This is a genomic window from Pseudomonas canadensis (genome assembly GCF_000503215.1).
GTDB lineage: Bacteria > Pseudomonadota > Gammaproteobacteria > Pseudomonadales > Pseudomonadaceae > Aquipseudomonas > Aquipseudomonas canadensis.
In genome coordinates, this window is the sequence record NZ_AYTD01000004.1 from 55,474 (window position 1) to 110,291 (window position 54,818).

At 61.0% G+C, this 54,818-nt stretch carries 60 protein-coding genes (2 of these 60 only partly in view); 35 read left to right on the top strand and 25 right to left on the bottom strand.

Features of this window, described 5'->3' with window-relative positions:
• The 5 genes from U367_RS0102965 to U367_RS0102985 form a co-directional block, all read right to left on the bottom strand.
• Positions 1–1,003: the 5' portion of a deoxyguanosinetriphosphate triphosphohydrolase gene (locus U367_RS0102965; protein WP_028615669.1), read on the bottom strand. 329 nt of this gene lie to the left of the window's left edge; the window shows 1,003 of its 1,332 coding nt (coding positions 1–1,003); the start codon lies at positions 1,001–1,003; its stop codon lies off the left edge, out of view.
• Positions 1,004–1,074: 71 nt separating this feature from the next.
• Positions 1,075–2,238 carry an EAL domain-containing protein gene (locus U367_RS0102970; RefSeq protein WP_028615670.1) on the bottom strand — a complete coding sequence of 388 codons (1,164 nt, stop codon included), beginning with the start codon at positions 2,236–2,238 and terminating at the stop codon, positions 1,075–1,077.
• 92 nt (positions 2,239–2,330) lie between these two features.
• The gene (locus tag U367_RS0102975) at positions 2,331–2,672 is read right to left on the bottom strand and encodes a hypothetical protein (RefSeq protein WP_028615671.1); all 342 of its coding nucleotides are present in this window, start codon (positions 2,670–2,672) and stop codon (positions 2,331–2,333) included.
• Positions 2,669–3,052 carry a phage holin family protein gene (locus tag U367_RS0102980; RefSeq protein WP_012723020.1) on the bottom strand — a complete coding sequence of 128 codons (384 nt, stop codon included), beginning with the start codon at positions 3,050–3,052 and terminating at the stop codon, positions 2,669–2,671. Before U367_RS0102980 ends, U367_RS0102975 begins: the two co-directional genes overlap by 4 nt.
• A 2-nt stretch (positions 3,053–3,054) precedes the next feature.
• Complete coding sequence (locus tag U367_RS0102985) at positions 3,055–3,369, bottom strand: DUF883 family protein (RefSeq protein ID WP_010211812.1); 315 nt, start codon at positions 3,367–3,369, stop codon at positions 3,055–3,057.
• Positions 3,370–3,710: 341 nt separating this feature from the next.
• On the opposite strand from U367_RS0102985, the gene U367_RS0102990 reads away from it, so the two are divergent.
• Positions 3,711–4,919 carry an ammonium transporter gene (locus U367_RS0102990; protein ID WP_028615672.1) on the top strand — a complete coding sequence of 403 codons (1,209 nt, stop codon included), beginning with the start codon at positions 3,711–3,713 and terminating at the stop codon, positions 4,917–4,919.
• Here U367_RS0102990 and U367_RS0102995 read toward each other — a convergent pair.
• A complete protein-coding gene (locus tag U367_RS0102995) occupies positions 4,906–6,630 on the bottom strand; it encodes a cation:proton antiporter (RefSeq protein WP_084651046.1) in 1,725 nt (574 codons plus the stop codon). The genes U367_RS0102990 and U367_RS0102995 overlap by 14 nt on opposite strands.
• A 146-nt stretch (positions 6,631–6,776) precedes the next feature.
• Here U367_RS0102995 and U367_RS0103000 point away from each other — a divergent pair, with 146 nt between their 5' ends.
• From U367_RS0103000 to U367_RS0103010, 3 genes are all read left to right on the top strand, one after another.
• Positions 6,777–7,013, top strand: a complete 237-nt coding sequence (locus U367_RS0103000; protein ID WP_028615674.1) for a glutaredoxin family protein — start codon at positions 6,777–6,779, stop codon at positions 7,011–7,013.
• Positions 7,014–7,086: 73 nt separating this feature from the next.
• Positions 7,087–7,422, top strand: a complete 336-nt coding sequence (locus tag U367_RS0103005) for a hypothetical protein (RefSeq protein ID WP_028615675.1) — start codon at positions 7,087–7,089, stop codon at positions 7,420–7,422.
• Between the two features lie 73 nt (positions 7,423–7,495).
• Positions 7,496–8,386 carry a pseudouridine synthase gene (locus tag U367_RS0103010; protein WP_028615676.1) on the top strand — a complete coding sequence of 297 codons (891 nt, stop codon included), beginning with the start codon at positions 7,496–7,498 and terminating at the stop codon, positions 8,384–8,386.
• A gap of 55 nt (positions 8,387–8,441) precedes the next feature.
• Here the strand turns inward: U367_RS0103010 and U367_RS0103015 are convergent, their stop codons facing one another.
• Together U367_RS0103015 and mobA are read right to left on the bottom strand one after the other, a co-directional pair.
• Positions 8,442–8,663, bottom strand: a complete 222-nt coding sequence (locus U367_RS0103015; protein ID WP_010211805.1) for a YgdI/YgdR family lipoprotein — start codon at positions 8,661–8,663, stop codon at positions 8,442–8,444.
• Positions 8,664–8,742: 79 nt separating this feature from the next.
• On the bottom strand, positions 8,743–9,345 hold the full coding sequence (mobA, locus tag U367_RS0103020; RefSeq protein WP_028615677.1) for a molybdenum cofactor guanylyltransferase MobA: 603 nt from the start codon (positions 9,343–9,345) through the stop codon (positions 8,743–8,745).
• A 76-nt stretch (positions 9,346–9,421) separates the two neighbouring features.
• Between mobA and moaB the strand changes: the two genes are divergently transcribed.
• From moaB to U367_RS0103035, 3 genes are all read left to right on the top strand, one after another.
• Complete coding sequence (moaB, locus tag U367_RS0103025) at positions 9,422–9,961, top strand: molybdenum cofactor biosynthesis protein B (protein WP_025857889.1); 540 nt, start codon at positions 9,422–9,424, stop codon at positions 9,959–9,961.
• Complete coding sequence (locus U367_RS0103030) at positions 9,945–11,171, top strand: molybdopterin molybdotransferase MoeA (protein WP_032864127.1); 1,227 nt, start codon at positions 9,945–9,947, stop codon at positions 11,169–11,171. Before moaB ends, U367_RS0103030 begins: the two co-directional genes overlap by 17 nt.
• A gap of 102 nt (positions 11,172–11,273) precedes the next feature.
• Positions 11,274–12,530: a hypothetical protein gene (locus U367_RS0103035; RefSeq protein ID WP_152537900.1), complete on the top strand. Its 1,257-nt coding sequence runs from the start codon at positions 11,274–11,276 to the stop codon at positions 12,528–12,530.
• A gap of 1 nt (position 12,531) precedes the next feature.
• On the opposite strand, the gene U367_RS0103040 is transcribed toward U367_RS0103035, so the two are convergent.
• Together U367_RS0103040 and fliK are read right to left on the bottom strand one after the other, a co-directional pair.
• Positions 12,532–12,861, bottom strand: coding sequence for an EscU/YscU/HrcU family type III secretion system export apparatus switch protein (locus U367_RS0103040; protein ID WP_028615680.1), 330 nt, complete (start codon positions 12,859–12,861; stop codon positions 12,532–12,534).
• Positions 12,858–14,435 (bottom strand): flagellar hook-length control protein FliK, encoded by a 1,578-nt coding sequence (gene fliK / locus U367_RS0103045; RefSeq protein WP_028615681.1) that lies wholly within the window; start codon positions 14,433–14,435, stop codon positions 12,858–12,860. The genes U367_RS0103040 and fliK overlap by 4 nt, the downstream gene beginning before the upstream one ends.
• A gap of 200 nt (positions 14,436–14,635) precedes the next feature.
• Between fliK and ccmA the strand changes: the two genes are divergently transcribed.
• From ccmA to phnP, 13 genes are all read left to right on the top strand, one after another.
• Positions 14,636–15,271 carry a cytochrome c biogenesis heme-transporting ATPase CcmA gene (gene ccmA, locus U367_RS0103050; protein WP_028615682.1) on the top strand — a complete coding sequence of 212 codons (636 nt, stop codon included), beginning with the start codon at positions 14,636–14,638 and terminating at the stop codon, positions 15,269–15,271.
• On the top strand, positions 15,268–15,936 hold the full coding sequence (gene ccmB / locus U367_RS0103055; RefSeq protein WP_003189951.1) for a heme exporter protein CcmB: 669 nt from the start codon (positions 15,268–15,270) through the stop codon (positions 15,934–15,936). The genes ccmA and ccmB overlap by 4 nt, the downstream gene beginning before the upstream one ends.
• Positions 15,937–16,019: 83 nt before the next feature.
• On the top strand, positions 16,020–16,775 hold the full coding sequence (locus U367_RS0103060) for a heme ABC transporter permease (RefSeq protein WP_028615683.1): 756 nt from the start codon (positions 16,020–16,022) through the stop codon (positions 16,773–16,775).
• On the top strand, positions 16,772–16,948 hold the full coding sequence (gene ccmD, locus U367_RS0103065) for a heme exporter protein CcmD (protein WP_010211791.1): 177 nt from the start codon (positions 16,772–16,774) through the stop codon (positions 16,946–16,948). Before U367_RS0103060 ends, ccmD begins: the two co-directional genes overlap by 4 nt.
• Positions 16,945–17,400, top strand: coding sequence for a cytochrome c maturation protein CcmE (gene ccmE, locus U367_RS0103070; protein WP_028615684.1), 456 nt, complete (start codon positions 16,945–16,947; stop codon positions 17,398–17,400). Before ccmD ends, ccmE begins: the two co-directional genes overlap by 4 nt.
• Positions 17,401–17,403: 3 nt before the next feature.
• Positions 17,404–19,392, top strand: a complete 1,989-nt coding sequence (locus tag U367_RS0103075; RefSeq protein ID WP_028615685.1) for a heme lyase CcmF/NrfE family subunit — start codon at positions 17,404–17,406, stop codon at positions 19,390–19,392.
• A complete protein-coding gene (locus U367_RS0103080; RefSeq protein WP_028615686.1) occupies positions 19,389–19,925 on the top strand; it encodes a DsbE family thiol:disulfide interchange protein in 537 nt (178 codons plus the stop codon). Before U367_RS0103075 ends, U367_RS0103080 begins: the two co-directional genes overlap by 4 nt.
• On the top strand, positions 19,922–20,395 hold the full coding sequence (locus tag U367_RS0103085; protein WP_028615687.1) for a cytochrome c-type biogenesis protein: 474 nt from the start codon (positions 19,922–19,924) through the stop codon (positions 20,393–20,395). Before U367_RS0103080 ends, U367_RS0103085 begins: the two co-directional genes overlap by 4 nt.
• On the top strand, positions 20,388–21,575 hold the full coding sequence (gene ccmI, locus U367_RS0103090; RefSeq protein WP_028615688.1) for a c-type cytochrome biogenesis protein CcmI: 1,188 nt from the start codon (positions 20,388–20,390) through the stop codon (positions 21,573–21,575). Before U367_RS0103085 ends, ccmI begins: the two co-directional genes overlap by 8 nt.
• 14 nt (positions 21,576–21,589) lie before the next feature.
• Positions 21,590–21,985, top strand: coding sequence for a hypothetical protein (locus U367_RS0103095; protein ID WP_028615689.1), 396 nt, complete (start codon positions 21,590–21,592; stop codon positions 21,983–21,985).
• 92 nt (positions 21,986–22,077) lie between these two features.
• The gene (locus U367_RS0103100) at positions 22,078–22,854 is read left to right on the top strand and encodes an alpha-D-ribose 1-methylphosphonate 5-triphosphate diphosphatase (protein WP_084651047.1); all 777 of its coding nucleotides are present in this window, start codon (positions 22,078–22,080) and stop codon (positions 22,852–22,854) included.
• Positions 22,854–23,426, top strand: coding sequence for a phosphonate metabolism protein/1,5-bisphosphokinase (PRPP-forming) PhnN (gene phnN, locus U367_RS0103105; RefSeq protein ID WP_028615691.1), 573 nt, complete (start codon positions 22,854–22,856; stop codon positions 23,424–23,426). Before U367_RS0103100 ends, phnN begins: the two co-directional genes overlap by 1 nt.
• Positions 23,417–24,166, top strand: a complete 750-nt coding sequence (gene phnP / locus U367_RS0103110; RefSeq protein ID WP_028615692.1) for a phosphonate metabolism protein PhnP — start codon at positions 23,417–23,419, stop codon at positions 24,164–24,166. The genes phnN and phnP overlap by 10 nt, the downstream gene beginning before the upstream one ends.
• Positions 24,167–24,202: 36 nt before the next feature.
• Here phnP and U367_RS0103115 read toward each other — a convergent pair whose 3' ends face one another.
• Complete coding sequence (locus U367_RS0103115; RefSeq protein ID WP_028615693.1) at positions 24,203–25,075, bottom strand: LysR family transcriptional regulator; 873 nt, start codon at positions 25,073–25,075, stop codon at positions 24,203–24,205.
• Positions 25,076–25,257: 182 nt separating this feature from the next.
• Between U367_RS0103115 and U367_RS1000000130655 the strand changes: the two genes are divergently transcribed.
• Together U367_RS1000000130655 and U367_RS0103120 are read left to right on the top strand one after the other, a co-directional pair.
• The gene (locus U367_RS1000000130655; protein ID WP_073859991.1) at positions 25,258–25,446 is read left to right on the top strand and encodes a type II toxin-antitoxin system HicA family toxin; all 189 of its coding nucleotides are present in this window, start codon (positions 25,258–25,260) and stop codon (positions 25,444–25,446) included.
• A gap of 11 nt (positions 25,447–25,457) precedes the next feature.
• Positions 25,458–25,862 carry a type II toxin-antitoxin system HicB family antitoxin gene (locus U367_RS0103120; RefSeq protein WP_028615694.1) on the top strand — a complete coding sequence of 135 codons (405 nt, stop codon included), beginning with the start codon at positions 25,458–25,460 and terminating at the stop codon, positions 25,860–25,862.
• Between the two features lie 154 nt (positions 25,863–26,016).
• Here the strand turns inward: U367_RS0103120 and U367_RS0103125 are convergent, their stop codons facing one another.
• Entirely contained in the window at positions 26,017–27,213 is a 1,197-nt protein-coding gene (locus U367_RS0103125) for an MFS transporter (protein ID WP_073859992.1), read from the bottom strand.
• A 171-nt stretch (positions 27,214–27,384) separates the two neighbouring features.
• Between U367_RS0103125 and U367_RS0103130 the strand changes: the two genes are divergently transcribed.
• The gene (locus tag U367_RS0103130) at positions 27,385–27,999 is read left to right on the top strand and encodes a DUF5666 domain-containing protein (protein ID WP_028615696.1); all 615 of its coding nucleotides are present in this window, start codon (positions 27,385–27,387) and stop codon (positions 27,997–27,999) included.
• A 129-nt stretch (positions 28,000–28,128) separates the two neighbouring features.
• Here U367_RS0103130 and U367_RS0103135 read toward each other — a convergent pair whose 3' ends face one another.
• The 8 genes from U367_RS0103135 to gcl form a co-directional block, all read right to left on the bottom strand.
• Complete coding sequence (locus U367_RS0103135) at positions 28,129–29,133, bottom strand: sulfate ABC transporter substrate-binding protein (RefSeq protein WP_016979582.1); 1,005 nt, start codon at positions 29,131–29,133, stop codon at positions 28,129–28,131.
• A 105-nt stretch (positions 29,134–29,238) separates the two neighbouring features.
• Entirely contained in the window at positions 29,239–30,063 is an 825-nt protein-coding gene (locus tag U367_RS0103140) for an ion transporter (protein WP_028615697.1), read from the bottom strand.
• 31 nt (positions 30,064–30,094) lie between these two features.
• Positions 30,095–30,970 carry an urea transporter gene (locus U367_RS0103145; RefSeq protein WP_028615698.1) on the bottom strand — a complete coding sequence of 292 codons (876 nt, stop codon included), beginning with the start codon at positions 30,968–30,970 and terminating at the stop codon, positions 30,095–30,097.
• Positions 30,971–31,090: 120 nt separating this feature from the next.
• On the bottom strand, positions 31,091–32,506 hold the full coding sequence (gene pyk, locus U367_RS0103150; protein ID WP_016979579.1) for a pyruvate kinase: 1,416 nt from the start codon (positions 32,504–32,506) through the stop codon (positions 31,091–31,093).
• Positions 32,496–33,776 carry a glycerate kinase type-2 family protein gene (locus tag U367_RS0103155; RefSeq protein WP_028615699.1) on the bottom strand — a complete coding sequence of 427 codons (1,281 nt, stop codon included), beginning with the start codon at positions 33,774–33,776 and terminating at the stop codon, positions 32,496–32,498. The genes pyk and U367_RS0103155 overlap by 11 nt, the downstream gene beginning before the upstream one ends.
• A 169-nt stretch (positions 33,777–33,945) precedes the next feature.
• Positions 33,946–34,854, bottom strand: a complete 909-nt coding sequence (locus tag U367_RS0103160; protein WP_323990650.1) for a 2-hydroxy-3-oxopropionate reductase — start codon at positions 34,852–34,854, stop codon at positions 33,946–33,948.
• Entirely contained in the window at positions 34,854–35,636 is a 783-nt protein-coding gene (gene hyi, locus U367_RS0103165) for a hydroxypyruvate isomerase (RefSeq protein WP_028615701.1), read from the bottom strand. Before hyi ends, U367_RS0103160 begins: the two co-directional genes overlap by 1 nt.
• A gap of 10 nt (positions 35,637–35,646) precedes the next feature.
• Entirely contained in the window at positions 35,647–37,422 is a 1,776-nt protein-coding gene (gene gcl, locus U367_RS0103170; RefSeq protein WP_028615702.1) for a glyoxylate carboligase, read from the bottom strand.
• A 256-nt stretch (positions 37,423–37,678) separates the two neighbouring features.
• On the opposite strand from gcl, the gene U367_RS0103175 reads away from it, so the two are divergent.
• Positions 37,679–38,119, top strand: coding sequence for a GlcG/HbpS family heme-binding protein (locus tag U367_RS0103175; protein ID WP_028615703.1), 441 nt, complete (start codon positions 37,679–37,681; stop codon positions 38,117–38,119).
• A gap of 98 nt (positions 38,120–38,217) precedes the next feature.
• Here U367_RS0103175 and U367_RS0103180 read toward each other — a convergent pair whose 3' ends face one another.
• Complete coding sequence (locus tag U367_RS0103180) at positions 38,218–38,823, bottom strand: TetR/AcrR family transcriptional regulator (protein WP_028615704.1); 606 nt, start codon at positions 38,821–38,823, stop codon at positions 38,218–38,220.
• A 134-nt stretch (positions 38,824–38,957) separates the two neighbouring features.
• Here U367_RS0103180 and U367_RS0103185 point away from each other — a divergent pair, with 134 nt between their 5' ends.
• Both U367_RS0103185 and U367_RS0103190 read left to right on the top strand, forming a co-directional pair.
• Entirely contained in the window at positions 38,958–39,872 is a 915-nt protein-coding gene (locus U367_RS0103185; protein WP_028615705.1) for a DUF808 domain-containing protein, read from the top strand.
• A 138-nt stretch (positions 39,873–40,010) separates the two neighbouring features.
• Positions 40,011–40,382, top strand: coding sequence for a DUF805 domain-containing protein (locus tag U367_RS0103190; RefSeq protein WP_028615706.1), 372 nt, complete (start codon positions 40,011–40,013; stop codon positions 40,380–40,382).
• Positions 40,383–40,448: 66 nt separating this feature from the next.
• Here U367_RS0103190 and U367_RS0103195 read toward each other — a convergent pair whose 3' ends face one another.
• Positions 40,449–41,237 carry an MlaA family lipoprotein gene (locus U367_RS0103195; RefSeq protein WP_028615707.1) on the bottom strand — a complete coding sequence of 263 codons (789 nt, stop codon included), beginning with the start codon at positions 41,235–41,237 and terminating at the stop codon, positions 40,449–40,451.
• Positions 41,230–42,528, bottom strand: coding sequence for a serine/threonine protein kinase (locus U367_RS0103200; protein WP_028615708.1), 1,299 nt, complete (start codon positions 42,526–42,528; stop codon positions 41,230–41,232). The genes U367_RS0103195 and U367_RS0103200 overlap by 8 nt, the downstream gene beginning before the upstream one ends.
• 237 nt (positions 42,529–42,765) lie before the next feature.
• Between U367_RS0103200 and U367_RS0103205 the strand changes: the two genes are divergently transcribed.
• Positions 42,766–43,134, top strand: a complete 369-nt coding sequence (locus U367_RS0103205) for a hypothetical protein (protein WP_028615709.1) — start codon at positions 42,766–42,768, stop codon at positions 43,132–43,134.
• A gap of 97 nt (positions 43,135–43,231) precedes the next feature.
• On the opposite strand, the gene U367_RS0103210 is transcribed toward U367_RS0103205, so the two are convergent.
• Positions 43,232–44,785 carry a glycoside hydrolase family 17 protein gene (locus U367_RS0103210; protein WP_028615710.1) on the bottom strand — a complete coding sequence of 518 codons (1,554 nt, stop codon included), beginning with the start codon at positions 44,783–44,785 and terminating at the stop codon, positions 43,232–43,234.
• Between the two features lie 332 nt (positions 44,786–45,117).
• On the opposite strand from U367_RS0103210, the gene U367_RS0103215 reads away from it, so the two are divergent.
• From U367_RS0103215 to U367_RS0103225, 3 genes are all read left to right on the top strand, one after another.
• The gene (locus U367_RS0103215; protein ID WP_025857941.1) at positions 45,118–45,969 is read left to right on the top strand and encodes a glycine betaine ABC transporter substrate-binding protein; all 852 of its coding nucleotides are present in this window, start codon (positions 45,118–45,120) and stop codon (positions 45,967–45,969) included.
• Positions 45,970–46,186: 217 nt separating this feature from the next.
• Positions 46,187–46,498: a DUF485 domain-containing protein gene (locus tag U367_RS0103220; protein WP_003190001.1), complete on the top strand. Its 312-nt coding sequence runs from the start codon at positions 46,187–46,189 to the stop codon at positions 46,496–46,498.
• The gene (locus U367_RS0103225) at positions 46,495–48,153 is read left to right on the top strand and encodes a cation acetate symporter (RefSeq protein WP_028615711.1); all 1,659 of its coding nucleotides are present in this window, start codon (positions 46,495–46,497) and stop codon (positions 48,151–48,153) included. Before U367_RS0103220 ends, U367_RS0103225 begins: the two co-directional genes overlap by 4 nt.
• Positions 48,154–48,309: 156 nt before the next feature.
• Here the strand turns inward: U367_RS0103225 and gltA are convergent, their stop codons facing one another.
• Positions 48,310–49,599 (bottom strand): citrate synthase, encoded by a 1,290-nt coding sequence (gene gltA / locus U367_RS0103230; RefSeq protein ID WP_028615712.1) that lies wholly within the window; start codon positions 49,597–49,599, stop codon positions 48,310–48,312.
• Positions 49,600–49,963: 364 nt separating this feature from the next.
• Here gltA and sdhC point away from each other — a divergent pair, with 364 nt between their 5' ends.
• From sdhC to U367_RS0103255, 5 genes are all read left to right on the top strand, one after another.
• Complete coding sequence (gene sdhC / locus U367_RS0103235) at positions 49,964–50,338, top strand: succinate dehydrogenase, cytochrome b556 subunit (RefSeq protein WP_003190005.1); 375 nt, start codon at positions 49,964–49,966, stop codon at positions 50,336–50,338.
• Positions 50,332–50,700 (top strand): succinate dehydrogenase, hydrophobic membrane anchor protein, encoded by a 369-nt coding sequence (gene sdhD / locus U367_RS0103240; protein WP_003172805.1) that lies wholly within the window; start codon positions 50,332–50,334, stop codon positions 50,698–50,700. The genes sdhC and sdhD overlap by 7 nt, the downstream gene beginning before the upstream one ends.
• 3 nt (positions 50,701–50,703) lie before the next feature.
• Complete coding sequence (gene sdhA, locus U367_RS0103245; RefSeq protein WP_010211741.1) at positions 50,704–52,476, top strand: succinate dehydrogenase flavoprotein subunit; 1,773 nt, start codon at positions 50,704–50,706, stop codon at positions 52,474–52,476.
• An 11-nt stretch (positions 52,477–52,487) separates the two neighbouring features.
• On the top strand, positions 52,488–53,192 hold the full coding sequence (locus U367_RS0103250) for a succinate dehydrogenase iron-sulfur subunit (RefSeq protein ID WP_003172807.1): 705 nt from the start codon (positions 52,488–52,490) through the stop codon (positions 53,190–53,192).
• 262 nt (positions 53,193–53,454) lie between these two features.
• Positions 53,455–54,818, top strand: the 5' end (the start) of a protein-coding gene (locus U367_RS0103255; protein WP_016979562.1) for a 2-oxoglutarate dehydrogenase E1 component. It continues 1,468 nt past the right edge of the window; 1,364 of the gene's 2,832 nt are visible here — the first part of the coding sequence; its start codon is at positions 53,455–53,457; the stop codon falls past the right edge of the window.

Genomic DNA, 54,818 nt, shown 5'->3' on the forward strand with positions numbered 1-54,818 from the left:
GGCCATGCATGTGTTCAACCAGGTCGCCGGGCAGTGTGCCGGCGAGCAAGGCGTCCTGTTGCTCGACGAAGGCGCTCGCTGCGGCGTTGGTCAAATGTTCGATGGCCTTGCCACGCAGGATCGCCAGCTTGCGGCGGCGCGAGTCCTGGGCGCCGAGTTGACGATAGGTCTGGGGTAGGTCATCGCCCACCAGGTTGAGCAGCAGCGACTCGACTTCGGCGTACTCCAGCAACTCCATTTCCAGGCCGTCTTCCAGGTCGATCAGGGCGTAGCAGATGTCATCTGCCGCCTCCATCAGATACACCAGCGGGTGCCGGGCCCAGCGTTGCTCTTCGAGTTGCGGCAGGCCGAGCTTGTGGGCGATCTGCTCGAGGATTGGCAGTTCGCTCTGGTAGCAGCCGAACTTGTGCTTCTTGTAACCCAGGGAGTCGGCGTGCCGGGCAGTCCAGGGGTATTTCAGGTAGGTGCCCAGGGTGGCGTAGGTCAGCCGGGTGCCGCCGTCGAACTGGTGGTACTCAAGCTGGGTCAGCACCCGAAAGCCCTGGGCGTTGCCTTCGAAGTTCAGGAAGTCATTGCGCTCGGCGCTGCTCATGTCATCCAGCCAGCCACGTCCTGCTGCTTGTTGGAACCAGTGGCGGATGGCGTCTTCGCCGGAGTGCCCGAATGGTGGGTTGCCGATGTCATGGGCCAGGCAGGCCGACTGCACTACCATGCCCAGGTCGCTCGGGTCGCACCAGTCGGGCAGGGCGCTGCGCAGGGTTTCGCCGACGCGCATACCGAGGGAGCGACCCACGCAGCTCACTTCCAGGGAATGGGTCAGACGCGTGTGAATATGGTCGTTGCTGGAGACCGGGTGCACTTGGGTCTTGCGGCCCAGGCGACGAAACGCGCCGGAGAAGATAATACGGTCATGGTCTTTGTGAAACGGGCTACGCCCCAGTTCTTCCGGGCTGTGCAGCGGTTTGCCAAGACGTTCGCGAGTCAACAGGGTGGGCCAATCCAAGGCGGGTACTCTCCGTGCGGTGAATGACCCTCCCAGCTTCCCGGTTCAGCGCGGCCTGGGCAAGCGAAAATCTACAGCCCGGCCGCATCGATATCGATTAACAGTAAGCGCTGACCGTTATCGAAGAATTGTCCGGCGGTGAGGCAATACTGGTTGGTGGTGGCGTCGCGGTAGGTCGAGGACAGGGTCAGGCGGCGCTCTTCCCAGCCCTCGGCCAGCAGATGATAGAAGTACGGGCGCCACGACCAGTTGTGACCCAGGTAGCGGCTGTCGGATTGCCACGCGTCCTGGCGCCACTCGAAGTTCGGTGTGAGTTGGGTGCCATGCCGGTCGCACTGATAGAAGCGCAGCAGCCAGGGAAACGCCGGCAGTTGCGGCAGTTGGTTCAGCGGCGATTGCCCCTGGGCCCAGGTTTGCAGGATCTTCATCAGTTCGGCCAATTGTTGGCGCAGTTGCATGACGCGCCCGCGTTCCGCCAGCTTCTGCTGGACGTAGGTTGTGCGCAACTGGGCGAAACGCGGCACGAAGGCCTCGGCGGCGAACCAGTCCAACTGCGCCTGGGCAAACAGATAGCCCTGCACATAGCGCGAGCCGCACTCCAGGGCGAAGCTCAACTGGGCCTCGGTTTCCACGCCTTCGGCAATGATCCAGCAGCCGGTCTTCTCGGCCATCTGCGCCAGGGCTCGCACCACTTCACTGCTCGGCCCACCACGCGCGGCGTCCTGGAACAGGCGCATGTCCAGCTTGAGGATATCCGGCTGCAACGCCAGCACCCGGTCGAGCTGGGAATAGCCGGCGCCAAAGTCGTCGATGGCGATGCGCGCACCGGCTTCGCGGTAGCGCGCCACCACGTCTGCCAGGCGCCGGATGTCGCCACCCAGTTCGGTGATCTCGAACACGATGCGCTGCGGGTCGACGCCATGGTGGTGGATCTGTTTCAGGCTTGGCAGGGCTTGACCTGGACGCAGCCGATTGATCCAACGCGGCGAGATGTTCAGGCTCAGGAACCAGTCTTCGGGCGCTTCGTGCAAGCGGCTCAGCGCATTGTCGCGAATCTGCCGGTCGAGCCGGCGCAAGGTTACGCCCGGCGTGCGCGGGTCAGCGAACAGCGGGCCCACGGATTGCAGGCGGCCGTCAGCCTGGCGCAGACGGCCCAGGGCCTCGACGCCGGCAATGCGGCCGGTGGCGGTGTCGATAAACGGCTGGAAGCAGGCGAGCGGTTGCCCGTCAATCACGGGGCCTCCTTAAGAACGGTGGCGAAAAAAGGCCCGGCCCTCGAAAACGAGGGCCGGGCCGATTCTGTTAGCAAGAATGCAGCCAGCCAGGCTCAACTTTTACGCGAAGAGCCCTGCATGGCCAGTTTGATCAGTGGGATCAAGCCGGCGCCGAGGCGCACCAGGCGCGTCAAGCTGCTGATGCCGCCGCCCTTGGCGCCTTTGCCGGTAAAGAAACCCATCAGCGTCACCGCGGCCACGCCCCACAGCGGCGCGTGCTTGATGCCCAGGCTGTCCTGCCAGTTGCTCCCTAGGTTGCGCACCTTGTTCAGGGGCAGCATCAGTTGCTGGGACTCGTGGCGGATCTCCTGACGGTGCATTTCCATGCGCAGGCGGATCAACGCCTTGCGCATTTCCCGGCGGGAAGTGGTTTGCGGGATTTCAGTGATGCTCATGGCAGCAGGCGCTCCCGGTCATTGGCCAGCTCTTCGAGGGTGGCGTGGAACGGCGTGGATTCATCGAACACCGCCGCCTTCAAGCGCACCCCGCAGAACGCGGCGGCCAAGCTGTAGAACACGCAGAGGCAGATGATCCCGGTCAGTCGGTAGCCGGTGTCCCACACCAGGATCATCACCAGGGTCGACAGCCCCACCAGCAACAACAGCGCAAACACTAGCGCCAGGCCGGCAAACAGCAACAGGCTGACGGTGCGGGCTTTCTGTTCCTGCAATTCAATGCCAAACAATTCGACGTGGCTATGCAGCAAGCCCAGCACGGCCGCGCCCAGACGTCTTGAGGTGGTGCCCGTGGACGAGCCCGTTTCGCCGATAGACATGATTAGCGCCTTGTGGCCAGCAGGCCGATCAGAAAGCCCACGCCGGCAGCAATGCCCACCGACTGCCAAGGGTTGGCCTGCACATAATCTTCGGTCGCAGTGACCGCCGCCTGACCGCGTTCGCGCAGGGAATCTTCGGTCAGTTGCAGGGTTTCGCGAGCCTTGAGCAGGCTTTCGTGGATCTTGCTGCGCAGCTCGTCAGCTTGGTCACCCGCCAGCACCTTGGTGTCATCCAGCAACTTTTCGGTGTCGCTGACCAGGGTTTGAAAATCCGCCATCAGTATTTCTTGAGCAGTCTTTGCAGTTCTTCTGGCCATGGTTATCTCCGTGATTGGCTGATCTGTAGGTTTCGAGTCACCGGCTTCGGTGAAGGTTCAGTGCAATTGTGTGGTACAGCTTTTGCTTTGCCTTGGTGCGCAGGCCCGAAGGCTTGCGCTGAATCTGGGCGGTCAGGCAGGAAGCCTTGAAAAACCTTACCCTAAATAACTGAAATTCGCGGAAAAACCCTATCGGCAACGGCCTGTTGTGTTGATCGCTGCGCTAAAGCGGTTCACGCCCTCTAAAGAGGGGTGGGACCGGCGGTGCCAATTTAGTGCGCGCAATTGAGGCTTGAACCGCTTTGGTGCTTTTTGCCTTTATCGCAGGCCTGCCAATCTCCATGGAAAATGTGCAAAGTGCAGTGGACACCCTCGTCCATAGTTCCAATACCCTGTTTATCCTGATCGGCGCGGTCATGGTCCTGGCCATGCACGCCGGCTTCGCCTTCCTCGAAGTCGGTACGGTGCGCCAGAAGAATCAGGTCAACGCCTTGTCGAAGATCCTCAGCGACTTCGCCATCTCCACTCTGGCCTATTTCTTTATAGGCTATTGGATCTCTTATGGCGTGAGCTTCATGCAACCGGCGGCGGTGATCAGCGCCGATCACGGCTATGGCCTGGTGAAGTTTTTCTTCCTGCTGACCTTTGCGGCGGCGATCCCGGCGATCATTTCCGGGGGCATTGCCGAGCGTGCAAGGTTTGCTCCACAGCTCTGCGCGACCGCGTTGATCGTGGCGTTTATCTATCCGTTTTTCGAAGGCATGGTGTGGAACGGCAATTTCGGTCTGCAGGCCTGGTTGCTCGCGACCTTTGGCGCCAGCTTCCATGACTTCGCGGGTTCCGTGGTGGTGCACGCCATGGGGGGATGGCTGGCGTTGGCGGCGGTGTTGCTGCTGGGCCCGCGCAACGGGCGTTATCGAGAAGGGCGCCTGGTGGCGTTTGCACCGTCGAGCATTCCATTCCTGGCGTTGGGGTCGTGGATCCTGATCGTCGGCTGGTTCGGCTTCAACGTGATGAGCGCGCAGACGTTGAACGGCGTCAGCGGCCTGGTCGCCGTCAACTCGCTGATGGCCATGGTCGGAGGTACGGTTGCGGCCCTGATCATCGGCCGCAACGACCCAGGCTTCCTGCACAACGGCCCGTTGGCCGGGTTGGTGGCGATTTGCGCCGGCTCCGACCTGATGCACCCGGTAGGCGCGCTGGTCACGGGTGCCATCGCTGGTGGCCTGTTTGTGTGGTTTTTTATTGCGGCCCAAGACCGCTGGAAGATCGACGATGTGCTGGGTGTGTGGCCCCTGCACGGTCTGTGCGGAGTGTGGGGCGGCATCGCCTGCGGCATATTTGGCCAGACCGCCCTGGGTGGCCTGGGCGGCGTGAGCCTGATCAGCCAGTTGATCGGCACCGCCCTCGGCGTGCTGGTGGCGCTGGCCGGCGGCCTGTTGGTGTATGGCGTGATCAAGCGCGTCACCGGGCTGCGCTTGAGCCAGGAGCAGGAGTATTACGGCGCGGATCTGTCGATCCACAAGATCGGCGCGGTCAGTCAGGATTGATCGGCTCGTCTACCTGCCGATAAAAACCGTGCAGCAGGCGATAGCGGTTCTGCCGCACTTCATCCACCCGCGCCTGCACCTGTTGGTCCGGCAGGCCCAGCAGGATCAGGGCGTGGGAGGCGAGCATCAGGCTCGACTCCAGCAACTCGGGCACTACTTCACTGGCGCCCGCGGCTTTCAGTTCAGCTAACTGGCTGTCATCGCGGGTGCGCACCAGGATCGGCACGTCGGCGTTGATCCGACGCGCTTCCTTCAACACCACCAGTGCGACATCGGTGTTGTCCACCGCAATTACCACCAGTCGCGCACGTTCCAGGCCTACTGCGCTGAGCAATGCGCCACGCCGACAATCGCCGTAATGCACGCTGCTGTCTTCGGTGGCGGCTTCCTGCACGCGTTCCGGGTCGTCGTCCAATGCAATGAACACCTGTTGCTCTTTGCGCAGAAAACGTCCGATGGATTGGCCGACGCGTCCATAGCCACAAATCACCGCGTGCCCGCGCAACTCAGCGTTGAGCGCGGTGATTTCTTCCAACTGCACCTGCTGGTTGGGCTTGCGATGCAGCCGCAGGGCGATGCCGGGTGCGGCGCGCAACAGCAGCGGTGTGAGCAACATCGAGCAAAAGGTGGCCGCGAGCAGCAAGCCGTTGAATTCGTCAGGTATCAACCGGCTCTGCTGCATCTGTGCCATCAACGCAAAGCAGAACTCGCCGCCCTGGGCCAGGGCCAGGCCGCTGCGCCAGGCGGTTTCACTGTCGCTGCCGCGCAACTTGACCAGCACGGCGACCACACAACCTTTGACCAGCATCAGCGTTAGCGTTAGCCCGAGGATCAGCAGGCTATGGCTGACAAACAATTGCAGGTCGATCAGCATGCCGATGCTGACAAAAAACAACCCCAGCAGGATGTCGCGAAATGGCCGGATATCCGCCTCGATCTGGTGGCGGTAGTGGCTTTCGCCCAGCAGCATGCCGGCCAGGAAGGCCCCCAGAGCCGGGGAGAGTCCTAGCAGGTGAGTGAGCCAGGCGGTCAACAACACAATCACCAGTGCCAGCAGCACGAACAGCTCCGCTGAATGGGAGGCGGCCACTTCATGAAACAGGCGCGGCAACAACCAGCGACTGGCCAATAGCAGGCCGACAAACAGCACCACGGTCTTGCCCAGTGTCAGGGGCAGCGCCCAATACCAGGCTTGCTCGCCAGTGCCAGCGAACACCGGCACCAGGGTCAGCAGCAATACTGCCACCACATCCTGGAACAGCAACACGCCAATCGCGTTCTGGCCATGGCTACTGAAGATTTCCCCGAGGCTGGTCAGCTCCTTGCTGACGATGGCTGTAGACGACAGTGCCAGTCCTGCACCCAGCAATAATGCGATCCCAGGCGCCACCCCCAGGACCATCAACAAAAGTCCCAGCAACACGCCGCAGCCCAGCACCTGCAAGCTGCCCAGGCCAAACACCACACGGCGCAAGGCAAGCATCTTGGTCAGGGAAAACTCCAGGCCCAGGGAAAACAGCAGGAACACCACGCCCAGTTCGGCCAGGTCGGGCAGTTCTTCGCTGTCATTCACCCAATCCAATGCAGTGGGCCCCACGGCCAGGCCGACGCACAGGTAGCCCAGCACGGGTGGCAATTGCAGGCGACGAAACAGCGCAATCACCACCAAGGATGAGGCCAGGATAATCAGCAGGTTGGCAAACACACGCATCTCCGTTGCAGGTGGGCAGGCAAAAAGCCGCGAGAATCGCTGAAACAGTTATAGGCCATGGTGACCTGGGTCAGGGTTTATAGAGTGGGCTTCGGCGGTCACCGGGCTTAGAATGTGTGCCTGTTTTCTGATCAGGTCCATTCGTCATGCTTCCTGAATGCCAGTTGTTCGGCACCCTGGGTTGCCACCTGTGTGAGATTGCCGAAGTCGAAATCATGCCGCTCGTCGAACACGGGTTGCTGGTGGAATTGGTGGACATCACCGATCCCGAGGACCTGACCGATGCCTACGGCCTGCGGATTCCGGTACTTCGCCGAATAGACACCGGGGCGGAACTGGATTGGCCATTCGACACACAACAGGTTGTTGCCTTCCTTCGTTAGGTTTATGCGATGGCAGGTTTCCAAATATTAAGTTACTGTATGTTTGTACAGCGATTGAATTGAGGGAACGCCCGTGGTGAATGTCGAACAACTGAAAAGCAGCGTCAATCGCATGTCCGCCAACGTCGTGCGCGACGCGGTGAACGAGCTGCGCCTCGATGGCTTGGTCACGGAAGGCAAGACGCCGTTTAACAAAGTGCATTTCAATACCTGCTTTGCCGAGATCGAGGCGCTGTTCCAGCGCGCCGGTTACCACAAGCAGTTGGATGTGGTGGGTTACCAGGGCTTGTTGTACGCGTTGTACGATCCGGGCCGCTGGGAAGCGGTTGACGTGTTGCGTTGGCTCAAGGAATTCACCGAGGCCGCCAGTGCCTCGAAGATTCTGCGGGCAGAGTTGGCCAAGGCCTGAGATCCGCCCTAGGCTCAATCCCGCGCAATGCGGGATAATGCCCGCCTGTTAGGTCACAGGCTTTGAGCATTTCATGTCCACCTCCGGTTTTTCCGCGTCCCAGCACCAAGCCAGCACCTTGTATCTGCCGCCCGGCCCTTGGGCGACAGTGCTGGATTGTCTGTGCGAGCACTTCCCGGCGATCAGCCGCGAACACTGGCTGGACCGCATCGCCCGGGGGCGGGTGCTGGATATCAACGGCAACCCGATCAGGCTGGACCTGGGCTACAAGGAAGGCCTGTGCATTTATTACTTCCGCGAAGTGCCGAATGAGAAAGTCATCCCGGTGCAGGAAACCATTCTGTATGCCGACGAGCATCTGCTGGTCGCCGATAAACCACACTTCCTGCCGGTGACTCCGGCAGGCGAGTACGTCGAGCAAACCCTGCTTCGCCGCCTGATTCGTCGGCTGGATAATCCCTCACTGGTGCCCTTGCACCGCATCGACCGGCACACGGCGGGGCTGGTACTGTTTTCGGTCAATCCGGCCAGTCGTTCCGCGTATCAGCAACTGTTTCCCACGCGCCAGATCGATAAATTCTACGAAGCCATCGCCCCAGCGTTGCCTGACCTGACCTTTCCCAGGGTGCATAAAAGCCGACTGGTCGATGGCGAGCCGTTCTTTCGCATGCAGGAAGGGCCTGGCACCGCCAACACCGAAACGGCGGTGGAGGTGCGCGAGAAAAACGGCGATCTGTGGCGCTACGGCCTGTTCCCGGTGACCGGCAAGAAGCACCAGTTGCGTGTGCACATGAGCGCCCTCGGCGCGAGTATTTGCAACGACCCGTTCTACCCCGACGTGATCAAGGACGCGGTAGACGACTACGCCAACCCCCTCAAACTGCTCGCCCAGGGGGTGCGGTTCATCGACCCGGTTACGGGTGAAGAACGCAGTTTCCGCAGCCAGATCACCCTCGACTGGTAACCGCCAGAAACGACAAGGCCCGCGCGAGGCGGGCCTTGTTGGCAAACGCTAAGATTTACAGGTCTTTAACGGTGCGAACCTGATCTTTGTTGATGCGGGTGCGCTTGCCGTCAAGTTGTTCGAATTCGTAGAAACCCGAATCTTCGTTGTATTTCGGGGTGTCGACGGCCTGGATTTCGCGACCGTCATTCAGGGTGATCACTGTTGGCGAAGCGCAACCGGCGAGGGTGGCGAGGCCCAGTGCAAGCATGAGAGCGGCGATGGTCCGTTGAGTCATGAGTTTGTCTCCGAGAGAATACTTTTTAATTGCTGACCTTGTGACGCGCGGGGCGCCGACAAAGTTCCTTGTGCGAGGTTCATTCTGACACGCCCGACGGCGTCTGTAACAGCGCTGGCGTATTAAGGTTGGCCAGGCGCGGGTCATCTGCCGGGCACTCCAAGCCTACGCCGCCCAGTTGCAGGAGGACCTTGCGCGGGCTGCGCTCGCCGGCGTGCCAGGCCCTGTCCACCGCATCGCGCAGGCCGGTGGGGACGATGCAGATCAACGGTTCCCAGTACGCACCATGGCGCACGATCACCGGCAGCAGCGGGTTGCGTTGCGCGGTCTCACGCAGCGCCTGGATCAGCCCAGCGTCGATAAGCGGCACATCGCACGGCAAAATCAGCAGGTGCGCATGGCGTGCGGCGGCGAGTCCCGCTCGGATGCCGGCGAGCGGGCCGGGAAAGTCCGGGCTGTCGTCATTCACCAACTGGTCGGCATAGACGGCATAGTGCTGCGGGTTGCGGTTGCACGAGATGATCAGGTCATCCGTGAGCGGCCGCACCAGGCCCTGTAAATGTGCAATCAACGGCTGGCCGCGCCATTCCAGCAGGCCTTTGTCCTGGCCGCCCATACGCTGGCCGCGCCCACCGGACAGCAGCAAAACCGAACAGGGCAGTGGGGACGAATCGATAGGCATGGCAGTTCCGCAGCGGCAGCAAAAGGGGGGGCTGTGATATAACATCGGGCTGTTCCTTCGACAACCGGACCGTGCCATGAAAGCCAAGGCAGATGCGCCCTTCGTACCCCTGAATATCGCGGTATTGACCGTCAGCGACACCCGCACCCTCGAAACCGATACCTCCGGCCAGGTCTTCGTTGACCGACTGACAGCCGCCGGCCATAACCTGGCCGAGCGCGTGCTGCTCAAGGATGACCTCTACAAAATTCGCGCCCAGGTCGCCCACTGGATCGCCGAAGATGTGGTGCAAGTCGTGCTGATCACCGGCGGCACCGGCTTCACCGGCCGTGACAGCACCCCCGAGGCGGTGAGCTGCCTGCTGGATAAGCAGGTCGACGGCTTTGGCGAACTGTTCCGCCAGATTTCCGTGGCCGACATCGGCACGTCCACTGTGCAGTCCCGCGCCCTGGCCGGTCTGGCCAATGGCACCCTGGTGTGCTGCCTGCCGGGCTCTACCAATGCGGTGCGTACCGGCTGGGATGGCATCCTCGCCGAGCAACTGGACAACCGTCACCGCCCATGCAACTTCGTCCCGCACCTGAAACAGGCCGAACCCTGTGAATCCCGTGGGTAAGCCCGGCAAGACCGGCGCGCTGCTGCCGGTAGAGGACGCTTTGGCCCAACTGCTGGCCATGGCCGACGCCGCGCCGATTCGTGAGCAGGACGCCCTGCTGCTGGCGGAGTGCGACGGCCGTGTACTGGCGCAAGACTTGATCTCAACCCTCGACCTGCCGCCGTGGCCAAACAGTGCCATGGACGGTTATGCCGTGCGCCTGGCGGATTGGACCGGCGAACCGCTGGTGGTCAGCCAACGCATTTTCGCAGGCCAGGCGCCACAACCCCTGGCCGCCGGCACCTGCGCCCGCATCTTCACCGGCGCCCCGGTACCGGAAGGGGCAGACTGCGTGGAAATGCAGGAGAACGCCGTGGTCCACGCCGATGAGCGCGTGAGCTTCACCGAGCCCCTGCACCTCGACCAGAACATCCGTCCCCAGGGCCAGGAAACTAGCGTAGGCGAGTTGGTATTGTCGGCCGGCACGCGTCTGGGCCCGATTGAGCTGGGACTGGCGGCGTCCCTCGGCCATGATCGCTTGGCGGTGATACGTCGCCCGCGCGTGGCGGTGTTGTCGACCGGCGATGAATTGATCGAACCCGGCTTACCGCTCGGGCCGGGGCAGATCTACAACAGTAACCGACGCGTGCTGTGCTCATGGCTTACGCGCATGGGGTGCGAAGTGATTGACGCTGGCATCCTGCCTGACGACCTGGAGCAAACCCGCGCGCGCCTGGGCGGTTTGGGCCGTGTCGACTTGATCCTGTCCACGGGCGGTGTGTCGGTGGGCGAAGCGGATTTCCTTGGGATCGCCCTGCGTGAAGAGGGTGAGCTGGCGTTGTGGAAACTCGCGATCAAACCCGGCAAGCCGCTGACCTTTGGCCACTTCCGTGGCGTGCCGGTGATCGGCCTGCCCGGCAACCCGGCGTCGACGCTGGTCACGTTCGCACTGCTGGCACGCCCTTATCTGCTGCGCCGCCAAGGGGTGCAAGACGTCGAGCCGCTGCGCTTTGAAGTGCCGGTAGGATTCGAGTGGCCCAAGCCAGGCAACCGCCGCGAATACCTGCGCGGTCGCGTCGAGCAAGGCAAAGCGATCATCTACCGCAACCAGAGCTCCGGTGTGCTGCGCAGTGCGGCGTGGGCGGAAGGGTTTGTGGAGGTGTTGGAAGGCACGACGCTGGCTATCGGCGATCGGGTCAACTTCATTCCGTTGAGTGAGGTATTTAGCTGACACACAATTCACCGGTGGCGGGGGCACAGTCAAGATAAGTCCTATGAGCCATCCAGAACGGGCAGGTTAATTTTCTGGGTCTTGGTTACTGGAGGCCTGACGATGACTATCCAACCTGCTACTTCCGTTCCTGGCGTGGCGGCACCCGCTCTCGCCGAACCCGGCTTGCCCACTGCAGCGTCGATCAACTCAAGCACTGCACGTGGGGTTTTGAATCAACTGATCGGCACGCCGCTTTCCGAGAATACTTATCGGGAGCGGCTTGCCTGCATGATCGCCGATCCGAGCATTACCTCCTGGCAGGCGCTGACGCGTGATCCTGGGCAGTTGCAACGATTGCAGGACAATGAGCGGCTGCGGTGGGCCGACCCGGCTGCGGCTGACGAAACCTTGCCGACACTTGCACAGGCTCTGGGCAAGAAAAATGTCTGGCTGCCCGAGGTGGATAACCTCAATGCCAACATACTGAAGCACCTGACCGCACAGGTGGCAGAAAAATACCTGACGCAATTCCAGTCCATTCTTCAAGACCCGGCACCTGCCTTGTTGCAGGATGTCTCGATAGTTCGGGGTGCGCCATCAGCGGGTAAAACCACCTTTCTCACCGGCCAGTTCGCGCTCAACACCGATGTTGTCAAGAACATGATCCAAAACCGTATGCCCGGCACGAGCATGTTGCAGGTGCACGACCAGGGCGCGGCGTTGGTTCAGCAGTTCATGAGCCCCATGGAAAAGCGCCTGGGGCAGCCACTGACGCGGGATGCGTTGTACCTGTGGCCAAACGATTTCAACCAGAAAATCGCCGATATCGCACGCTTGAGCCAGGAACCCAAGTTGCATTTCCACGATATCCAGGTGGACCTCGCGACTTTGTGCTGTCGGATTCTCAAGCGCGGCACCGATGAGGCGGTGATGGACTTCAATGTCCTGAGCCAGTTTTTCAGTGCCGGTCTGGAGCATCGTGGCCCGAGTATCGAGTCGGTCAAGAACAGTCAGGACAGGCTTAAGGAGTATTCACTGTCGGCCTGGAACGGTCAGCAGAATGTGCTCGTTGCTCAACGCGCACCCGGTGCCAAGGATTTTGTGATCAAGGATCAAGCCCTGTTCGATAAGGTCACTGCCCGGGATAGCCGTTCCGTACAGGCAGAGGTAGAGCGTGTTCGCAACACCGTGATTAACGCGCCGTTCATCGAGGCCTTCAGCGCTCCACTTACGCCTGCGCAGGCGAGTGCGTTTGGTGCGGCATTGCGGCGGTATGAGGGGCAGACGTTCGAGCAGGCGTTGAAACAGCACGCTCAGCGCAAGCCGGTTGCCACCTCGGTAGCGGCCCGCGTGTTGGCCAGTGTGGTGCCGGGCTGATTCAGTAGTCATCCCCGCGTTCGGTCACGTCGCGCTCTACCGGCGCGGCGTGCGGGTCATACCCTACCGGGAACTTGCCCTTCAGCGTCCAGGCAAACGCAATGATCTCGGCAATCGTGCGGTACAGCTCTTCCGGGATACTGTCGCCCAGCTCCATCCGCGCCAGCAGCTTCACCAGCTCGGCGTTTTCATAGATCGGCACTTCATTTTCCCGCGCCAGCTTCAGGATGGCTTCGGCCAGGGCATCGTCGCCCTTGGCGGTCAGGGTCGGCGCCTGCTGGCCGTCGTACTTGAGGGCAATCGCCTGGCGCGGTGGGTTGGCGTTTTTCATGCAGTTTCATCCACCCAGCGTTGCTCCAGTCCGGTCTTCGGCCCGCGCGGCGGCGTGCCGAGGTGGCAATCGAGGTCGCCGACATTGATGCCCGATGTCACCAGGCGCTCGCGCAAGCTGCCCAAGTGACTCTCGATCAAACTGGCGGTGAACGGCCGCGAGGCCCATAGCTGGCTGGACAGTTTGCCCTGGCTTAATTGCGCCTGCACCTGCAGCGGCCCCAGCGGCTCCATGTCGAAAGCCAGTTCGACGCGCCAGAGCATCTGCTTGGCGTCCTTTTTCTCTTTGCGCTCAGGCTGATCCTTGTCCGGCGCCGGCTCTTCGCGCTGGAACTTGACCTGCAACGGCACGATGTCTTGCAACGTGCGCATGGGGATCTCCAACTGCCAGGTGGTTTGCAGGCGGCCATCAGCGGTGGTGCCGGTCTGTTCCAGGCTCGACAGCTGATGGCTCTGCAACCGCGAGATGGCACCAGCGGCCAGGCGCAGCAGGTTTTCCAGGTCGCCTTCGCCTTCCAGTTTCGCCATCAGCCGCTCGGGCAGCGGGAAGCCTGCGGGTATCTGTCGGGCGCTGACCTGGCCGAGGGTGCTCAAAGGGCTGCGCACGAAGTTGGGCAGCACTTGGGCCAGGGTGTTGGCAGCGAGGATGGCATTGATGTTGGTGCTGGCGGGCAGGGCCGGCAGCAAGTCGGCGACCAGGCGCAGCAAGGCGCCTTTCATGTCCAGCGGTGGGATTTGCGGGTTTTGCCCGGCGAGTAGCTTGGCTTCCAGAAAGGCACCGCTGTTCTGGATGACTTGCGCCAATACCTTGGGATTGCTGACCTGCGCCAGGTCGGGCAGGGCAGCGAGTAAACGCTCGGCGGCGCCGCGCAGCTCGGCGGAAGTACTGTCGCCGCGTGGCAGGTTCTGCAGCGCAGTGAAGACGGCATCCAGCGAGCCCTGGCGACTTTGCTGGGTCGACAGTTGTTGGGTGACGGCCAACTGATCCTTGAGTCCGCTCAACGGCACAAAGCTTAAAGTCTGCGCGTTCTGTACCACGGCACTGAGCAGGCTGCCGACGCGCAACGGCTGCGGGCTCTCCACGGTCAGGGTCGCGCCGGTCAGTGCGCTGTTGAGCACGGTCACCAGCGAGCGATAGATCGCCGGTTGCGCCGTGCCCTGGGGCAACATCTGGGTGGTCAGCACCTTGGCCTGAAGCAGCGTGCCCACCGGCATCTCGTTCGTGTCGATGCGGGTGAGGGCGGCGACATTGGCGCTCAAGGCCTGTTGCAGGCTGAGGGTCAGGTTGCCGGTGGGCGTCTGGCTCACCGCCACATTGCTGCCCAACGGCAGCGGCTGTGGGCTGCTGGCCTGCACCAGCGTCTGACGGCCGCCTTCAAGGGTCAACTTGAGCAGCAACTGAAAGGCTTCACCGCCTTGTTTCAGGGCGATGACTTCGGCGTTCGCGGTTTTCCCAGGGTCGATCAGGCCGATCTGCGGCTCCAGCAGTTTCAGCAACTCGCCGGCCGCAGGCGCAGGGCCGGGCCCGGCTGCCGGGGCGGGTGGAAGCGTAGGAAGGTTGATCTCACCGGTCATCGCGCGCATGGTCTCTGGGGAAATTGCCCTCTTTAGAGTAGGGCATCACATGTATAATGCCGCCCGTCTGCAAAGAGAGCGGTAAAAACCTCACAACTATTTGATCCAGCTCTCTAAAATCGGTCGCCAAAGCCGTTATTGTGCATTTCTCTTTAACGGCCGCTGCACCGCCGACTTGAACCGTAAAGGCCCGCGATCTTTTGACCAGCCCTCTTCTTGAAGCCGTAGCGCTCTCCTGTGAACGCGACCTGCGCCTGCTGTTCGAGCACCTCGAACTGCGGCTGGCGGGCGGCGACATGGTGCAGGTCAGCGGCCCCAACGGCAGCGGCAAGACCAGTTTGCTGCGCCTGTTGGCCGGGCTGATGCAGCCGACGGCAGGCGAAGTTCGGCTCAATGGCAAGCCCCTCCACGAACAACATACCGAACTTGCGCGCAACTTGATCTGGATCGGCCACGCCGCCGGCATCAAGGACGTGCTCACCGCCGAAGAAAACCTCAGCTGGCTCAGCGCCCTGCATCATCGCGCGTCGCGCGACGCCATTTGGCAGGCTCTGTCCGCTGTCGGCCTCAAGGGTTTTGAAGACGTTCCCTGCCACACCTTGTCCGCCGGCCAGCAGCGCCGCGTGGCCCTGGCGCGTCTGTACCTGCCGGGCCCGCCGCTGTGGATTCTCGACGAACCGTTCACCGCTCTCGACAAACAAGGCGTGGCTCAGTTGGAAGAACACCTGGCCCGACATTGCGAGCGGGGCGGTCTGGTCGTTCTCACGACCCACCACACGTTGGCGCGTATGCCCGCCGGCTACCGTGATCTTGACCTGGGGCGGTGGTCGGCATGAGTGTATTCGCCCTGTTAGTCGCTCGTGAAGCGCGCCTGCTCTGCCGTCGCCCGGCTGAACTGGCCAACCCGCTGGTGTTCTTCGCGATTGTCATCGCGCTGTTCCCGTTGGCGGTCGGCCCCGAGACTAAACTGTTGCAAACCTTGTCCCCAGGACTGGTGTGGGTGGCTGCGCTTTTATCGGTCCTGCTCTCGCTGGACGGGCTGTTTCGCAGTGATTTTGAAGACGGTTCCCTGGAACAGTGGGTCCTTTCGTCGCACCCTCTGCCACTTCTGGTACTGGCCAAGGTACTGGCACACTGGGCTTTTTCCGGCTTGGCGCTAGTCTTGCTCTCGCCACTGCTGGCGATGATGCTGGGCTTGCCCGTCGAATGCCTGCCGGTGTTGCTCCTGTCCTTGTTGCTCGGTACGCCGGTGCTCAGCCTGTTGGGGGCGGTGGGCGCAGCGTTGACCGTGGGCTTGAAGCGGGGTGGCCTGTTACTGGCCCTGTTGATTCTGCCTCTGTATATCCCGGTGTTGATCCTGGGCAGCGGTGCTTTGCAGGCCGCGCTCATGGGCATGCCGGCGACCGGTTACCTCTTGTGGCTTGGTAGCCTGACCGCCCTGGCGGTAACCCTGACACCCTTTGCTATAGCGGCCGGCCTGAAGATCAGCGTCGGCGAATAATGAGGTCTGGTTAAGCGTTGTCTTAACCAGTAAAGACCCTAAGCTTTTCGCAACGACGAAAAGCTACCGTGATGGAAACAGCAATGAACTGGACCTGGTTTCACAAGCTCGGCTCGCCCAAATGGTTCTATGGCATCAGCGGCAAGCTGCTGCCGTGGTTGAGCGTCGCCGCCGTGTTGCTGATTGGCATCGGCCTGGTCTGGGGCCTGGCCTTCGCGCCGCCGGATTACCAGCAAGGCAACAGCTTTCGCATCATCTATATCCACGTTCCCGCCGCGATGCTGGCCCAGTCCTGCTACGTGATGCTGGCGGTGTGCGGCATCGTCGGCCTGGTGTGGAAGATGAAGCTCGCGGACGTGGCCCTGCAATGCGCCGCGCCCATCGGTGCGTGGATGACCGCCGTGGCGCTGGTCACCGGTGCGATCTGGGGCAAACCCACCTGGGGCTCGTGGTGGGTGTGGGATGCACGACTAACGTCCATGTTGATCCTGCTGTTCCTGTACTTCGGTCTGATTGCCCTGGGCAACGCGATCAGCAATCGTGACAGCGCGGCCAAGGCTTGCGCGGTGCTGGCGATTGTCGGCGTGATCAACATCCCGATCATCAAATACTCGGTGGAGTGGTGGAATACCCTGCACCAGGGCGCCACCTTCACCCTCACCGAAAAACCGGCGATGCCGGTAGAGATGTGGGCGCCGCTGCTATTGATGGTGCTGGGGTTCTACTGCTTCTTCGGCGCGGTGCTGCTGATGCGCATGCGCCTCGAAGTGCTCAAGCGTGAAGCCCGCGCCAGCTGGGTCAAGGCCGAAGTGCAAAACAGCCTGGGAGCGCGCGCATGAGTTTTGCTTCTTTCAGCGAGTTTCTCGCCATGGGCCATCACGGCCTCTATGTCTGGACGGCCTATGGCATCTGCCTGGCGGTGCTGGCCCTCAACGTCGCCGCGCCGATCCTGGCCCGCAAGCGTTACCTGCAACAAGAGGCGCGTCGTCTGCGCCGGGAGACCGATAAGTGAATCCGCTGCGTAGAAAGCGTCTGTTGATCATCCTTGCCATCCTGGCCGGCGTTGGCATTGCCGTGGCCCTGGCCTTGAGTGCTCTGCAGCAGAACATCAACCTGTTCTACACCCCGACCCAGATCGCCAATGGCGAAGCCCCTGTCGATACACGGATTCGCGCCGGCGGCATGGTGGAGCAAGGCTCGCTGAAGCGTTCCGGTGATTCCCTCGACGTGACCTTCGTTGTCACCGACTTCAACAAAGCCGTGACCATCACCTATCGCGGCATCCTCCCGGACTTGTTCCGCGAAGGCCAAGGTATCGTCGCCCTGGGCAAGCTCAACGCCGACGGCGTGGTGGTGGCCGATGAAGTGCTGGCCAAGCACGATGAGAAATACATGCCGCCGGAAGTCACCAAGGCCCTGAAAGACAGCGGCCAATCCGCGCCAACGCCTGCCAAGGAGGGCTAAGCCATGACGTCCGCACTGTTTATTCCGGAGCTGGGCCAGTTGGCGATGATCCTCGCCCTGTGCTTTGCCGTCGTCCAGGCCGTGGTGCCGCTGCTCGGCGCCTGGCGCGGCGACCGCCTGTGGATGAGCCTGGCGCAACCGGCGGCCTGGGGCCAATTTGCGTTCCTGTTGTTCGCCTTTGGCTGCCTGACCTACGCCTTCATGACTGACGATTTTTCCGTCGCCTACGTCGCCAATAACTCCAATACCGCTTTGCCCTGGTACTACAAATTCAGCGCCGTGTGGGGCGCCCACGAAGGTTCGCTGCTGCTGTGGGCGCTGATTCTCGGCGGCTGGACCTTTGCCGTGTCGGTGTTCTCGCGCCAACTGCCGCAAGTCATGCTGGCGCGGGTGCTGGCGGTGATGGGCATGATCAGCATCGGCTTCCTGCTGTTCCTGATCATGACGTCCAACCCGTTCAGCCGCATCCTGCCGCAGATTCCTACGGACGGGCATGACCTCAACCCGCTGCTGCAAGACATCGGCCTGATCGTGCACCCGCCGATGCTCTACATGGGTTACGTCGGTTTCTCGGTGGCCTTCGCCTTCGCCATCGCCGCCCTGCTCGGCGGGCGTCTCGATGCGGCCTGGGCGCGCTGGTCGCGACCGTGGACCATCGTCGCCTGGGCGTTCCTCGGGATTGGTATCACGCTTGGCTCCTGGTGGGCTTATTACGAACTCGGCTGGGGCGGCTGGTGGTTTTGGGACCCGGTGGAAAACGCCTCCTTTATGCCATGGCTGGTGGGCACGGCGCTGATTCACTCGCTGGCCGTCACCGAAAAACGTGGCGTGTTCAAAAGCTGGACCGTGTTGCTGGCCATCGCGGCATTTTCCCTCAGCCTGCTTGGCACTTTCCTAGTGCGTTCGGGCGTGCTGACCTCCGTGCATGCGTTCGCCTCCGACCCGGAACGTGGTGTGTTCATCCTGATCTTCCTGCTGTTTGTGGTCGGTGGCTCCCTGACGCTGTTTGCCCTGCGCGCGCCAGTGGTCAAGAGCCAGGTCGGTTTCAACCTGTGGTCGCGGGAAACCCTGTTGCTGGGCAATAACCTGGTGCTGGTAGTGGCCGCGTCGATGATCCTGCTCGGCACGCTGTACCCGTTGGTACTGGATGCCCTGAGCGGCGCCAAACTGTCCGTCGGCCCGCCGTACTTCAACGCGTTGTTCATTCCATTGATGGGCTTGTTGATGGTGGTGATGGCCGTCGGCGTGCTGGTGCGCTGGAAAGACACCCCGGTGAAATGGCTGGCGGGCATGCTGATGCCGGTGCTGCTGGGCAGCGTGGTTTTGGCGGTGTTCGCCGGGTTTGCCTACGGCGACTTCAACTGGGCCGTACTCGCCACCTTCCTGCTCGCCGCCTGGGTATTGCTGGCCGGCGTGCGCGACCTCTTCGACAAGACCCGCCACAAAGGCCTGATCAAAGGCCTGCCAACCCTGACCCGCAGCTACTGGGGCATGCAGATCGCCCATATCGGCATCGCCGTGTGTGCCCTAGGCGTGGTGCTCTCCAGCCAGAACAGCGCCGAGCGCGACCTGCGCCTGGCGCCGGGTGAGTCCATGGACCTGGCCGGTTACCACTTCATCTTCGAGGGTGCCAAGCACTTCGAAGGGCCGAATTTCACGTCGGACAAAGGCACGGTGCGCGTCGTCCGTAACGGTAAGGAAATCGCTGTGCTGCACCCGGAAAAACGCCTGTACACCGTGCAGAGTTCGATGATGACCGAAGCCGGCATCGACGCCGGTTTCACCCGCGACCTGTATGTGGCGTTGGGCGAACCCTTGGGCGACGGCGCCTGGGCCGTGCGCGTGCACGTCAAACCGTTCGTTCGTTGGATCTGGTTCGGCGGCCTGCTCACCGGTTTCGGTGGTTTGCTGGCCGCGCTGGACCGGCGTTATCGGGTCAAGGTCAAGAGCCGGGTGCGTGAAGCGCTGGGCCTGCAAGGAGCGGCGGTATGAAGCGTTGGTTGATGGTTGTGCCGCTGGCGATGTTTCTGCTGGTGGCCGTGTTCCTTTACCGCGGTCTGTACCTGGACCCGGCCGAGCTGCCTTCGGCGATGATCGGCAAACCGTTCCCAGCGTTTTCGTTGCCGACCGTGCAGGGCGATAAAACCCTTACCCAGGCCGACCTGCTGGGCAAACCGGCACTGGTCAACGTGTGGGGCACCTGGTGCATCTCCTGCCGCGTCGAACACCCGGTGCTGAATAAGCTCGCTGAGAAGGGCGTAGTGATCTACGGCATCAACTACAAGGACGACAATGCGGCGGCCTTGAAGTGGCTGGCCGAGTTCCACAACCCGTACCAGCTGGATATCCGTGATGAAGACGGCAACCTCGGCCTGAACCTCGGCGTCTATGGCGCCCCGGAAACCTTCTTCATCGATGCCAAAGGCGTGATCCGCGACAAGTACGTCGGCGTGATCGACGAGGTGGTGTGGCGCGAGCAACTGGCCGCCAAGTACCAGGCGCTGGTCGATGAGGCCAAGCCATGAAGCGTCTGTTAGCCGCTGCGGTGCTGGCGCTTGGACTGGTCGGCGTCGCCCACGCCGCCATCGACACCTACGAATTCGCCAAGGACGGTGACCGCGAGCGCTTTCGCGAATTGACCAAGGAACTGCGCTGCCCCAAGTGCCAGAACCAGGACATCGCCGACTCCAACGCACCCATCGCCGCCGACCTGCGCAAAGAGATTTTCCGCATGCTGGGGGAGGGCAAGGACAACCAGCAGATCATCGACTTCATGGTCGACCGCTACGGTGATTTCGTGCGCTACAAACCGGCCCTCACCGGCAAGACCGCGCTGCTGTGGTTCGGCCCTGCCGGACTGTTGTTGGCGGGCGTGGTGGTGATGGCGGTGATCGTGCGCCGCCGCCGCGCCGCGCCGACTGACGGTTCCGACGCGCTGTCCTTAGATGAGCGTAAACGCCTCGACCAATTGCTGGACACCAAGACTGATGATTGATTTCTGGCTCGCAGCCGGTTTGCTGCTTCTGATTGCCCTGAGTTTCCTGCTGATCCCTATACTGCGCGGCCGTCGTGCCCAGCGTGAAGAGGATCGCACCGCGCTGAACGTTGCGCTCTACCAAGAACGAGTGGCCGAGTTGCAAGTGCAGCAGGACGAAGGCGTGCTCAACGCCGCTCAACTCGACACGGGCCGAGCCGAAGCCGCCCGCGAATTGCTGGCCGACACCGAAGGCGTGGAAAAAACCCGCGAATCGCGCCTGGGCAAGCCATTGCCATTTTTGGCGGCGTTTTTGGTGCCTGTCCTGGGCGTTGCGCTGTACCTGCATTACGGCGCCAGCGACAAGGTTGAATTGACCCGCGAATTCTCCCAGCCGCCAGTGTCTATGGAAGACATGACCCAGCGCCTGGAGCGCGCCGCCGCCGCCCAGCCGGACTCGGCGGAAGGCCTGTACTTCCTCGGTCGCGCCTACATGGCCCAGGACCGTTCCGCCGATGCGGCCAAAGTCTTCGAACGCACCGTAGCGCTGGCCGGACGCCAGCCGGAACTGCTCGGCCAGTGGGCCCAGGCGCAATACTTTGCCGACAATAAACAGTGGTCGCCCAAGGTTCAGGCGCTGACCGATGAAGCGTTGAAGCTGGATCCGAAGGAAGTCACCAGCCTTGGTCTGCTCGGTATCGCGGCGTTTGAAGGCCAGCGTTATCAGGAAGCGATCGACTACTGGAACCGGCTGTTGGCGCAACTGCCACCGGAAGACAATTCCCGTGCAGCCCTGCAAGGTGGCATTGATCGTGCAGCTGAGAAGCTGAAAGAAAACGGCGGCACCGTCGCCCCTCAAAAAGCCGCGATGAAAGTTCGGGTGGATCTGAGCGCCGACGTGAAGGCCAAAGCCCTGCCCACTGACAGCGTATTCATCTTCGCCCGCGCGGTCTCCGGCCCACCGGCGCCATTGGCGGCCAAGCGCGTCACCGTCGCCGAGCTGCCGATCACCGTCGAACTCGGCGATGCCGACGCGATGATGCCGCAATTGAAACTGTCCAACTTCCCCGAAGTCCAACTGGTTGCGCGCATATCCCGGGCTGGTGTTCCGACCGCTGGCGAATGGATCGGCCGCAGCCAACCCTTGGCCAGCAGCACCACTGCCGTGCAGCAGCTGACCATCGACAGTCCGGACAAGTAATCGAGGAAACGCCTATGACCGCATTTGCACGCATCACCTTGCTCAGCCTGGTACTTGGCCTGAGCGCTTGTGCGGTCCACCGCCCACCTCCCGCGCCCACCGGCCCGACCATTCCTCCGTCAGGCCCGTCGACCCAGCCGAGCACCAAGCCCTCGGGCCCGGTGACTCCAGCGCCGAAACCCGTGCCGACCAAATCGCCGACCTTCGCCCCACCACCGGGCGCTGCCAGCCACTGGGACGGCAAGATGCAGGTGTATGTGCTGGAAGAACAGCCCGACACCTTTTACCGCCAGCGCACGTATTACCGCTGGAGCAACGGTTGGAGCCGCTCGATCAGCCCGAACGGGCCGTGGGAAGAGACCGACGTGCAAGGCGTGCCGCCGGGACTGAGCAAGCAATACGCACAATGACAAAAGGCGACCTTAGGGTCGCCTTTTTCATGCCTGTGAAACACGTTCTCCAATCCAATGAAGATCACCTGTGGGAGCCGGGCTTGCCCGCGATGGCGGCGTGTCAGGCACCGAATCTGCGCGACGGCAAGATCGTCGACCTCGCCGAAGGCCGTAGCCAGTTGCTCCAGGCCCAAGACCTGGGCGGCGATTTCCTCTTGCCGGGCCTGGTGGAGCTGCACACCGACAACCTGGAAAAACACATGACCCCGCGCCCCGGCGTGGACTGGCCGTCGACCTCGGCCGTGCTCAGCCACGATGCGCAGATCATCGCAGCGGGCATCACCACGGTGCTCGATGCCAACTCCCTGGCGTACAGCGACCGTTATCGCGCCGCCATCGTCGAGCATTGCCTGGCGCGCGGCCTGTCCGTCGCCAGCCACGACGATGCGACATTGGCCCATGTGCAAGAGTCGGCGCGCTACGGCATGACCATCGCCGAACTCCCCACTACCCTGGAAGCGGCGAAGGGCTGCCAGGCGCTGGACATGAAAGTGTTGATGGGCGCGCCGAACGTGGTGCGCGGCGGGTCGCACTCAGGTAATGTGGCCGCCGCCGGCCTGGCGGCCGAGGGATTGCTGGATATACTTTCCAGCGACTATTACCCGGCCAGCCTCTTGCAGGCAGCCTTCGTGCTGGCGGACCAGCAGGACGACGGCGACCTGTCGCGAGCGGTCAAGATGATCAGCCTGGCGCCAGCAAAAGCTGCCGGCCTGGGCGATCGCGGCGAAATCGCCATCGGCCTGCGTGCCGACCTGGTCCAGGCCCGCAGCCGCGAAGGGCTGCCTGTGGTGCAACAAGTATGGCGACAAGCGAAGAGGGTGTTTTGATGGCAGGCAGGTTGATCTATCTCATCGGGCCCTCCGGCTCGGGCAAGGACAGCCTGCTGGATGCTGCACGCCCACGCCTGGCCGAGCGCGGTTGCCGCGTCGTGCGCCGCGTTATCACCCGCTCGGCGGAAGCGGTGGGCGAGGCGGCGCAAGGGGTCAGCCCGGAGCAGTTCGCCGCGCTGCAGGCCGAGGGTGCATTTGCCCTCAGCTGGCAGGCGAATGGCTTGTCGTATGGCATTCCCAAGGAGATCGACGAGTGGCTGGCGGCGGGGGACGACGTGCTGGTCAACGGTTCGCGCGCGCACCTGGCACAGACGCGCGCGCGTTATCCGACGTCGCTGGTGTTGCTGTTGACGGTAGATCAGGCGGTGTTGCGCCAGCGTTTGATCGCACGCGGGCGTGAGGCCCTGGCGGATATCGAGGAGCGTCTGGCACGCAATACGCGGTTCACCGCTGAGTTGATCGCGGGGCATGGGGCGGGGTTGTTCATACTGGACAACTCCGGGCCGCTGGAACATACGGTCGAACGCCTGTTGTGCTGCCTCGACCACGGGCACTCGGCATGCGCCTGACGCTGCTCGGCACCGGTGACGCGCGGCAAGTCCCGGTGTACGGCTGCGAATGCCCCGCGTGCGGTCTGGCGCACAGCGACGAAAGCCTGCGCCGCCGCCCGTGCAGTGCACTGATCGAATGCGGCGACCAGCGCTGGCTGATCGACAGCGGTTTGCCCGACCTCACCGAACGCTTCCCGCCGCGCAGCTTCAACGGGATTTTCCAGACCCACTACCACGCCGATCATGCCCAGGGTTTGCTGCACCTGCGCTGGGGGCACGGGTGGGTGATTCCGGTGCACGGCCCAGCGGATCCGGAGGGGTTGTCGGACTTGTACAAGCATCCGGGCATCCTGGATTTCAGCCAGCCCTTTGCCGAGTTTGAAACACGCCAATTTGGCGAGTTGAGCGTCACAGCGTTGCCGTTGCAGCATTCCAAGCTAACCCTGGGCTACCTGCTGGAAGGCGAGGGGCGACGCATCGCCTACCTCACCGACACCGTCGGCCTGCCACCGAAGACCCTGGCCTGGTTGCAACGCGAACCGCTGGACGTGCTGGTGCTGGATTGCTCCATGCCGCCGCAGCCGCAAGCGCCGCGAAATCACAATGACCTGACGCTGGCGTTGCAGAGCATTGAGGAAACCGGTGCGCAATTGGGGGTCCTGACCCATGTGGGGCATACGTTGGATGCGTGGTTGCTGGAGCATCGCCACGCGTTGCCACGGCATGTCACGGTCGGCCGGGATGGCCGGATCATCTGAACACCCTCCAACCCCGCAGGAGCCGGCTTGCCGGCGCTACACCATTAAACCTTCAACGTATTCGATAAACGCCTTGGCACTCGGCATTCGACCCGTCGGTAATACCGCCCAGAGATCCTTCGGCGGGAGTTCCCAGTCGGTCAACACGGCCTTCACCTCACCCCTGGCCAATTCCGGGCCGAACATCCATTCGGACGTCATCGCCAGGCCGTGGTGGGCGAGCACGCCAGCGCGCAAGCCTTCGGAAGAAGTGACGCGCAAGCGCCCGCGAGCAGCTATGGCCTGCTCGTGAGGGCCTTGTTTGAAGGGCCAGAGCGGGCTCTCCCCGAGGCTGTAGATCACGGCCTGGTGGTTGAGGATATCCGCCGGGCTTTGTGGCTCGCCGAAACGTTCGAAGTAGGCTGGTGTGCCGAACACCCGGCTTGGGCTTTGGCCAAGCCGGCGAGCAGTGAGACCGGAATCACTCAAGTTGCCGATACGCAAGGCGACGTCGATGCCGTCTTCAACCAGGTTGAGGATGCGGTCGTCGAGCAACACGTCGATGTTCAGGCCAGGGTGCTGGTCAAGGAAGGGTCCCAGGTTGGGAATGATCCGCATACGGGAGAATGTCACGCCGGCGCTGACCCGCAGGTTGCCCGTTAATCCTGCGCCCGCTCCCCGGGCGGCCTCGTCAGCTTCGTCGGCTTCGAAAATCGCGCTCTTGGCTTTTTCGAAAAACGCCAGGCCTGCCTCGGTGGGCGTCAGACCCCTGGTCGAACGCAGCACCAACCGCACGGCCAGGCGTGCTTCCAATTGCGCGATGCTTTTGGACACGGCGGGTTGGCCGATGCCCAGGCGCTTGGCAGCGGCCGAGAAGGAGCCGGTCTCCACGACGTGAACGAAGGTTTCCATGGCAGTGAGACGGTCCATCGGGTGTTCCTGTTGGCTGGGCGGCGCTCAAGCCTAAGGCGATGGGCTGCCGGTGTCATGCGTTTCCCGTGTTGTACTTTCAATATTCAGTAAAACAGCCGTCAGTCAGGGGTGTGAATTTTGTGCTTGAGTAAAGATAACTCTAGGGTTACTTTTATTCAGGCCAAGCCAAGGAGGCTCGGGTGCAAAGCAGGTTATTGATCAAGGAACTGCAAGAGGCAGGTTGGGTGCTGGATCGGGTCACGGGAAGTCATCATATTTTTACTCATCGCTATAGCCCGTACACCCTTCCAGTGCCCCATCCAAAGAAAGACTTGCCGCTGGGCACCGTCAGAAGCATCAGGAAACGCGCCGGCTTGTTTCAGTTTTAAGGAGAACACTCATGCAATACCCAATCTGTATCGAATGGGGCGATGACTTCACCGCCACCGGTATCCAGATCCCCGATATCCCAGGCGCAGTCACCGCCGGGGACAGTTTTGAAGAGGCCTACAACGCCGCAGTCGAAGTCGCGCACATCATGCTTCAAGAGATTGCCGCAGAAGGCGGGACGATTCCGATGCCGACGTCGGTGGCCAACCATCACGCGCACGAGGACTACGCTGGCATGGGCTGGGGGATGTTGGAGCTGGACATCTCGCCCTACTTGGGCAAGACCGAGAAGGTCAATGTGACCTTGCCCGGTTACGTCATCCAGCGCATCGACCGGTATGTGCGTGAGCACAAGGTCAAGAGCCGCTCCTCCTTCCTGGCGGATGCCGCGCTGGAGAAGCTGGTGCGGTCCTGAGGGAGCGTTAAGGGATATGTCCTGACCGTTGGGAAAATCGCGTAGTTGAGCGAGAGGTGCTGTTTTAGATTTTGTTTTTCTCTCGTCAAAACAACGCGATGCCGCCCGGGCTTTGTGTTGTCAAGTGTTTCAATTACAAAGGAATTCCGGTCCCTCAAGCAGTGGCAACCGTGGCCTGACGTGAAGCACTCACGAACCGCAGCAGCGCGATCAAGGGGAACGCGCTGCCCACCAGCATCACGCCCAGCCAGCCGCCGTGTTCATACACGCTGCTGGCAATCGCGGAGCCGAAGGCGCCGCCAATGAAGATGCTGGTCATGTACAGCGCGTTCAGGCGGCTGCGGCTGTTGGCGTCGAGCGCGTAGATGGCGCGTTGGCCCAGCACCATATTCATCTGCACGCAGAAGTCCAGGACCACTCCGGTCACGGCCAGGCCAATCACGCTGTACAACGGGTGCACGAAGGCCGGCAGAAAACTCAGCGCCGCAAACAGCATGGCCAGCAACGACGCGCGGTGGGTATGGCCGGCATCGGCCAGGCGGCCGGCGATGGGCGCGGCAATGGCGCCCAGCGCGCCGACCAAAGCAAACAGCGCGATCTCGCTTTGGCTCAATCCGTGGTTGCGCGCCAGCTCCAGTGGGGCAGCGGTCCAGAACAGGCTGAAGGTGGCGAACATGCAACCCTGATAAAACGCCCGTTGGCGCAATACCGGTTGCTCACGCAACAAGGTGCCGAGGGAGCGCAGCAACTGGCCATAGGTGGCACTGTGGTCGGGTTGGCGCTTGGGGATGGTGATCAGCAACACCACACTGATAAACGCCATCAACGCCGCCGCCGCCATGAACATCGCGCGCCAGCCGAAGTGGTCCGCCACCACGCTGGACACCGGCCGAGCCAACAGGATGCCGAGCAACAGGCCACCCATAATGCTGCCGACCACGCGGCCACGGGATTCGGCGGGCGCCAGGTGCGCAGCCAGCGGGATCAGGATCTGCACCGACACCGAACTGAAGCCGATCAGCAGCGATACCAACAGGAACAGATTCGGCTGCTCGGTAAACGCCGCACCCAGCAGACTGGCGATGGCCAGTACGGTGGTGGCGATCATCAGCTTGCGGTTTTCCAACAGGTCACCCAGTGGCACCAGGAAAAACAGGCCCAGGGCGTAACCGATCTGCGTCAAGGAGACGATCAGGCTGGCCATCGCAGGCGTGAGGCCGATGTCCGGCGCGATCAGCTCGATGATCGGTTGGGCATAGTAGATATTGGCAACGATGGCGCCGCAGCAAAACGCAAACAGCATCACCATGCTCCGGGTCATGGTGGTTGTAGCGTGGGAGGTAGCGTTCATGGTGTTCTCATAAATGCGAAGGAAAGTGGGGCGAGCCTAAAGACAACACCGTAGCCCGGGTAGGCCGCTGGCAGTGATAACACTCATGCCCGGTAATGATGAGTGAATCGTTAACTTTCTGCGCGAAGGGTAATGATACATTCAGAAACAACTGCCGAAACAGGAAATCCCATGAAGATCACGTTGAACAAGATGCTCCTGGCTTCCACCCTGGCCGCTGCGATGGCCGTAGGCCTGGCCCAGGCTGCCGAGGCTCCCCGCGTGGGCGTACGCGGGGCCATTACCGCGATGGAAGGCGACGCGATGCACGTCAAGGTCAACAGCGGCGAAGACGTCATCGTGCACTTGACCCCAAGCACTCAAGTGCGCGCGGTTACCCTGGCCAAGATCGATGAGATCAAGCCGGGCAGCTATATTGGCTCCGCCGCCATGCCCAACGCCGATGGCACTCTGACCGCGCTGGAAGTGCACGTCTTCCCACCGGCCATGGCCGGCACGGGCGACGGGCATCGCGCGTTCGACCTCAAAGAAGGCAGCAGCATGACCAACGGCACCGTCGGCGACCTGGTTGTGAGCAACGGGCGCACCTTGACCGTGAAGTACAAAGGCGGCGAACAGAAGATCGTGGTGCCGGAGGATGTGCCGATCGTCAACCTGGAGCCGGGGGATCGCAGTTTGCTCAAGGCGGGGGTAAAGGTGGTGTTGTTTGCGGCGCAGGGGGCGGATGGGACCATTACCGCGCAGGCCATCTCAGCCGGTAAAGATGGTGTGACACCGCCAATGTAAAGTCTGGCGCAGAACCAAATGTGGGAGCGGGCTTGCTCGCGAATGCGGTGGATCAGCCAATGAATCTGTTGACTGACACACCGCATTCGCGACCAAGCCCGCTCCCACTGTTTTACCGCGTTTATTCAGTTATTGACCGGAGTAGATCTGGTCAAACACCCCACCATCATTGAAGTGGGTCTTCTGCACCGTGCGCCAGTCACCAAAGGTCTTCTCTACCGACAGGAAGTCGACTTTCGGGAAGCGGTCGGTGTACTTGGCCAGCACCTTGGGATCACGTGGACGCAGGTAGTTGTTGGCCGCAATTTCCTGGCCTTCCGCCGACCACAGGTACTTCAGGTAGTCTTCAGCCGCCACGCGGGTGCCTTTCTTCTCGACCACTTTGTCGACCACCGATACCGGTGGCTCGGCTTCGGCGGAGACGCTTGGGTAGATCACTTCGAACTGATCGCGGCCGAATTCACGGGCGATCATTTCCGCTTCGTTTTCAAAGGTCACCAGCACGTCGCCGATCTGGTTGGTCATGAAGGTCGTGGTAGCGGCACGGCCGCCGGTGTCCAGCACTGGTGCTTGTTTGAACAGCTTGCCGACAAAGGCCTTGGCCTTGTTTTCGTCGCCGCCGTTCTTCAGCACATAGCCCCAGGCCGACAGGTAGGTGTAGCGGCCATTACCCGAGGTTTTCGGGTTGGGCACGATCACCTGCACGCCGTCTTTCAACAGATCCGGCCAGTCTTTCAGAGCTTTCGGGTTGCCTTTGCGCACGATGAATACGGTGGCGGAGGTGAACGGTGCGCTGTTGTTCGGCAGGCGGGTGACCCAGTTGTCCGGCACCAGTTTGCCGTTGTCGACCAACGCGTTGATGTCGGTGGCCATGTTCATGGTGATCACGTCAGCCGGCAGACCGTCGATCACCGAGCGCGCTTGTTTGCTGGAGCCGCCGAAGGACATCTGCAGGGTCAGTTTGTCGTTCGGGTGCTCGGCTTCCCAGTGCTTCTGGAACGCAGCGTTGTAGTCCTTGTAGAAATCGCGCATCACGTCGTAGGAGACGTTGAGCAGTGTGACGGGGGCGGCCTGGACGGCGCCCGCCAGGGCAAGGCCGGCGGCCAGGAGGGAGGCGCTAACGAGTTTTTTCACTGCTCATTCCTTGTTGTTCGAGAAGGTGGTCGATTGAGTAGGGGCAATTTGCCAGCGACTATAGCGGGCGCCGCATAGACGTTTAAAGATTAAAACGTACTTTGCTTATTCCACTTTACGGAAAAGGTTACTCCCGCAGCGCGAGCAGAAGGCGGCATTCGGCTCATGGCTGTTCTTCTTGCACACTGGGCAGTCGGTTTGCAGCTGTTCGCCGCGCATGGCACTCGCCAGCTCAGCGGTGAAAATCCCGGTGGGCACGGCAATGATCGAATAACCGGTGATCATCACCAGCGACGAGATCACCTGGCCCAGCGGCGTCTTTGGCACGATGTCGCCAAAGCCCACGGTGGTCAGGGTCACGATGGCCCAGTAGATGCCCTTGGGAATGCTGGTAAAGCCATGCTCCGGGCCTTCGATCACGTACATCAAGGTGCCGAACACGGTCACCAGGGTGCACACGCTGACCAGGAACACCACGATCTTCTGCTTGCTGCCGCGCAGCGCCGCCATCAGGTAGTTGGCCTGCTTGAGGTACGGGCTGAGCTTGAGCACGCGGAAGATCCGCAACATCCGGATGATGCGGATGATCAGCAGGTACTGCGCGTCGCTGTAATACAGCGCGAGGATGCCGGGGACGATGGCAAGCAAATCCACCAGCCCATAAAAGCTGAAGGCATAGCGTAACGGCTTCGGCGAGCAATACAGGCGCAACCCGTATTCGATCAGGAAGATCAGCGTGAAGCCCCATTCGATATAGGCCAGCACATCGGCGTAGTTCTGGTGTATCTGGTCGATGCTGTCGAGCATCACGATCACCAGGCTGGCGAGGATGATCAGCAGTAAGATGCCGTCAAAGCGCCGCCCGGCGACCGTGTCACTTTGAAAAACCATGACGTAGAGCCGCTGGCGCCAGTCGTTGTTGCTGTCCATAAATCCCGCCTGAAACGAAGTTCGAGCAAGCCTAGGGGGATTCGAAGGGCCTGTCCATGCGGGGTTTCTGAAGCACGCGACCGCCTGCGCGCACCAGCCAGCAGGCGAGGATGAACGGTGCGGTCAATGCCGGCAGGTGCAGGGCGGCGAAGCCTGGGGTGAGAAGGATCGCCAGCAGGATGCCGAGCAGCGGCAACCAGGGGTGGCGACGCACCTGGCTCAGGGCCAGCGCCGCCAATGCCGGGTTGTAGCTGTGCAGGCCGAGCAGGGCGCTGGCGGGTTCTTGCAGCCACAGCGCTATCAGCACGCCGGCGGTGGAGCCGACCAAGGCCCATACGGCGGCGCGGCGGTTGGCCAGCCACAGGCCCAGTGCAATCAAGGCACCGGCCACTGGCTGGTTCAGCAGCATGATTTGCGCCAGCCCGGTGAAGGGCGCGGTGAGCGCGGCCAGGGTGTCGGGTTCGCTCAGGCTAAAGGTGCTGTCAGGCACTGTGCCTATCAGCAACCAGCCGAGCAGGACAAACGGCGCGGTATAGGCCGGCAAGTCATCCGGCTGGCTGGCGTGCTTCAACCATTGCCGCGTGAGGATCGCACTCAAGCCGCCGCCCGCCAGGATCAGCGGCGGCAGCAAGGCCGACCAGGCGAAGTGCTGGCTGATCAACAAGCCCAGCAGCACGCCGTTGTAGCTATACAACCCGGCCTGGCGCTCGGCCTTGGGATAGCCCCGGCGCTGGGCCGTGAGCAAGCCCGCGACGCCACCCAACAAGGCGCCGCCGAGCAAGGTCGGCGCGCCGATCAGGATCGCCAGCAGGCACAGCAGGCCGCACAGCGGCTGGCGTTGCAGGAAGATCTGGCTGAAGCCGTTGAGCAGCGCTTCGGCCCAGTCGGGGCAGGTGGGGTTGTGCATGGTGGTTAGTCAGTGAGACTGAGTTGCCCCCATCGCAGGCAAACCAGCTCCCACATTTGACTGTGTTCGCAGATCAAAATGTGGGAGCCGGGCTTGCCCGCGATGGGGCCCGAACAGGCGCTAGATCAATGTCTCTATACGCAAAGAGTTCGTCGACCCCGGCTGCCCAAACGGCACTCCGGCGGTAATCACCAACGTATCCCCACGCTCCGCCATCCCCTGTGCCTGGGCAATCTCCAGCGCGGTGGAACACACCTCATCCACCTGGCGCAGCCGATCATTGACCACCGAATGCACGCCCCAGGCCACGCTCAACCGCCGCGCAGTGGAGAGGTTGGGCGTGAGGTTGAGGATCGGCGCTACCGGCCGTTCCCGCGCCGCGCGCAGGCTGGAGCTGCCCGACTCGCTGTAGTTCACCAGCACCGCTACCGGCAGGATGCTGCTGATACGGCGGATCGCGCAGCTGATGGCGTCCGATACCGTGGCATCCGCCTTCGGTCGGCTGACATCCAGTTGCGCCTGGTAATCCGGGCCGTTTTCCACCTGGCGGATGATCTTGCTCATCATCTGCACGGCTTCCAGCGGGTATTCGCCGGAGGCGGTTTCCGCCGACAGCATCACCGCGTCCGCGCCTTCGGCCACGGCATTGGCGACATCGGTGACTTCGGCACGGGTTGGTGCAGGCGAGAAGCGCATCGACTCCAGCATCTGCGTCGCCACCACCACCGGTTTACCCAGTTGGCGGCAGGTGCTGATGATGTCCTTCTGGATCTGCGGCACGCTCTCGGCGGGCACTTCAACGCCCAGGTCGCCTCTTGCAACCATGATCGCGTCGCTCAGTTCGGCGATTTCCTGCAGGCGCTGCACGGCCGAGGGTTTCTCGATCTTGGCCATGAGGAACGCCTTGTCGCCGATCAGCTCGCGGGCTTCGCGAATGTCTTCCGGGCGCTGCACGAACGACAGCGCCACCCAGTCCACACCCAGTTCCAGGCCGAAGCTCAGGTCGCGCCGATCCTTGGCGGTCAGTGGGCTCAGTTCCAGCAGTGCTTGTGGGACGTTCACGCCTTTGCGGTCCGACAATTCGCCGCCATTCAGCACGGTGGTGTCGATGGCGTCGGCATGTTTGGTGATCACCCGCAGGCGCAATTTGCCGTCGTCCAGCAGCAGGTCCATGCCGGGCTCCAGCGCCGCGATGATTTCCGGGTGAGGCAGGTTGACCCGCCGCTGGTCGCCCGGTGTTTCGTCCAGGTCCAGGCGCAACGCCTGGCCGCGCACCAGTTGCACCTTGCCCTCGGCAAAGCGTCCGACGCGCAGTTTCGGCCCTTGCAGGTCCATGAGGATGCCCAGCGGATAATTCAGCTGGCGCTCGACCTGGCGAATCCATTGGTAGCGCTGGGCATGGTCGGCGTGGTCGCCGTGGCTGAAATTGAGCCGGAAGATGTTCACCCCGGCTTCCACCAGCTCGCGGATGTCGTCGATACCGTCGGTGGCGGGCCCCAGGGTGGCGAGGATTTTGACCTTCTTGTCAGGCGTCATGTTTGGCAGTCTCAAGGATCAGGATGGCGCGGAAGTCGTTGACGTTGGTGCGCGTGGGCTCGGTGATGATCAAACCGTCGAGGGCGGCGAAATAGCCGTAGCCGTTGTTGTTATCCAACTCATCGCTGGCCGACAGTCCGAGGGCTTCGGCGCGCGAATAGCTGCACGGCGTCATGATCGCGCCGGCGTTGTCTTCCGAGCCGTCGATACCGTCGGTGTCACCGGCCAGGGCGTACACGCCGGGCAGGCCCTTGAGGCTGTCGGTGAGGCTCAACAGGAATTCCGCATTGCGCCCGCCACGGCCATTGCCGCGCACGGTCACGGTGGTTTCGCCGCCGGAGAGGATCACGCACGGCGCCGCCAGCGGCTGGCCGTGCTGCACGATCTGCCGGGCGATGCCGGCGTGTACCTTGGCCACGTCCCGCGCTTCGCCTTCGAGGTCGCCGAGGATCAACGGGCTGAACCCGGCCTGGCGGACTTTTACCGCCACCGCTTCGAGGGATTGCTGGGGGCGGGCGATCAATTGGAAGTGGCTGCGGGCGAGCACCGGGTCGCCGGGCTTGACGGTTTCCGAGGCCGGGTTCTGCAACCAGCTGCGCACCGAGGCGGGGGCGTCGATGTGGTAGCGCTTGAGAATCGCCAGGGCTTGTTGCGAGGTGCTCGGGTCGCCGACCGTGGGGCCGGACGCGATCACCGTGGCTTGGTCGCCGGGCACATCGGAAATCGCGTAGGTATAGACCGTCGCGGGCCATGCCGCTTTCGCCAATCGGCCTCCCTTGATGGCCGAGAGGTGCTTGCGCACGCAATTCATCTCGCCGATGGTCGCGCCGGATTTGAGCAGGGCTTTGTTGATGGCCTGTTTGTCGGCCAGGGTGATGCCTTCGGCGGGCAGCGCCAGCAGCGCAGAGCCACCGCCGGACAACAGGAAGATTACGCGGTCGTCTTCCGTCAGGTTGCTGATCAGTGCCAGCACGCGCTGGGCCACGGCCAGGCCGGCAGCATCGGGCACTGGGTGAGCGGCTTCGACCACTTCGATTGTCTTGCACGGCGCGCCGTGGCCGTAGCGGGTGACGACCAGGCCGGTGACTTCGCCCTGCCAGCAGTTCTCCACGACCAGCGCCATGGCGGCGGCGGCTTTGCCGGCACCGATCACGATCACACGGCCGCTGCGGTCGGCGGGCAGGTAGGGTTCAAGGACTTGCCGGGGGTGGGCGGCGTCGATGGCTGTGGCAAACAGCTCGCGAAGCAGATGTTGCGGATCGACCGACATAAGCGGGCTCCCGGGGATTCTTGTTATTAGGGGTGAGACTTGGAATAGGGATTAAAGGTGGGAGCTGGCTTGCCTGCGATAGCAGTGTGTCAGGCAGCAAATCTCTAGCTGGAAGACCGCTATCGCAGGCAAGCCAGCTCCCACACTGGATTGCATTTCAAGTGAACACTTACTTATCGCGAATCGAGAAATTCGCCATATGCTCCAGGCCCTTGATCAGCGCCGAGTGGTCCCAATTGCCGCCGCCAATCGCCGTGCAGGTGCTGAACACCTGCTGCGTACCGGCGGTATTCGGCAGGTTGATCCCCAGTTCCTTGGCACCGGCCAACGCCAGGTTGAGGTCCTTCTGGTGCAGGTTGATGCGGAAGCCCGGGTCAAAAGTGCCCTTGATCATGCGCTCGCCATGCACTTCGAGGATTTTCGACGAAGCAAACCCACCCATCAGCGCTTCACGCACCTTGGCCGGGTCGGCGCCGTTCTTGGCGGCGAACAGCAACGCTTCGGCCACCGCCTGGATGTTCAGCGCGACGATGATCTGGTTGGCGACCTTGGCGGTCTGGCCATCACCATTGCCGCCCACCAGGGTGATGTTCTTGCCCATGGCCTGGAACAGCGGCAAGGCGCGTTCAAAGGTCTGCGGCTCGCCGCCGATCATGATGCTCAGGGTGCCGGCCTTGGCGCCGACTTCACCACCGGACACCGGTGCATCCAGGTACTGCGCGCCGGTCTCGTTGATCTTGGCGGCGAACGCCTTGGTGGCGGTGGGGGAGATCGAACTCATGTCGATCACCACCTTGTTCGGCGACAGGCCGGCGGCGACGCCGTCTTTGCGGAACAGTACGTCGTCGACCTGCGGGGTGTCCGGGACCATCACAATGATGAACTCGGCTTCCTGCGCCACTTGCTGCGGGTTGGCCAGGGCCACGGCGCCTGCGTCGATCAGCGCTTGCGGCGCCTTGCCATGGTGCTCGGAAAGGAACAGTTGGTGACCTGCTTTCTGCAGGTTCGCGGCCATGGGTTGGCCCATGATGCCAGTGCCGATGAATCCGATTTTAGCCATGAAAGAATCCTCTTTTATTAGATGGCGTTGTGGGTCTTCAACCAACCCAAACCCGCTTCGGTGGTGGTCAACGGCTTGTATTCACAGCCGACCCAACCCGTGTAGCCGATGCGGTCCAAATGTTCGAACAGGAAGCGGTAGTTGATCTCACCGGTACCCGGCTCGTTGCGCCCTGGGTTGTCCGCCAGTTGGATGTGGTTGATCTCACCCAGGTGCGCGGCCATGGTGCGGGCCAGGTCGCCTTCCATGATTTGCATGTGATAGATGTCGTACTGCAGAAACAGGTTGGCGCTGCCCACCTGTTCGCGAATCGACAGGGCTTGCGCCGTGTTGTTCAGGTAGAAGCCCGGGATGTCGCGGGTGTTGATCGCTTCCATCACCAGCTTGATGCCCACCGCTTGCAGTTTTTCAGCGGCGTACTTGAGGTTGGCGACGAAGGTTTTTTCCAGGGTTTCGTCGTCAACGCCTTGTGGCCGGATGCCCGCCAGGCAGTTGATCTGGGTATTGCCCAGCACCTGGGCGTAGGCGATGGCCAGCTTGACCCCGGCACGGAATTCTTCGACCCGGTCCGGGTGGCAGGCCAGGCCGCGTTCGCCCTTGGCCCAGTCACCGGCCGGCAGGTTGAACAGCACCTGGGTCAGGCCGTGGGCGTCGAGTTGCGCCTTGATTTCGGCAGAGCTGAATTCATAGGGGAACAGGTACTCGACACCTTCGAAGCCCGCATCGGCGGCCGCTTTGAAACGGGCAAGAAAGTCCTGTTCGGTAAACAGCATGGACAGGTTGGCGGCGAAACGCGGCATAAGGTTCTCCTTAATCGAGCAGGGAAATGGCAGTCGGCGCATCGTTGCCGACCAAGGCCAGATCTTCGAATTCGTTGACGGCGTTGATCTCGGTGCCCATGGAAATATTGGTCACGCGCTCCAGAATAATCTCAACGATTACCGGAACCTTGAATTCTTCGATCATTTCCTCGGCGCGGCGCAGGGCCGGCGCGATCTGGCTCGGCTCGAACACACGCAAGGCCTTGCAACCCAGGCCTTCGGCAACGGCCACGTGGTCCACGCCATAGCCATTGAGTTCCGGGGCGTTGAGGTTGTCGAAGGACAGTTGCACGCAGTAGTCCATTTCAAACCCGCGCTGAGCCTGGCGGATCAGGCCGAGGTAGGAGTTGTTCACCACCACGTGGATGTACGGCAGCTTGAACTGTGCGCCCACGGCCAGTTCTTCGATCATGAACTGGAAGTCGTAGTCGCCGGACAGCGCCACCACTTTGCGGCTCGGGTCAGCCTTGACCACGCCGAGGGCGGCGGGGATGGTCCAACCCAACGGGCCGGCCTGCCCGCAATTGATCCAGTGGCGTGGCTTATACACGTGCAGGAACTGCGCGCCAGCAATCTGCGACAGGCCGATGGTGCTGACGTAGCAGGTGTCTTTGCCGAACACCTGGTTCATTTCTTCATACACGCGCTGTGGCTTGACCGGCACGTTGTCGAAATGGGTCTTGCGGTGCAGGGTGGCTTTGCGTTGCTGGCAGTCATTGAGCCAGGCGCTGCGGTCCTTGAGCTTGCCGGCGGCTTTCCACTCGCGGGCCACTTCAATGAACATCGTCAGCGCGGAACCGGCGTCGGACACGATACCCAGGTCCGGGGTGAAGACGCGGCCAATCTGGGTCGGCTCGATGTCGACGTGAATGAACTTGCGGCCCTCGGTGTACACCTCGACCGAACCGGTGTGGCGGTTGGCCCAACGGTTACCGATGCCCAGCACCACGTCCGACTTGAGCATCGTCGCGTTGCCATAACGGTGGGACGTCTGCAGACCGACCATGCCGACCATCTGTGGGTGATCGTCCGCAATGGTGCCCCAGCCCATCAGGGTCGGGATCACCGGGATGCCGGTCAGTTCAGCGAATTCAACCAGCAGCTCGCTGGCGTCGGCATTGATTACGCCACCACCGCTGACCAGCAGTGGGCGCTCGGCCTGGTCCAGCAGCGCCAGGGCTTTTTCCACCTGCACGCGGGTTGCCAGCGGCTTGGCGAGGGGCAGGGGTTGGTAGGCGTCGATGTCGAATTCGATCTCGGCCATCTGCACGTCGAACGGCAGGTCGATCAACACCGGGCCTGGGCGGCCGGAGCGCATTTCATAGAAGGCTTTCTGGAAGGCGTACGGCACTTGGCCAGGTTCCAGGACGGTGGTTGCCCACTTGGTCACCGGCTTGACGATGCTGGTGATGTCCACGGCCTGGAAGTCTTCCTTGTGCATCCGGGCGCGGGGCGCTTGACCGGTGATGCACAGGATCGGGATCGAGTCGGCCGACGCGCTGTACAGGCCGGTGACCATGTCAGTGCCTGCCGGGCCCGAGGTACCGATGCACACGCCGATATTGCCGGCCTTGGTGCGGGTGTAACCCTCGGCCATGTGGGAGGCGCCTTCAACGTGGCGAGCAAGGACGTGATCGATGCCACCCACTTTCTGCAAGGCCGAATACAGCGGGTTGATCGCGGCGCCTGGGATACCGAAGGCGGTGTCCACACCTTCGCGACGCATCACCAGGACGGCGGCTTCGATTGCTCTCATTTTGCTCATGATATTGGTGCCTCTTGCGTTTTGTAATTGTATACAAGTGGTGTCTGGACAAAGTGTATTCACGGCGAGCGGCGTAGGTCAATGCATTTTATAAACTGGCCTATGCGTTCGTCGGAACGGCTTTTTTCGACGCATGGAGCCTTTGTGCGAAAATATTGTATACAAAATTAAAGGTCATTGTGTTCTATTTGTTTGATCGAGCATCTGATCATTCAGACCTCCATCGCTTTCCCAATAACAAAAGAAGGACGGCACCATGAGCGCTTTAACCTTGAAAGTCGCCACCCAACTGGCCAGCCAGGCCCTCAGTGCAGGGCGCACCATCTGCGCTGCGCCGCTGACCATCGCCGTGCTCGACAGCGGCGGCCATTTGATCACCCTGCAACGCGAAGACGGCGCCAGCCTGCTGCGCCCGCAAATCGCCATCGGCAAGGCCTGGGGCGCAATTGCCCTTGGCAAGGGCTCGCGCCTGCTGGCACTGGACGCGCAGCAGCGACCGGCGTTTATCGCGGCGTTGAACAGTTTGGGGCAGGGCAGCGTGGTGCCTGCGCCGGGTGGGGTATTGATTCGAAATCAGGAAGGCGCGGTGCTGGGGGCGATCGGGATCAGCGGGGATACGTCGGACATTGATGAGCAGTGTGCGATCACGGCGATCGAGGAGATCGGGCTGTTGGCAGACGCCGGCGTATCAGCCTGACACCACCCTTTGTAGGAGCCGGCTTGCCGGCGATGGCGCTCGAAAGAGCGCCGCAGAATATGAAAGTCTCATCGCCGGCAAGCCGGCTCCTACCAAGGTCAGTCCGGCTCGCAGCCTTTGAGCACCAGCCGGATGATCGTCTGCGCCGCCGCCTCGTAATCCGCCTCATCCAGCTTGGCCTTCCCGGTCACCGCCGAGATCTGCCAGTCAAAATCCGCATAGGTCTGCGTCGCCGCCCAGATGGTGAACATCAAGTGATTGGGTTCAATCGGCGCAATCAGGCCGCGATCTACCCAGTCCTGGATGCAGGCGATGTTGTGCTTGGCCTGGGCGTTGAGCTGTTCGACCTGGTCGGCGCTGAGGTGCGGGGCGCCGTGCATGATTTCGCTGGCAAAGACCTTGGAGGCAAATGGCAGGTCGCGGGAGATACGGATTTTCGAGCGGATGTAGTTGCTCAGTACTTCCTTGGGCGCGCCGTCCGGGTTGAACGGCGTGGAAGCGGCCAGGATCGGCTCGATAATGCTCTCGAGCACCTCGCGGTAGAGGTTGTCCTTGGACTTGAAGTAGTAATAGACGTTGGGCTTGGGCAGCCCAGCCTTGGCGGCGATGTCGCTGGTTTTGGTCGCGGCGAAGCCCTTGTCGGCAAACTCCTCGCTGGCCGCCCGCAGGATCTTTTCTTTGTTGCGCTCGCGAATGGTGCTCATAAACCTGGAGTTTCCTTGCCAAGACTGGCGGTTGCGCATGGTAGCACCGGCCATCTGCGAGCCTCAACAATCTGCCCGCCGGGCCTTGCGCCGCGCTATGCTCGCGTCATCCCACTCTTACGGAAGCGCGATTCATGGCAGGAAGCAGCTTGTTGGTGTTGATCGACGATATCGCCGCAGTACTCGATGACGTTGCCCTGATGACAAAAATGGCGGCAAAGAAGACCGCTGGCGTCCTGGGTGATGACCTCGCCCTCAATGCCCAACAGGTCTCCGGCGTGCGTGCCGAGCGGGAAATTCCCGTGGTGTGGGCGGTGGCCAAGGGGTCCTTCGTCAACAAGTTGATCCTGGTGCCAGCGGCTTTATTGATCAGCGCGTTTGCACCGTGGGCGGTGACGCCGTTGTTGATGCTCGGCGGTGCCTACCTGTGTTTCGAAGGGTTCGAGAAGCTGGCGCATAAATTCCTGCACAGCAAAGATGAAGACCATGCGCAACATGTGCAGTTGGTCGAGGCCGTCTCGGACCCGGCAACCGACTTGGTAGCCTTCGAAAAGGATAAGATCAAAGGCGCCATCCGTACCGACTTCATCCTCTCCGCCGAAATCATCGCCATCACCCTCGGCACCGTGGCCGATGCGCCCTTGATGCAGCAGGTGATCGTGCTGTCCGGCATTGCCATCGTCATGACCGTGGGTGTCTACGGGCTGGTGGCCGGCATCGTCAAGCTGGATGACCTGGGCCTGTGGCTCACCCAGAAACCTGGCCAGGCGGCGCGCAGCATCGGTGGTGCCATCCTGCGTGCGGCGCCGTACATGATGAAGAGCCTGTCGGTAATCGGTACGGCGGCGATGTTCCTGGTGGGCGGCGGGATTCTCACCCACGGCGTGCCGGTGGTGCATCACTGGATCGAGACGGTCAGCCAGGGCGCAGGCGGGGTGGCGTGGTTGGTGCCGACGCTGCTGAATGGCGTGGCGGGGATCATTGCCGGGGCGGTGGTGTTGGTCGTCGTGCAAGTAGTTGGCAGGGTATGGCGAGCCGTTAAGCGCTGATTAGTTCGCAGCGAATACAGACTGAAAAGTTGTTTAAGCTTAATCCTACAGTTCGGTTTTCAAGGCATTTATAGGATGCGTCGCGTGCCTTCCCGTGAAGTCACGCACTAAGAAAACGGATCGAGTAGGGAGTTAAGGATGAACTGGTGTTTTCAGGCGATAAAAAACTATGCCAACTTCAGCGGGCGCGCTTGTAGAAGGGAGTATTGGGCGTTTGCAGTTTTAGACTACCTGCTGATGTACGGCTCAATTGTAGTAGCAGGCTGGGCCGGGGTTGCCTACAGCAAGTGGTTTTATATCCCGCTAGGCGTTTACGTTGTACTTACGATCATCCCCCGGCTATCTGTAACATTTAGGCGGCTTCACGATGTGAACACGACTGGCGCTTATATCCTGTGGTATGCGCTACCGTTCGTGGGTTTATTAGTTGTGACCATCCGACTGCTTAGAAAAGGCGACAAGGGGGAGAATAACTACGGATTGCCTTGCCGTGATGTCGAACATTCTTAACAGACCGGGCTTACCGTAACCGCAATAAAAAAGGCCATTCAATCGAATGGCCTTTTTTGTGGGCGTTTACTCGGCAATCTGCAGCTTTCGCGATTCCGTATAGATGTAGCGCACCTTCTCGTACTCGAACGGCGAGTTCATCTGGCCATACCGGAAGCTGGTCTGATAACGCTTGTCCACTGCGCGCAATGCCCAGATTTCCGGGTGGTTGGAGCTGACTTCGGACACATTGAGGAAGTTGATCTGGGTTTCGGCACCGTAGTCGACGATCAGGCCGGTGGTGTCGCGCAGGTTCGATGGGCCGAAGATCGGCAGCACCACATACGCGCCGCCGGGTACGCCGTAGAAGCCCAGGGTCTGGCCAAAGTCTTCGCTCTGGCGCGGCAGGCCCATGGCGGTCGCCGGGTCCCACAGGCCGGCGATGCCGATAGTGGTGTTGACCAACAGGCGGCCGGTGGTTTCCAGGGAGCGATGCCCCTTGAGTTGCAGCAGGCTGTTCAACAGGTTGGGCACGTCGCCCAGGTTGTTGAAGAAGTTGCTCACGCCGGTGCGCAGGAAACTCGGGGTGACGTAGCGGTAGCCGTCGACCACCGGCAGGAACACCCATTGGTCGAAGCGGTAGTTGAAGTGGTACACGCGACGGTTCCACGATTCCAGCGGGTCATACACGTTGAGTGCGGTGAGCGATGAGCGCTCGAACTCACGCTGGTCCAGCCCTGGGTTGAACTTGAGCTTGGTCAGCGGCTCCTTGAAACCGTCGGCGCCGACATTGACCGGCTCGTGGGCCTTGCTGTTGTCGGCATTGGCCACGCCTGCGCACATCAGGGCGGCAAGCAGCAGAAGATATTTAGCCACGGAAGAACTCCAGCATAGCGTCGGCGTTGACGCGGTAATTGAGGTTGCCGCAATGGCCGCCCAGCGGGTAGACGGTCAAGCGATCGCCGAAGGTTTTACGCAGGAAGCCGAGGTCGCCAGGGCCGAGGATCACGTCGTCGGCGTTGTGCATGACGGCGATCTTCGGGTTGGTGTGCAGGTAGTCCTTGAGGGCATACAGGCTGACCTGGTCGATCAGTTGCAGCAGGCTGCCGCCGTCGGAACGGGCGCGCCACATTGGGATCACTTGTTCGGTGAGGTAGCAGTCGAAGTCGCACTGCAGTGCACGCTTGAGGAATGGCGTGAGGCTGGTGCCTTCGGTGATCGGGTACTTCGGCGGGATGATCAGTCCGCGGCGGTTGATCAGGTCCGAGGTAAAGGCGATGTCGGCTGCCGAGAAGCGGAACGAGGTGCCGATCAGCATGGCCATCTGTTCGTTGGTCAGGTGCTGCTTGGATTGCTGGAAGTCGTAGAGCAGGGCGTCGTTCAGGTCGATGTAGCCCTTTTGCTGGAAGTAGCGGGTCAGCTTGTTCAGCACCAGCTCATAGAAGGTGGTGGTGTTGTTGATGCCTTTCACCTCGGTCTGCACCAGCTTGTCGAGGTTGGTGATCGAGGTGTAGAGGTTGACCGGCGGGTTCAGCAACAAGACTTTCTTGAAGTTGAAACTGCGGCGCGTCTCGTCGAGCTTGCTGACGAACGCTGCATCCAGGGCACCGAGGCTGTAGCCGGTGAGGTAGAAGTCAGTCACTGGCAACGAAGCGTTCTGCGCGCGCACGGCTTGCATCACGCGGTACATGTCTTCGGCGTCTTCCTGGGTGATGCCCGGCGTGGCGAAGCGCGAGGCGGCACTGATGAAGTCGAAGCTGGTGGGCGACGACAGTTGCACCACGTGGTAGCCGGCCTGGTAATACAGCTTTTTCAGGTATTCGTTGATGCTGCTGTCGAAGCGCGCACCGGTGCCCGCGATCAGGAAGATCAGCGGCGCGGCGCGGTCCTGCTTGGCGATGCGGTAGGTGAGTTTCTTCACCGCCCAAAAGTTGTCCGGCAGGCTGAATTCGCGCTCGGGGCGCATGTTCAGGGTGTAGTCGGACTGATTGATCTCGTCATCGCTCGGCAATTTCGGCCGAAGGTCAGGCGGCGTGGTGGCGATGGTGGCTTCAAACGGGTTGGTCAAAGGGTAGCCATAGCTGGCTTGGTCAATGTCGACGGCCAGTGCTGACGCACTCAGAAAAAGGCTGCCCAGCAAGGCAGCACAGCGCAAGGAACGGAGCATGACTTAATCCCTAGGAGGAAACGTACTTAATGAAGTTCGCAGGCTATGACCGCCGTCCAGTCGCCGAAGTGCCATCACGCGGCACGAAATGTCGGAAAAAAAACGTCGGAATCGGGGTAATAGTAGCCAGACGATACACTTTGCCACGCTTTGGTGAACACTAATTGTGTGTATGCGCCTTGCTAACGGCTGCCGGGGCATTAAGCTGAGCGCCGTTTTTGCCTATCGGAGTACCCCATGTCCCGTCGTTTGCCGCTGATTTTGCTGCTTATTGCACTGCCGCTGTGGCTGGCCGCCAGTTACGGTGCGCGCTATGGCTTTATGGAAGATGGCCAGTGGGTGGGCCTCTGCGCGGACGAGGCGAGCCGCTGGGAATGCCAGCTGCGTTCGAACCTAGGGTTGATGATCCACTTCAAGGTGCTGGGCTGGACGGCGTTGATCACGTCGGTGCTGGCGTTTTTCGTGCCGGGTCGGGCGGGGTGGGGGTTGGCGGTGCTGGGGATGGTGTTCGGGTTGCCGGCACTGGCGTTGTACAACACCACGTTTGCGGTGTTTGCCGTGGTGATTGCGGGGTTGCGGTTGGTCAGGAAGCCCCGCGGCGCCTGATAGGGCCTCTTCGCGAGCAAGCCCGCTCCCACATTTGACCGAGTACATCCTTGGAATGCGGTCGAATGTGGGAGCGGGCTTGCTCGCGAAAGCGGTCTTAAGTCTTGCGTGCCCGCAAGCAGCGCCACAAGGCTGCCGTCATGAGCAGGCTCACTACCGCCCAGCCCCAAGCCTGCTGGTTCAATAACCCCTCACGGTACAACTGCGGCGCAATGCCCGCACCGATGATAAAGGCCAGCAACGCAATCTCCCGACGCGGTCCCGTCACCGGACGTATCACGTACACCAGGGCCGGCAACACCAGCGCCGCGCTCGGAAAGCTGCGGTAGCGCGGGTCGAAGACCAATGCCAGCATCATTACCGCTCCGGCAAACCCGGCAATCGCCACCAGCCAGCCTGCGCGTTGCTCCAGCCAGTTGAACGCCCGCTCACGCCAACCTTCCTGTGCACTCAAGGCCAAGGCCGCATGGGCCAGCACCAGCAGGTTCAACACCAGCAGCAACCCAGCCCACATCCATTCATCATTGAAGCGCGCCGTCACGCGGGTCAGCTCGGCCCAGGTGCCAATGGAGCAGGCCGCAACGGCGCCCAACAACGGCAGGGCAAGCGCGGCACGCGCGCTGCGTACTCGACCACCCAATGCGAGGGTGCCCAGCAGGATAATCCCGCCGACGCCCAACCACAGCGGCCAGTACGGCACATTGGTCACCGGCCCGGCGAGGATGCCCTTGTCCTGGCGATCGGCATCAAACAGGCCCCAGTAACCACCCACGGCGCCTTCACTGGCACGCTTCCACGGCTGGTCAAAGGCTTCGATCAGGTTGTAACGCCAGCCATTGGCCTCGGCCATGGCCACGAAGCCGCGCATGAACTTGGCTTCATTAACCCGGCTCGGCACGGCCGTTTCGCGCTGGCGGCCTTCGCTTGGCCAGCCGGTTTCACCGATGAGTATGTCCTTGGGCGCAAACTTGTTGCCGAAGGTCTGGCGCACATCGCCCACGTGCTTGAGGGCCTGGTCGATGCCCGACGGGTCATCTTCCCAGTAAGGCAACAGGTGGATGGTCAGGAAATCCACCGCCGGGGCGATTTCCGGGTGCTGCAGCCAGAACTCCCACACATCCGCGTAGGTCACAGGCTGCTTGATCTGGCTCTTGACCGTCTGGATCAGCGCCACCAGCTGCTTGGCGGTCACTTCCTTGCGTAGCAATGCTTCGTTGCCGACGATCACCGAGGTTACGACATCCGGGTGGGCGTTGGCCGATGCGATCAATTCGTTGATTTCTTTTGCGGTCGCCACCGGGTCACTGCTGACCCAGGCCCCGGCCATTACCTTCAGCCCGTGCTTGCGCGCCATGTCCGGCAAGGCTTCCAGGCCGGTCATAGAGTAAGTGCGAATGCACTCGAAGCGAGTGGCCAGCAGGGCGAGATCAGCGTCCATGCGCTCCGGACGCAGCGTGAATGGCTGGTCGAACGGCGATTGGTCTTTATCGAACGGTGTATAGGACGCGCAATGCATCTTGTGCGTGGCGCTGGCGACGTCGGGCAGCACCACGGGCCGGCCGAGGCCATACCAGTAAGCGAACAGGGCCAGCAGGCCGAGGATCAAGGCGAAGCAATAGGGCAGGGCAGGGAAGCGGGCAGTCGCGGGCATGGTCGGCTTATCTGGAAGAGCAAAGGCGCGCATCTTACCCGGATTTGGCCCGACTCAGTGGGGCTGCATAATTTTGACATGCAAAGTTCGGGCGGGATTTTGGCGTCAAGTCCTACAAAACATCCTACTGGCGATGTGATGTCGTTCCTTGCTTGTAGGATGTCGCTGACAGAGCAGGTCCAACACCCGAGCAGGTTGATGATCGAAGTGTCAGTACTCCGCTGACGGCGCACTACCGTGATCGATGCGCGTGAAGGGGGCGCGGTGCACCACATAACAACAGGTTGACGTCGCTCGGCATCCGCCGGGCGCAGCACTTTCGGGGAAGTACTATGAAGATGCGACGACTCTTGGGCGCAGCTGCCACTCTGGTAGTTGCGATGAGCTCCACACTGGCCAGCGCCGACAGCAAGACCCTGAGCATCGGCTATGTGGACGGCTGGTCCGACAGCGTGGCTACCACCCACGTGGCGGCAGAAGTGATCAAGGCCAAGCTCGGTTATGACGTGAAACTGCAAGCCGTCGCCACCGGGATCATGTGGCAGGGCGTTGCCACCGGCAAGCTCGACGCCATGCTCTCCGCCTGGCTGCCGGTCACCCACGGTGAGTACTGGGCCAAGAACAAGGACAAGGTGGTCGACTACGGCCCCAACTTCAAGGACGCGAAGATCGGCCTGATCGTACCGGAGTACGTCAAGGCCAAGTCCATCGAAGACCTCAAGACCGACACCACCTTCAAGAACAAGATCGTCGGCATCGACGCAGGTTCTGGCGTGATGCTCAAGACCGATGAAGCGATCAAGCAATACGGCCTCGATTACAAGCTGCAAGCCAGCTCGGGCGCGGCGATGATCGCCGAGCTGACCCGTGCCGAAGACAAACAGGAATCCATTGCGGTCACCGGTTGGGTGCCACACTGGATGTTCGCCAAGTGGAAACTGCGTTTCCTGGACGATCCAAAAGGGATTTATGGTGCTGCTGAAACCGTCAACAGCATCGGCAGCAAGGGCCTGGAGAAGAAAGCGCCGGAAGTCGCGGCCTTCTTGAAGAAATTCCAATGGGCCTCCAAGGATGAAATCGGCGAAGTCATGCTGGCGATTCAAGAAGGCGCCAAGCCTGATGCCGCCGCCAAGGATTGGGTCGCCAAGCACCCTGAGCGTGTCGCCGAGTGGACCGGTAAATAACACCCGAAGCGTCTAGACAGCACCTTGCAAGCCCGCCTGGCGTTTTCGTCAGGCGGGCTTTGTCGTTTTTGTGCCAAAGGCTGTCAATTCGATCAGTTCAAAACTGGCGACAACGCCTATGTCGTTCTAATACTAAGGTCGTCTGGAACCCTTTGTGCAGCCGCATACAGTGGATACGTTCCAATAATAAAAAAGCTGTGCTGCGAGGATAAAAACAATGAACGACAGCATTTACCTCTCGATTCAAAACAGCCCGCGTTTCAAGGAGCTGGTGAGAAAAAGGGAAAGGTTCGCCTGGATTCTCTCGGCGATCATGCTAGGGCTTTACTCCGCTTTCATCCTGTTGATCGCCTACGGGCCACAAGTACTGGGGGCCAAGATCAGCCCCGGCTCGTCGATTACCTGGGGCATTCCCCTGGGCGTCGGGCTGATTGTGTCCGCCTTCATCCTGACCGGCATCTACGTGCGCCGGGCCAATGGCGAGTTTGACGACCTGAACAATGCGATTCTCAAGGAGGCTGCGCAATGATCCGGCGTCTACTGGCAATATTCGGCGCTTCGCTCTTTGCCCCGGCCGTTTGGGCGGCGGATGCATTGACCGGTGAAGTGCACAAGCAACCCCTGAACGTTTCGGCCATCGTGATGTTCGTCGCGTTTGTCGGCGCCACCCTGTGCATCACCTACTGGGCCTCCAAGCGCAACAAATCGGCGGCCGACTACTATGCGGCCGGCGGCAAGATCACCGGTTTCCAGAACGGCCTGGCGATTGCCGGTGACTACATGTCGGCGGCGTCCTTCCTGGGGATTTCCGCGCTGGTCTACACCTCTGGTTATGACGGCCTGATCTACTCGATCGGCTTCCTGGTGGGCTGGCCGATCATTCTGTTCCTGATCGCCGAGCGCCTGCGTAACCTGGGCAAGTACACCTTTGCCGACGTGGCGTCCTATCGCTTGGGCCAGACCCAGATTCGCAGCCTCTCGGCCTGTGGCTCGCTGGTGGTGGTGGCGTTCTACCTGATCGCGCAGATGGTCGGTGCGGGCAAGCTGATTCAGCTGCTGTTCGGCCTGGACTACCATGTTGCGGTGATCCTGGTCGGTATCTTGATGGTGATGTATGTACTGTTCGGCGGCATGCTGGCGACCACCTGGGTACAGATCATCAAGGCTGTATTGCTGCTGTCCGGTGCATCGTTCATGGCACTGATGGTGATGAAGCACGTCAACTTCGACTTCAATGCCCTGTTCTCCGAGGCGATCAAGGTTCACCCTAAAGGTGAGGCGATCATGAGCCCCGGCGGCTTGGTGAAAGACCCGATTTCCGCGTTCTCCCTCGGGCTTGCGCTGATGTTCGGTACGGCTGGCCTGCCACACATCCTGATGCGCTTCTTTACCGTCAGCGACGCTAAAGAAGCGCGTAAGAGCGTGTTCTACGCCACCGGTTTCATCGGTTACTTCTACATCCTGACCTTCATCATCGGCTTTGGCGCGATCCTGCTGGTCAGCACCAACCCGGCGTTCAAGGATGCGGCAGGCGCCTTGCTGGGCGGCAACAACATGGCGGCGGTGCACCTGGCCAACGCGGTGGGTGGCAGTATCTTCCTGGGCTTCATCTCGGCCGTGGCCTTCGCCACCATCCTCGCGGTGGTTGCCGGCTTGACCCTGGCCGGTGCGTCGGCGGTGTCCCATGACCTGTACGCCAGCGTGATCAAGAAAGGCAAGGCCAACGACAAGGATGAGATTCGCGTTTCGAAAATCACCACCGTTGCCTTGGGCGTCCTGGCGATTGGCCTGGGTATCCTGTTCGAAAGCCAGAACATCGCGTTCATGGTTGGCCTGGCGTTCTCCATTGCCGCCAGCTGTAACTTCCCGGTGCTGCTGCTTTCCATGTACTGGAAAAACCTCACCACTCGTGGCGCAATGATTGGCGGCTGGCTGGGCTTGATCAGTGCCGTTGGCCTGATGGTGCTGGGCCCGACCATCTGGGTCTCGATCCTGCACCATGAAAAAGCCATCTTCCCTTATGAGTACCCGGCGCTGTTCTCGATGATCATTGCGTTCGTCGGCATCTGGTTCTTCTCCATTACCGACAAGTCGGCGGCGGCAGAGAAAGAGCGTGCGCTGTACTTCCCGCAGTTTGTGCGTTCGCAAACTGGCCTGGGGTCGAGTGGGGCGGTTTCTCACTAAGGTTGTAGCTGGATAGGAAAATACCCCGGTCGAAAGGCCGGGGTATTTTTTTGTCTATAAATTAGGGATTGATCTGACAAAACTGTTTCTCAAATCCTGCACAAATAAAAACGGCCTCCACTAAGGGAGGCCGTTTTCAGTGCAACTAAGCGATGCTTACTTGCGATCTTCCAGCTGGGTGATGTCACGCGACTCGTAGCCGGTGTACAGCTGGCGCGGGCGGCCAATCTTGTACGGGCTGGAGAGCATTTCTTTCCAGTGGGAGATCCAGCCCACGGTCCGCGCCAGGGCGAAGATCACGGTGAACATGCTGGTTGGAATGCCGATTGCCTTGAGGATGATCCCCGAGTAGAAGTCGACGTTCGGGTACAGCGAGCGTTCGATGAAGTACGGGTCGGTCAAGGCGATCTCTTCCAGGCGCATGGCCAGTTCGAGTTGCGGATCGTTCTTGATGCCCAGTTCCTTCAACACTTCGTCGCAGGTCTGCTTCATCACGGTGGCGCGTGGGTCGCGGTTCTTGTAGACGCGGTGACCGAAGCCCATCAACTTGAACGGATCGTTCTTGTCTTTGGCCTTGGCGATGAACTTGTCGATGTTCGAGACATCGCCGATTTCATCGAGCATGGTCAATACGGCTTCGTTCGCACCGCCGTGGGCAGGGCCCCAGAGTGCGGCGATACCGGCGGCGATACAGGCGAACGGGTTGGCACCCGAAGAACCTGCCAGGCGGACGGTGGAGGTGGAGGCGTTCTGCTCGTGGTCGGCGTGGAGGATGAAGATCCGGTCCATGGCCTTGGCAAGCGTCGGGCTGATCGGTTTGATCTCGCACGGCGTGTTGAACATCATGTGCAGGAAGTTTTCCGCGTACGTCAGGTCGTTGCGCGGGTACATCATGGGTTGACCCATGGAGTACTTGTAAACCATTGCGGCCAGGGTCGGCATCTTGGCAACCAGGCGGATCGCGGAGATTTCGCGATGCTGCGGGTTATTGATGTCGAGGGAGTCGTGATAGAAGGCCGACAGGGCGCCGACCACGCCGCACATAACGGCCATCGGGTGGGCGTCGCGACGGAAGCCGTTGAAGAAGGTCTTCAACTGCTCGTGAACCATGGTGTGGTTCTTCACGGTGCTGACGAACTGGGCTTTTTGCTCGGCTGTTGGCAGCTCGCCATTTAGCAGCAGGTAGCAGGTTTCCAGGTAGTCCGATTTCTCAGCCAGTTGCTCGATCGGGTAGCCGCGATGAAGCAGAATGCCATTATCACCGTCGATATAGGTGATCTTCGACTCGCAAGAGGCGGTCGACATGAAGCCTGGGTCGAATGTGAAACGGCCCGTGGCCGTCAGGCCCCGTACGTCGATAACATCGGGACCAACGGTGCCGGTTAAAATGGGCAGCTCGACGGGGGCTGCGCCCTCGATGATCAACTGCGCTTTTTTGTCAGCCATGTGGCCTCCTATTTATGCTTCAAATCATCAGACAGACCCCCCACGCAGGGCCCGCACCACTATATTGATATAAATCCAGATGTCAATTTGCCTAAAGTCTTGCAGCAGAAGGCTTTAACCGTACTTTTTCCTCGAAATTGCCTGCCATTTACGCCTTTTATTCCCCCAGCGCAATCCGCTATTAGGGTGAGGAGTGCGCGTTGTCATTAGTAACCTAACTGTCTATACTCGGCCACCGACCGCCAAGGGCTTTTGGGCTTGCTTTCATTGGGGGTCGCACTCCCTGGGTGGTGCTTACCTGACCAGTGCACTCCCCAACAACTTTGCCCTGATTGTTAGGGGCTCTTCAGTGTGAAAAAAAGCCGTGAATAGCCAACGACCTGTAAACCTAGACCTAAGGACCATCAAACTCCCCATCACCGGCGTTACGTCGTTCCTGCACCGTGTTTCCGGCATCATCCTGTTCCTGGGCTTGGGCATCATGCTTTATGCATTGAGCAAATCCCTGGGTTCCGAGGAAGGATACGCCGAGGTGAAGGCATGCTTGACCAGCCCGCTGGCCAAGTTCGTAGCATGGGGCCTCCTGTCTTCTCTTCTGTATCACCTGGTAGCCGGTGTGCGCCACTTGATCATGGACATGGGCATCGGTGAGACGCTGGAAGGCGGCCGCCTGGGCTCGAAAATCATCATCGCCATTTCCGTGGTGCTGATCGTTCTGGCAGGAGTTTGGATATGGTAACCAGCGTTACGAACCTTTCGCGTTCGGGCCTCTATGACTGGATGGCACAGCGTGTGTCTGCGGTCGTTCTCGCGGCTTATTTCATTTTCCTGATCGGATACCTCGTCGCAAACCCGGGCATCGGCTATGAGCAATGGCACGGCCTGTTTTCCCACAATGCGATGCGAATCTTCAGTCTGCTGGCCCTTGTTGCCCTGGGCGCACACGCCTGGGTAGGCATGTGGACCATCGCGACCGACTACCTGACGCCGATGGCGCTGGGCAAGTCCGCGACTGCAGTACGTTTCCTCTTCCAGGCAGTATGCGGCGTCGCGATGTTCGCTTACTTCGTCTGGGGTGTGCAGATTCTTTGGGGTATCTGATTCATGGCTAACATTCCAACTATTTCATTCGACGCCATCATTATTGGTGGCGGCGGTGCTGGCATGCGCGCTGCGCTGCAGCTGGCCCAGGGCGGTCACAAGACTGCCGTGATCACCAAGGTGTTCCCGACCCGTTCCCACACCGTATCGGCCCAGGGTGGCATCACCTGCGCCATCGCCTCCGCCGACCCGAACGATGACTGGCGCTGGCACATGTACGATACCGTCAAGGGTTCCGACTACATCGGTGACCAGGACGCGATCGAATACATGTGTCAGGAAGGCCCGGCCGCGGTGTTCGAGCTGGACCACATGGGTCTGCCGTTCTCCCGTACCGAGCAAGGCCGTATCTACCAGCGTCCATTCGGCGGCCAGTCGAAGGATTACGGTAAAGGCGGGCAGGCTGCCCGTACCTGCGCCGCGTCCGACCGTACCGGTCACGCGCTGTTGCACACCCTTTATCAGGGCAACCTGAAAGCCGGTACCACGTTCCTGAACGAGTACTACGCGGTCGACTTGGTGAAAAACGCCCAGGGCGAATTCGTCGGTGTAATCGCCATCTGCATCGAAACCGGTGAAACCACCTACATCCGCGCCAAGGCTACCGTGCTGGCGACCGGCGGTGCAGGCCGTATCTACGCGTCGACCACCAATGCCCTGATCAACACCGGTGACGGCGTCGGCATGGCACTGCGTGCTGGCGTACCGGTGCAAGACATCGAAATGTGGCAGTTCCACCCGACCGGTATCGCTGGCGCTGGTGTACTGGTTACAGAAGGTTGCCGTGGTGAAGGCGGTTACCTGATCAACAAGCACGGCGAGCGTTTCATGGAGCGTTATGCTCCGAACGCGAAAGACCTGGCGGGTCGTGACGTTGTGGCTCGTTCGATGGTTAAAGAGATCATTGCCGGCAACGGCTGTGGCCCGAATGGCGACCACGTACTGCTGAAGCTCGATCACCTGGGCGAAGAAGTACTGCACAGCCGTCTGCCAGGTATCTGTGAGCTGTCCAAGACCTTTGCTCACGTTGACCCGGTGGTTGCTCCGGTGCCGGTTGTTCCGACTTGCCACTATATGATGGGCGGCGTGCCGACCAACATTCATGGCCAGGCGATCACCCAGAACGCCGAAGGCGAGGACGAGATCATCCACGGTCTGTTCGCTGTAGGCGAAGTGGCGTGCGTATCGGTTCACGGCGCCAACCGCCTGGGCGGCAACTCGCTGCTCGACCTGGTGGTCTTCGGCCGTGCTGCCGGCCTGCACCTGGAAAAGGCGCTGACCGACGGCATCGAATACGACGACGCTACCGACGCCAACATCGAGGCCGCCCTGGCGCGCCTGAACGCTCTGAACGAGCGCACTGATGGCGAAGACGTGGCTACCCTGCGTCGCGAACTGCAAAGCTGCATGCAGAACTACTTCGGTGTATTCCGTACCGGCGAATACATGCAGAAGGGTATCGCCCAGCTGGCTGACCTGCGCAAGCGCATCGCCAACGTCAAGATCAACGATAAGAGCCAGGCGTTCAACACCGCTCGTATCGAAGCCCTTGAACTGCAAAACCTGCTGGAAGTGGCCGAAGCGACTGCAATCGCCGCCGAGGTTCGTAAGGAATCCCGTGGTGCCCACGCCCGTGAAGACTTTGAAGATCGCGACGACGAAAACTGGTTGTGCCACACCCTGTACTTCCCGGGTGACAAGCGCGTGACCAAGCGTGCCGTGAACTTCTCGCCGAAGACGGTTCCGACGTTTGAACCGAAAATTCGGACTTACTAAGGGTGGCTGCCATGTTGAAAGTCAGTGTTTACCGCTACAACCCTGATCAGGACGCCGCGCCGTTCATGCAGGAATTCCAGGTCGATACCGGTGGTAAAGACCTGATGGTGCTGGATGTATTGGCACTGATCAAAGAGCAGGACGAAGGTTTCTCCTATCGTCGCTCTTGCCGTGAAGGTGTGTGCGGTTCCGACGGCATGAACATCAACGGCAAAAACGGCCTGGCGTGCATCACGCCGCTGTCCGCCGTGGTCAAAGGCAACAAGCTGATCGTTCGTCCACTGCCAGGTTTGCCGGTTATCCGTGACCTGGTCGTCGATATGAGCATCTTCTACAAGCAATACGAGAAAGTTAAGCCGTTCCTGCAGAACGACACGCCGGCTCCGGCCATCGAGCGTCTGCAGTCCCCGGAAGAGCGCGAGAAGCTCGACGGTCTGTACGAGTGCATTCTGTGCGCTTGCTGCTCGACTTCGTGCCCGTCCTTCTGGTGGAATCCGGACAAGTTCCTGGGTCCAGCTGCCCTGCTGCAAGCGTACCGCTTCCTGGCAGACAGCCGTGATACCAAGACGTCCGAGCGTTTGGCTTCGCTGGATGACCCGTTCAGCGTATTCCGCTGCCGCGGGATCATGAACTGCGTCAACGTATGTCCCAAAGGCCTGAACCCGACTAAGGCCATTGGTCACATCCGTAACATGCTGCTGCAGAGCGGCGTGTAACTGACGTTGTAGTAAAAGCAGGACCGTTGTGCCCGTAAATGCTACGGCGCAGGCTTCAACCGGCGCCGTAGTTTTAACTTGAGCAGCGACTTACAAAGCCGCGGCTCTTATTTTGAAGAAATGAGACAAGCAGGGGCATTCGGGTTGGTACCCGAACTATCAGCGTGATCCTAAGTGGCTTGTTTTGGTCGCTGCACTTGGCCGTTTGCAAGCAAACTCGGTGTTTTCGCCGGTGGTGTCCCCAAATCGAGGGTGACCAAGCATGCAAGAAAGCGTGATGCAGCGCATGTGGAACAGCGGCTATCTTTCAGGTGGTAACGCTGCCTATGTGGAAGAGCTTTATGAGCTCTACCTGCACGACCCTAACGCTGTGCCAGAAGAATGGCGCACCAAATTTCAGACGTTGTCTTCAGACGGCAACGCTGCCACCGATGTATCGCACGCAACGATTCGCGATCAATTTGTGCTGCTGGCAAAGAACCAGCGCCGCGCCCAACCGGTTTCTGCCGGGAGCGTGAGCAGTGAGCACGAGAAGAAGCAAGTTGAAGTATTGCGACTGATCCAGGCCTACCGGATGCGCGGCCACCAGGCGGCCCAGCTTGACCCGCTGGGGCTCTGGAAGCGTCCTGCACCTGCTGACCTGTCGATCAATCATTACGGCTTGACCAATGCCGATCTTGATACGACCTTCCGTGCCGGCGACCTGTTCATCGGCAAAGAGGAAGCGAGCCTACGCGAAATTCACGAAGCGTTGCAGCAGACATATTGCCGCACCATCGGCGCTGAGTTCACGCACATCACCGATTCCGAGCAACGCCACTGGTTCCAGCATCGCCTGGAAGGTGTGCGTGGTCGTCCGGTATTGTCCGCTGACGTACGCAGCCACCTGCTTGAGCGCGTAACCGCTGCCGAAGGCCTGGAAAAATACCTGGGTACCAAATACCCGGGCACCAAGCGTTTCGGCCTGGAAGGCGGCGAAAGCCTGATCCCGATGCTCGACGAGCTGATCCAGCGTTCCGGTTCCTACGGCACCAAGGAAATCGTGATCGGCATGGCCCACCGTGGTCGCCTGAACGTGTTGGTCAACACCTTCGGCAAGAACCCGCGTGAGCTGTTCGACGAGTTCGAAGGCAAGAAGAAGGTCGAGTTGGGTTCCGGTGACGTTAAATACCACCAGGGCTTCTCGTCCAACGTGATGACTACCGGCGGTGAAGTTCACCTGGCCATGGCCTTCAACCCATCCCACCTGGAAATCGTTTCTCCAGTGGTCGAGGGTTCGGTCCGTGCTCGCCAGGATCGTCGTAACGACACCACCGGTGAAAAAGTTCTGCCAATTTCCATCCACGGTGACGCGGCATTTGCCGGTCAAGGCGTGGTCCTGGAAACGTTCCAGATGTCGCAGACACGCGGCTTCAAGACGGGCGGTACGGTTCACATCGTCATCAACAACCAGGTAGGTTTCACCATCAGCAATCCGCTGGACGCGCGCTCCACCGAGTACGCGACCGACGTTGCCAAGATGATCCAGGCGCCGATCCTCCATGTGAATGGTGATGATCCGGAAGCTGTGTTGTTCGTGACCCAGTTGGCCATTGACTACCGCATGCAGTTCAAGCGTGACGTCGT

Excerpts from the sequence above, each read along its gene's own strand:
- U367_RS0103185 (WP_028615705.1), top strand. The coding sequence starts at position 38,958 with ATGGCAGGAAGCAGCTTGTTGGTGTTGATCGACGATATCGCCGCAGTA.
- U367_RS0103075 (WP_028615685.1), top strand. The coding sequence starts at position 17,404 with ATGACGTCCGCACTGTTTATTCCGGAGCTGGGCCAGTTGGCGATGATC.
- U367_RS0103215 (WP_025857941.1), top strand. The coding sequence starts at position 45,118 with ATGAAGATGCGACGACTCTTGGGCGCAGCTGCCACTCTGGTAGTTGCG.
- U367_RS0103145 (WP_028615698.1), bottom strand. The coding sequence starts at position 30,970 with ATGCACAACCCCACCTGCCCCGACTGGGCCGAAGCGCTGCTCAACGGC.
- U367_RS0103140 (WP_028615697.1), bottom strand. The coding sequence starts at position 30,063 with ATGGACAGCAACAACGACTGGCGCCAGCGGCTCTACGTCATGGTTTTT.
- U367_RS0103250 (WP_003172807.1), top strand. The coding sequence starts at position 52,488 with ATGTTGAAAGTCAGTGTTTACCGCTACAACCCTGATCAGGACGCCGCG.
- ccmI (WP_028615688.1), top strand. The coding sequence starts at position 20,388 with ATGATTGATTTCTGGCTCGCAGCCGGTTTGCTGCTTCTGATTGCCCTG.
- U367_RS0103100 (WP_084651047.1), top strand. The coding sequence starts at position 22,078 with ATGGCGGCGTGTCAGGCACCGAATCTGCGCGACGGCAAGATCGTCGAC.
- U367_RS0103130 (WP_028615696.1), top strand. The coding sequence starts at position 27,385 with ATGAAGATCACGTTGAACAAGATGCTCCTGGCTTCCACCCTGGCCGCT.
- U367_RS0103175 (WP_028615703.1), top strand. The coding sequence starts at position 37,679 with ATGAGCGCTTTAACCTTGAAAGTCGCCACCCAACTGGCCAGCCAGGCC.
- phnN (WP_028615691.1), top strand. The coding sequence starts at position 22,854 with ATGGCAGGCAGGTTGATCTATCTCATCGGGCCCTCCGGCTCGGGCAAG.
- U367_RS0102980 (WP_012723020.1), bottom strand. The coding sequence starts at position 3,052 with ATGTCTATCGGCGAAACGGGCTCGTCCACGGGCACCACCTCAAGACGT.
- gcl (WP_028615702.1), bottom strand. The coding sequence starts at position 37,422 with ATGAGCAAAATGAGAGCAATCGAAGCCGCCGTCCTGGTGATGCGTCGC.
- U367_RS0103200 (WP_028615708.1), bottom strand. The coding sequence starts at position 42,528 with ATGCTCCGTTCCTTGCGCTGTGCTGCCTTGCTGGGCAGCCTTTTTCTG.
- U367_RS0102975 (WP_028615671.1), bottom strand. The coding sequence starts at position 2,672 with ATGAGCATCACTGAAATCCCGCAAACCACTTCCCGCCGGGAAATGCGC.
- pyk (WP_016979579.1), bottom strand. The coding sequence starts at position 32,506 with ATGACGCCTGACAAGAAGGTCAAAATCCTCGCCACCCTGGGGCCCGCC.
- U367_RS0102990 (WP_028615672.1), top strand. The coding sequence starts at position 3,711 with ATGGAAAATGTGCAAAGTGCAGTGGACACCCTCGTCCATAGTTCCAAT.
- U367_RS0103155 (WP_028615699.1), bottom strand. The coding sequence starts at position 33,776 with ATGTCGGTCGATCCGCAACATCTGCTTCGCGAGCTGTTTGCCACAGCC.
- moaB (WP_025857889.1), top strand. The coding sequence starts at position 9,422 with ATGAAAGCCAAGGCAGATGCGCCCTTCGTACCCCTGAATATCGCGGTA.
- sdhA (WP_010211741.1), top strand. The coding sequence starts at position 50,704 with ATGGCTAACATTCCAACTATTTCATTCGACGCCATCATTATTGGTGGC.
- U367_RS0103120 (WP_028615694.1), top strand. The coding sequence starts at position 25,458 with ATGCAATACCCAATCTGTATCGAATGGGGCGATGACTTCACCGCCACC.
- U367_RS0103125 (WP_073859992.1), bottom strand. The coding sequence starts at position 27,213 with ATGAACGCTACCTCCCACGCTACAACCACCATGACCCGGAGCATGGTG.
- mobA (WP_028615677.1), bottom strand. The coding sequence starts at position 9,345 with ATGCCTATCGATTCGTCCCCACTGCCCTGTTCGGTTTTGCTGCTGTCC.
- U367_RS0103095 (WP_028615689.1), top strand. The coding sequence starts at position 21,590 with ATGACCGCATTTGCACGCATCACCTTGCTCAGCCTGGTACTTGGCCTG.
- phnP (WP_028615692.1), top strand. The coding sequence starts at position 23,417 with ATGCGCCTGACGCTGCTCGGCACCGGTGACGCGCGGCAAGTCCCGGTG.
- gltA (WP_028615712.1), bottom strand. The coding sequence starts at position 49,599 with ATGGCTGACAAAAAAGCGCAGTTGATCATCGAGGGCGCAGCCCCCGTC.
- U367_RS0103205 (WP_028615709.1), top strand. The coding sequence starts at position 42,766 with ATGTCCCGTCGTTTGCCGCTGATTTTGCTGCTTATTGCACTGCCGCTG.
- U367_RS0103015 (WP_010211805.1), bottom strand. The coding sequence starts at position 8,663 with ATGACTCAACGGACCATCGCCGCTCTCATGCTTGCACTGGGCCTCGCC.
- U367_RS0103040 (WP_028615680.1), bottom strand. The coding sequence starts at position 12,861 with ATGAAAAACGCCAACCCACCGCGCCAGGCGATTGCCCTCAAGTACGAC.
- U367_RS0103080 (WP_028615686.1), top strand. The coding sequence starts at position 19,389 with ATGAAGCGTTGGTTGATGGTTGTGCCGCTGGCGATGTTTCTGCTGGTG.
- fliK (WP_028615681.1), bottom strand. The coding sequence starts at position 14,435 with ATGACCGGTGAGATCAACCTTCCTACGCTTCCACCCGCCCCGGCAGCC.
- ccmD (WP_010211791.1), top strand. The coding sequence starts at position 16,772 with ATGAGTTTTGCTTCTTTCAGCGAGTTTCTCGCCATGGGCCATCACGGC.
- U367_RS0103000 (WP_028615674.1), top strand. The coding sequence starts at position 6,777 with ATGCTTCCTGAATGCCAGTTGTTCGGCACCCTGGGTTGCCACCTGTGT.
- U367_RS0103225 (WP_028615711.1), top strand. The coding sequence starts at position 46,495 with ATGATCCGGCGTCTACTGGCAATATTCGGCGCTTCGCTCTTTGCCCCG.
- U367_RS0103115 (WP_028615693.1), bottom strand. The coding sequence starts at position 25,075 with ATGGACCGTCTCACTGCCATGGAAACCTTCGTTCACGTCGTGGAGACC.
- U367_RS0103190 (WP_028615706.1), top strand. The coding sequence starts at position 40,011 with ATGAACTGGTGTTTTCAGGCGATAAAAAACTATGCCAACTTCAGCGGG.
- U367_RS0103085 (WP_028615687.1), top strand. The coding sequence starts at position 19,922 with ATGAAGCGTCTGTTAGCCGCTGCGGTGCTGGCGCTTGGACTGGTCGGC.
- U367_RS0102995 (WP_084651046.1), bottom strand. The coding sequence starts at position 6,630 with ATGCGTGTGTTTGCCAACCTGCTGATTATCCTGGCCTCATCCTTGGTG.
- U367_RS0103010 (WP_028615676.1), top strand. The coding sequence starts at position 7,496 with ATGTCCACCTCCGGTTTTTCCGCGTCCCAGCACCAAGCCAGCACCTTG.
- U367_RS0103060 (WP_028615683.1), top strand. The coding sequence starts at position 16,020 with ATGAACTGGACCTGGTTTCACAAGCTCGGCTCGCCCAAATGGTTCTAT.
- hyi (WP_028615701.1), bottom strand. The coding sequence starts at position 35,636 with ATGCCGCGTTTCGCCGCCAACCTGTCCATGCTGTTTACCGAACAGGAC.
- U367_RS0103180 (WP_028615704.1), bottom strand. The coding sequence starts at position 38,823 with ATGAGCACCATTCGCGAGCGCAACAAAGAAAAGATCCTGCGGGCGGCC.
- U367_RS0103210 (WP_028615710.1), bottom strand. The coding sequence starts at position 44,785 with ATGCCCGCGACTGCCCGCTTCCCTGCCCTGCCCTATTGCTTCGCCTTG.
- U367_RS0102985 (WP_010211812.1), bottom strand. The coding sequence starts at position 3,369 with ATGGCCAGAAGAACTGCAAAGACTGCTCAAGAAATACTGATGGCGGAT.
- U367_RS0103035 (WP_152537900.1), top strand. The coding sequence starts at position 11,274 with ATGACTATCCAACCTGCTACTTCCGTTCCTGGCGTGGCGGCACCCGCT.
- ccmB (WP_003189951.1), top strand. The coding sequence starts at position 15,268 with ATGAGTGTATTCGCCCTGTTAGTCGCTCGTGAAGCGCGCCTGCTCTGC.
- sdhD (WP_003172805.1), top strand. The coding sequence starts at position 50,332 with ATGGTAACCAGCGTTACGAACCTTTCGCGTTCGGGCCTCTATGACTGG.
- U367_RS0103220 (WP_003190001.1), top strand. The coding sequence starts at position 46,187 with ATGAACGACAGCATTTACCTCTCGATTCAAAACAGCCCGCGTTTCAAG.